The sequence below is a fragment of the Anaerobacillus alkaliphilus genome (genome assembly GCF_004116265.1).
Taxonomy (GTDB): Bacteria; Bacillota; Bacilli; order Bacillales; family Anaerobacillaceae; genus Anaerobacillus; species Anaerobacillus alkaliphilus.
This window is the reverse complement of sequence record NZ_QOUX01000047.1, coordinates 576,717-634,387: the sequence shown is the minus strand read 5'-3', so window position 1 is coordinate 634,387 and position 57,671 is coordinate 576,717. Positions and strand designations below refer to the sequence as shown.

The window sequence follows — 57,671 nt, the reverse complement described above, 5'->3', positions numbered from 1 at the left end:
TAGTAGCAGGCTACACAGCTTATGGCTTATTGAAACCTCTGCCTGAGGGGGTTTCTTTTGAAGGGAGAGAACATACAGTTTCGAATGTGGAGTTTTTATATGATTTGACCTATGAAAAAGAAGGAGAAGTAGTTTCGGAACGACGTATTTTTGACCGGGTCATCAAAATAGTCGATGAAGCTGAAGAATTCATTGTGTTTGATATGTTTTTGTTTAATTCTCAGTATGATAGTGAAAAAGACTATCCAGGTATTACTGAAAAAATAACTGAAGCATTGAGAGACAAGAAGCAGGAGCATCCATCCATGCCAATCACGTTTATTACTGACCAGATCAATACAGTCTATGGTTCTTATAAACCTGAGCATTTTCAGGAGCTGAGAAAAGCCGGAGTTGATGTGATTGAGACAAATCTTACGCCTTTACGAGATGCAAACCCCCTTTATTCTGGATTTTGGCGTGCTTTTTTAAAAAACTTTGGCCGAGAAGGAGAAGCTCGAATGACCAATCCATTCAATGATGATGGTCCAGAGGTAACCTTACGCTCGTATTTTAAAATGTTTAACTTGAAGGGGAACCACAGAAAGGTCCTCGCAACCGAAAAAGAAGCGATGATTACCTCAGCAAACCCTCACGACGCTAGTGGTTATAATTCCGACATTGCTTTCGTCGTACAAGGTGGAATTATAGAGGACCTTCTAGAATCTGAACAAGCAGTCGCAAATTTCTCAGGTGGATATCAGTTGGCTAGTCCCAAGAACGTTCAGGCTAGTGGTTTAGTTGAAGAAGAGCAACAAATGAAAGTACAGCTTTTAACAGAGGGAAAAATACGCATGAACCTTCTCGAAGAAATAAGGAAAACGAATATAGGAGACTCCATTAATTTAGGGATGTTTTTCTTGTCTGAAAGAGATGTCGTTGATGAGATTGTAAAAGCAGGTAGGCGTGGAGTTCGTGTGCAACTTATCTTAGATCCGAATGAAACGATTTTTGGTACCGATAATATTGGCATTCCCAATCGTCCAGTTGCCAAAGAAATGTTGGACAAAAATCTTGAAACCATTGATGTGAGGTTCTATCATACCCATGATGAGCAGTACCATGCGAAACTTATCTTGATTGAGAAGGCGAAAGAAAGTGTTGTAATTGGCGGTTCCGCCAATTTCACTCGTCGAAATTTAAACGATTATAATCTTGATACGAGTCTTAAGGTTGTTGCCCCTAATGACCATCCATTTGTTCAAGAAGTAAATGAGTATTTCTCTAGACTGTGGAATAATGAGACTGGGATTTACACGGTTGCTGCTAGTGAGTACATTGAGGATTATCCTAAATATAAAATGGCATTGTTTCGTTTGCAAAAGATGACGAGATTGACGACGTTTTAAATGAAGCGGACTCAAGAACTCTTATTTTGTTAAATTACTTGTTTTTTGAAATTTCGCGGACTCAGAGGATGCTATTTGGTATATTTTAACCGATTGCTTCTTGTTTTCTAGCAAATAAGGTCTCTTGTGCCCGCGAAAATCCAAAAGAGGCTTTTTTTTCGAAAATAAGAGCTTCTCAGTCCCCGAAACTCATTTCTCCATCATATCCTCAATAAACTGTGGATCATCCAGTAACGACCCTAAGTAATAGGAACAACCTTTTATACACTGCTGCCATTCAAATGTACCCGGTCGATAGCCCATGGATAGACATTCTTTCTGACACCGATTAGCTGGGTGGGTAATTTTCGGGAGGTCAACTTTATAAGGGTCAAATGCTACAGGATCTGGGTACGGATAATAAGGAAGTGGTGTGGTTTGATATGGGTAGTAGGGTAAATAACGGATTGGATAATAATACATATTCTTCTCCTCAATGTAGCTTTTTCTTGTAGCCTATGCTCTTTGAAACAGAGTGTTGAGCCTATAATTTTTAGACTGTAAAAAAAAGATTGAAAGTTACATAAAAGAGGAGTAAACTCCTTCTATAAAAACATTTCGAGTCACTAAACATAGAAGGAAGATGAAAGAGGTATGTTTTACCTACCAGAGACAATTAAATCAAATGAACGTAACAGTATTTGGAATGGAGCTTATTCGATAATTGCCGGAAGTCTAGTTACAGGCTTTATTCCTTTGTTTGCTATTCAGGTGTTAGGTGCAAGTAATCAGCAAGTCGGACTCATTAGTTCACTACCGTCACTAATGAGTATTTTGGCGATGATTCCCGGAGCGATCTGGATTAATCGCTTGGAGACGAAGAAGAAGTTTACCGCCATTTCAATTTTAGCAGCACGTTTTTTTCTATTACTATTGGTATTTATCCCGTTTATTAAATTTACAAACCAAGCATGGATTTTAGTCGTACTGATTGCCTTAATGAATTTCCCAACGGCACTAGCGACGTTATCTTGGCAATCGTTTATCGGTGATCTCATTCCAGACGAGCGCAGAGGACAGTTTTTTAGTCAGAGAAATAAAATTCTAACAATCGTCGGAATGATTACGACGTTTACTGTTGGTATTATCTTAAATATGTTTGATGTCTCAGCCGCAGGTCCTTACCAGATCTTTTTCACACTTGGCTTTTTATTTGGTGTGGTTGAAGTCTATTATCTAATGAAACATATTGAACACCGCAGAGTCGTTCCTAAAAAAGAGACAAAAAAGATCAATTTTAATATAGTGTCAAAGATCGTTAGTCATAAACCCTATCTATATTTCCTGATTTGTGCCTTATTGTTTAACTTCGGGTGGCAAATGGCTTGGCCACTTTTTAACATTTATCAAATTAACTACGCAGGAGCAACTGCTTTTTGGGTGAGTTTATTTACGGTGGCAAACCAAATTTCGCAGATTATTAGCTACAAGTGGTGGGGAAAATACGCCGATAAAAAAGGGAACAGTATGATGCTGCTTGTCGCAGCGATTGGAATGACTACTGCTCCGATTTTGACGATTTTATCTACGAATCTGGTGTACTTAACAGTAGTTAACCTTTGGTCGGGTACGTTTGTTGCTGGAACGACGATGCTTCTTTTCAATCAGTTGTTAAAAGTATCCCCAGAAAACGACCGAACGTCTTATCTAGCAAGCTATAATGTTATTATTGCAGGGATAGGCTTTATCTCACCTCAGCTTGGCGTTTTATTTCTAGAGTTGTATGGGATGAATGTTGCCATGAGCATTTCATCGGTATTCCGTTTAGTTGGAGGCTTGGCTTTCCTAGTAGTAGTACTTTATGTAGAGAGAAAAATTAGACATTCTTCAAGTTTAGAAAAATCTAAAGTAGGGTAATCATTTGTAATTTTTCCAAAACCATTCATATAATAGATAATGAATTTCATAATTCAATAGGTTCGCCACTAGAATTTCGTTCGAATGTGGCTTAATTAAATAATTATGAAATTTAACCAAATAACAAGATTCTTTTCGAATGTCCTAGCCCAGAAAAAAGTTGGCAGGGAGGAGAAAGAAAAATGGAGTGGTCGAAGCATTATGAATGGGTGTTAAATTTGGTTCATGTAGGTGTTCATGTCGTCGATAAAAATGGGCATACGGTATTTTATAATCAGACAATGGCGGAGATTGATGGGATGAACCGAGAAAATGTGATTGGAAAGCCGTTTTTTGAACTGTACCCATCACTGACTGTTGAAACGAGTACGATAAATTTAGCATTGAAAAAAGGAATACAAACCGTTGAAGCTATGCAAACATATGTTAATTTTCAAGGTAAACAAATTACCACGATTAATAGCACGTATCCCCTTTTTGAGGGGGACGAAATTATCGGAGCAGTCGAGACGGCCAAGGACATTACCAGAATTGTTAGAATGTATGATCAAACGCTAGAGCTACGAAAAGAGTTATTTGAAACAAAGAAAAAAGGGAGAGTAACAAAAGGTTCTGCAGATTTTCACTTTGGAGATTTAATCGGCAACAGTTCAAATTTTCAAAAGGCGCTGATGATCGCCAAGAAGGCAGCGCGGTCGCTATCACCCGTAATGATTTGCGGTGCAACGGGTACTGGAAAAGAATTGGTTGCACAAAGTATCCATAATGCGAGTATTAGACGCGAAGAACCGTTTATCGCGTTAAATTGTGCGGCTGTTCCAAAGGAACTAATGGAAGGATTGTTATTTGGGACAACGAAAGGTGCTTTCACAGGAGCGATTGATCGCCCAGGTATTTTTGAACAAGCTAATAAAGGTACACTTTTTCTTGATGAGTTAAATAGTTTAGATCTAGTTTTACAGGCAAAATTGTTACGGGTGTTACAAGACGGGAAAGTTCGTCGTCTTGGTGGTGATACAGAAAAAGAAATGGATGTTCGAATTATTACGGCAATGAATATTGACCCTATGAAGGCATTAGAGCAAAAAATCTTGCGAACGGATTTATACTACCGTTTAAACGTTGTTCATGTTCAACTTCCCACACTTCAAGAGAGAAAAACGGATATCCCACTCTTGGCAGATTATTTTATGAAAAAATTAAATAATGAGTTTGGATCAGATGTCCAAACCATCACCGATGAGGCCTTACATAGCTTACGATCCTATCATTGGCCTGGGAATATTCGTGAGTTGAGTCATGCCATGGAATCTGCTTTTAACGTGATTGACATTGGCTATGACAAGCTTGAAAAGCGGCATTTGCCAGCTCATATTTTTCAATCAGCGACAGCAATCCCAGTACCGAAGAGTCCTTTAGACCATAAAGGAGAAATGAATTTACCGAATATGATGGAAGAATATGAGCGTGAAACGATATTGCAAGTCTTTAAAGAAAACGACAGTAATATTAGTAAAACCGCAAAAGCCCTGGGGTTAAAGCGTCAGGCGCTACAATACAAGCTAAATAAATATGGGATTGAGAAATAATGCCAAAAAACTGGCAGCGATGATAAATCATTTGCTGCCAGTTTTTTGGCGTTTTGACTATTTTTACATTGGTTATTCAGTGTTTTCGTTTTGGCATGGTTTTTGCATCTCCCTAGGTAAGTATCTGAAAAAAGAGCTAATCGCCAACTTTCAATACTTCGGCTTAATTCTTACAAAAAAATACCTGCCTAGGAGGCTACATTTATGAACACTGAGAAAAAAGTAAGAAGGCATTACACAGAAATTGAATTATGGAAAGACGTCCCTGAAGAAAAATGGAACGATTGGATGTGGCAGTTGACGAACACGATTCGTACATTAGAAGATCTAAAGAAGGTAGTAAATTTAACTCCAGATGAAGAAGAAGGGGTTCGAATTTCAACACAAACAATTCCTTTAAATATTACTCCGTACTATGCATCACTTATGAACCCAGACGATCCACGTTGTCCAATTCGTATGCAGTCGGTGCCGTTATCCGCCGAAATTCATAAAACGAAGTACGACTTAGAAGATCCATTGCATGAAGACGAGGATTCCCCAGTTCCGGGCTTAACCCATCGCTATCCTGATCGAGTGTTGTTTTTAGTAACTAATCAATGTTCGATGTATTGTCGTTACTGTACTCGTCGTCGCTTTTCAGGGCAGGTAGGAATGGGTGTACCTAAGAAACAATTAGATGTTGCGATTAACTATATTCGAAATGCACCTGAAGTGCGAGATGTATTGATCTCTGGTGGGGACGGCTTACTTATAAATGACACAATCCTAGAATATATCTTAAAGAATTTACGTGCCATCCCACATGTCGAAATCATTCGTATCGGTACAAGAGCACCGGTTGTTTTTCCACAACGAATTACAGAAAACCTTTGCAATATCTTAAAGAAATACCACCCTGTATGGTTAAATACTCACTTCAACCATTCTTTAGAAATAACTGATGAAGCAAAGAAAGCATGTGACATGTTATCAAATGCTGGAGTGCCACTTGGAAATCAGGCTGTTATTCTTGCCGGCATTAACGACAGCGTGCCAATCATGAAGAAATTAATGCATGATTTAGTTCGCACAAGAGTTCGTCCTTATTATATTTATCAATGCGATTTGTCAGAAGGTATTGGTCACTTCCGTACTCCGGTATCGAAGGGTCTAGAAATTATTGAAGGTTTACGTGGTCATACATCAGGCTACGCTGTCCCGGCATTTGTTGTCGATGCTCCTGGTGGAGGCGGTAAGATTGCAATCCAACCGAACTATATTATTTCTCAGAGTCCAGATAAGATCGTGCTACGAAATTTTGAAGGTGTCATTACTTCCTATCCTGAACCAAAAAATTATGTTCCAGGGCAGGCGGACGCCTATTTTAACGAGATATATGGGGTTAAGGAAGAGAAGGCAGTGGGTATTTCTGCACTATTAAATGATGAAAAATTTAATCTTGTGCCAGAGGGCTTACGCCGAAAAGAAAAACGCGAGGCATATCAGTCAGCTGAAGACCATTCGACGCTAAAGGAACGACGAGAAAAACGCGATCAGATGAAGGAAAGAATGATGAAGTCGCAAGAGAAAAAGAGGAAAGAAAACCTAGAGACTTCATAAAATGAATGGTAAGGGGGCTTTATGATGGAATGTATGTGGTGTGAGCGAAAAGACATAGAAGAAACAACGAAAGATTGTTATTGGATATTACCTGATGGAACGGATGCAGTTGAAATACTTCAAATTCCTGCCTTGTTATGCAAGGATTGTGGATCTTATTTAACAGATGAAATGAACCATGAGATAGATATGGCTTTGTACGCAAGAGAACTGCCTCAAGGGAAAAGAGAAATTACTCATCAAGAACTGATGAGTGCGCCTTATCGAAATATATTTGAGTTGAAAAAGTGAGTCCCTATTTAGGGGCTCACTCTCTTTAGAAGGGAGAGAATACGATGGGAGTACCTTATATAAGCAACACGGAAACAGGTCCAGACTTCTTTATCGATGTTACGATTGATTTTATAAATGAAAGAATTAGAGTCGATGATTATCGAGGGAATATAAATTCAATCATGGCAAGAATGAAAGCGTTAGCGGAACAATATTCTTTTACAAAGGTAATTATAAAAGCGAGAGGTGAGGATTGGCGTGAATTATTGGCTCGAGGCTACACTTTAGAAGGGATGATTGATCGGTACTTTAACGGTAGTGATGCCTATTTTATGGTTTATTATTTGAATGATAATCGTCGAACAAGCCTTACGTTGGAAAAAGAAGATGAAATGTGTGAGAAGATCTTTCTTTTACCCACCGCACAATCTAGTCAACTTCCAGATGGCTACTTAATGAGACTCGCTGGTTCTAACGATTGCCAAGCACTAGCAGAACTTTATGGAAGAGTGTTTCAAACCTATCCAACACCAATGAATGAACCCGAGTATATCAGAAAAGTCATGGACGATGGAACAATCTTTTTTGTAGTTGAATGGAAGGGTGAGATTGTTAGTGCTGCTTCTGCTGAAGTCAATGAGGCTTATCATAACGCTGAAATGACGGATTGCGCGACTCTGCCAGAACATCGAAAATATGGATTTATGCAGTTGTTGTTGTCAGGTTTAGAACAAGAGTTAACGAAGAAACAGATCTATTGTGCCTATTCATTGGCGAGAGCCCAATCCTACGGCATGAATGCTTGTTTAAAAAAGCTAGACTATCAGTATCGAGGTAGGTTAATGAACAACTGTATCATGAACGGTGCCTATGAAAATATGAATGTTTGGGTGAAACGACTTGTGTAACGTTTTCTAACCGCTAAGGAGGGAAGCATCATGGAGCGTAGCTACTTAATAAAACCCATATTAGACGCGGTGTATCCAACAATTGATTACGGAAAAGGTGTGTACTTGTACGACAAAAATCAGAAAGATTACATTGATGGTTCCTCTGGAGCTGTTACTGCGAGTATTGGCCATGGTGTTCCTGAAATTATTAAAGCGATAAACGATCAAGCAAACAAGGTGTCATTTGTATACCGCTCCCAGTTTACCAGTGAACCAGCGGAAAGGTTGGCGAAGAAGTTAAGTGAGCTGACACCTGGTGATTTACATTGGTCTTTCTTTGTCAATAGCGGCTCAGAAGCAACGGAAACTGCGATGAAAATTGCGATCCAATATTGGCAGGAGCAAGGTATTTTTACCAAAAATAAAATTATTTCGCGATTTATCAGTTACCACGGAATTACCTTAGGAGCTTTATCAATGTCAGGGCATGTGGGGCGTCGAGAACGCTTTATTCCTTTGTTAGAAGAGTTTCCAAGTGTTTCTGCTCCTTATTGTTACCGTTGCCCGTTTAAGTTAACATACCCTAGCTGCGACCTTCTTTGTGCCAGTGAGTTAGAAAAGACGATTCAACGTATGGGCAAACAGACAATTGCCGCCTTTATTGCTGAGCCGATTATTGGGGCTGCGGGAGGAGCAATTGTGCCACCAGAAGGTTACTATCAGGAGATTAAAGAGATTTGTGAACGAAATGATATTCTATTTATAGCAGATGAAGTAATGACAGGCATCGGACGCACGGGAAAAATGTTGGCGATTGAGCACTGGAATGTTCAACCTGACATTGTTGCTCTTGGGAAAGGAATGTCTGCAGGGTATACGCCAATGGCTGCAACGATTGTCAGTGATCGAGTGATGGAACCTATTTTACAAGGATCGAAGGTAATTATGAGCGGTCATACGTATAGTGCAAACCCACAATCAGCTGCCGTATCTCTAGCAGTCTTGGACTATATTGAGAAACTTCAATTGATTGATCGGGGACATATGATGGGAAACTACTTGCTGCATAAACTAGCAACCTTGGCCAACGAGTTCAGCTTCATAGGTGATGTTCGAGGCAAAGGGCTATTAATTGGCATCGAATTTGTCTATGACAAGGAAAAGAAAATTCCGATTAAATTAGCAACCGTTGTCATTCAAAAAGCGATGGAGCATGGTCTATTAGTCTATCCTTCAAGCGCTGGAGAAGAAGGAATTACCGGTGATGCCATCTTGATTTCCCCACCTCTTGTTATTACCAAAGAAGAAGTAGATGAATTAGTTACGAGATTAAAAAGAGCGTTGGTAGAGGTTGAAGCTTCATTACATCCAACTGATGGAGGGCAGGTATCATGAAGGTCGTTACTCTAGAGAAAGCATTAGAGCAAATTCAAGATGGAATGACGCTAATGTATGGTGGCTTTGGAGGAGTTGGTAATCCTCCAACTCTCATTGAAGGAATTTTACAAAAAGAAGTAAAAGACCTTCATTTGATTGGAAATGATGCAGGGTTTCCTTGGATCGGGATTGGGAAGCTAGTAAGTGCAGAAAGGGCAAAATCACTAATTGCCTCACATATAGGGTCAAATCCAGTGGCAGGAAAACTAATGACGGAAGGGAAACTTCAAGTCGAATTCTCACCTCAAGGCACATTAGTAGAAAGGATTCGTGCGGGAGGAATGGGGCTTGGCGGGATTTTGGTCGATGTGGGTATTGATAGTATCGTTGGTGAGAATAAACAAACGGTTACCGTGAATGGAAAAGATTTTTTAGTGGAATCGGCACTTATGGCGGACGTAGCGATTGTCTATGCCCAAAAGGGTGATCGGTACGGAAACCTAATCTATGACAAGAGTGCAAGAAATACCAACCCTTTAGTTGCCATGGCAGGTAAAGTGACGATTGCTGAAGTAGAGGAAATTGTTGAAGTGGGTGAACTTAATCCAGAAGAGATTGTCACACCTGGTGTGTTTGTCAATATGGTTGTTCAATCACAGGGGGTCGATTGGAAATGGGTATGGGAGTAGACAGTCGAGAGCGAATTGCCAAACGAGCCGCTCGTGAAATTACTCATGGGATGACAGTTAATTTAGGCATTGGGATACCAACGTTAGTTGCCGATTACCTACCGGATGAGATGAATGTAATGTTTCATGCTGAGAATGGTATCTTAGGAACTGGTCCTAGTCCAAAAAAGGGTGAAGAGGATGGAAACCTCTGTAATGCCGGTGGCTTTCCCATCACGATTGTGCCTGGAGGATCCTATTTTGATAGTGCTGTTGCCTTTGGTATTATTCGGCGTGGATTGGTTGATGTGACGATCCTTGGAGCGTTGGAGGTAAGTGAAAAGGGTGATTTGGCCAATTGGATTGTTCCAGGAAAGAAGGTCCCCGGAATGGGTGGAGCGATTGAATTAGCTCAGAAATCAAAGAGAGTGATTGTACTCATGAGTCATACGAATAAAAATGGGAGTCCGAAAATCTTAAAGACCTGTAGTCTGCCATTAACTGCTCCAACGTGTGTTGATCTAATTATCACGGAGATGGCAGTGTTTGAAGTTTCTAGAGAAGGCTTACTGTTGATCGAGGTTATGAAACCCTATACTGTTGAGGATGTAAAGACTGCTACCGGAGCGGATTTTAGCATTAGTGAGGACGTAAAGCTCATTTAACCACCTAAGAAGGAGTGAGGTGACCATGTTAAAAGATAGAATTCATCAGTGGTTACAGGCCAATCGAGAAGACGCCATTCTATTTTTAGAAAAACTTGTGAGATTTCCAAGTACTCAGGGAAATGAAGCTAGCATTCAACAGCTAATTGCCTCTAAATTTAAAGAAATAGGTTTGGAGGTGGAGAGTTGGGAGCTTGATGGGAATCAGTTGAAAGAGCATCCTTCCTTCTTTTCAAACCGAGAGATGTTTGAGGGCAGTCCGAATGTTGTGGGCTTATTAAAAGGAACGGGTGGAGGTCCTTCAATTGTTTTAAATGGTCACGTTGATGTCGTTCCTGCAGGAGATGGTACACAGTGGGAGAATTCTCCCTATGAAGCTAACATAATAGATGGAAAAATGTATGGGCGTGGGACCACAGATATGAAGGGTGGGAATCTGTCCCTTTATTTAGCAATTGAAGCGATTCAACAATTAAATATCAAGCTAAAGGGAGATGTCATTCTTCATAGTGTTGTGGAGGAAGAAAGTGGCGGTGCTGGAACACTTGCCGCGATCATGAAAGGATATACAGCGGATGCAGCCATAATTCCTGAGCCAACGGATATGAAGATATTTCCGAAACAACAAGGTTCAAAGTGGTTTCGCATTCATGTCAAAGGGCGTTCCGCTCATGGTGGTACCAGGTACCACGGGGTGAGTGCTATTGAGAAAGCTGGATTAGTTGTTAATCATATTCTGGCGCTTGAAAAAATACGCAATGAACGAATAGATGATCCCCTTTATCGTTCAATTCCTATTCCTGTACCAATCAATGTTGGTCGAATTGAAGGGGGAGATTGGCCTTCATCAGTTGCAGATCTAGTCAAGCTTGAAGGGCGAATAGGGATTGCACCGAGCGAGACGATTGAGGAAGTCCAGGCGGAGTTGGCTGAGTGGTTAGAAAGGTTAGGGGCAATAGATGAGTGGTTTATTGATCACCCTGTTGTGCTTGAATGGTACGGAGCTCAGTGGTTGCCCGGTTCAATAGATCTTGACCATCCGTTGATGAAAATAGTAGAAGAGAAGTTTTTCGACGTTACAGGGATAAACGCAACGGTGGAAGCTTCTCCTTGGGGAACGGACGGTGGACTTTTAACGCAAGTAGGTGACACACCTTCAATTGTATTTGGCCCAGGAAAATCAAGTATGGCCCATTTTCCTAATGAGTATATAGAATTAGATGAAATTTTTAAAGCAGCTGAAATTATTGCGCTTACTGTTATTGAGTGGTGTGGTTTGGATGATCGTGACTGAATATAGAGGGCTGTTGTTAGGGATCTAGTCAAAAGCCCTTTTATCTTGTACAAGATGAATGCCCGCTGCCTAATGCATAGGATGATGTAGGCCTAGAAGAAAGGGAGTGCATCATTTGTATCCAAACTATGAACATTTACATTATGGGTATGACTCAAATGAACTAATGGGACATAGCCAATATCAGCAACAAGACGAAAGATTATTAAATCCGTTATTTAATTATTTATTTCCAGGGCAAGGTACAGGACAAATGGGTCAACAGTGGTGGCAGCAACCTAGCCAACCTTGGGGACAACAACCTGGCCAACAGTGGGGACCGCCATGGGGACAACAACCTGGTCAACAATGGGGACCGCCATGGGGACAACAACCTGGTCAACAATGGGGACCACCATGGGGTCAACCGCCAGGTCAACAATGGGGACCACCAGGACCGCCGCCAGGACCACCACCAGGACCAGGTCAGCAAGATGGACCACCAACGACACCACCACCGTCATTTACACCACAACAACAAACACAGCAAGTAGGGGTGTTCGCTGTTGATCCGGGAGCAATTAGAAGATGTTTACGACGTTTTACGTATGTTTGGTTAACGAACCGACAACAATTCTGGTTCTACCCGACGTTTGTAGGTAGAAGATCTATCGCAGGTTACCGTTGGACTGGATTTAGATGGGTATACTTCGGAACTGACTTAGAAGCAATTCAGTCGTTCCAGTGCACGTAAGAGTAGTAGGAAAAAGATAATTACGGTAGCGTAATTATCTTTTTTCATTGTTAATGCTATAATGGTTAAAACTGAATGAAAGTGAGGGAGTACTATGACTGAACAAGAGAAATTACCGCCAAAAACATGTGAAATCGACCGATTGGTTACAGGTGCAGCCGATATCGAAAAGATTATAAGTGGTCAAAAAAGGGCAGTGAGAAGGAATGGCCGTTACGCAGATCCAGGGGAGATCATGGTCTTACATAACCACTCGTTTAAAGTAGATAAGGTCTATCGCCAAACTCTTGGGGACTTAACTGATGAAATGGCTCAGGATGAGGGCTATCCAACATTAGAAGAATATAAAAATGCGATTTTATCCATACACAAGGGAATGCCATGGGTACCAAATATGAAAGTGTGGGTGCATGAGTTTAGTCCTGTAGGTGAGTAGATGATTTGAAGGAAGCTGTTTTTTGACTGCAATGCAGCGGTTGAAAAATTAGCGGTCATACGTTCCGCTATTTAGTGGAAAAATGCCCTTTTTTGAGTTTCGCGGCCACCAGTTCCGTTAATTGGCCATTTTTCAGGTCAAAAAGAGCCCATAACAGCAAAATAACGGAACGCCTACGGTAAAACATCATTAGAAAATGTCCTTCAATACATAAATAAACCCTCCCACTAGTAGGAGGGTTTATTCATTATAAAGCTGGAGATAATAATTTTGCTTTTAATGCGGCTGAAACTGTCATGTTTTCAACTTCCGTCAGTGGTACTAATGGTAAGCGAACTGAACCTACGTTTTGACCAATCATACCTAGAGCAGCTTTTACAGGCGTTGGATTTGGAGCAATAAATAATGATTTCATAATTGGTAATAGCTGTCTGTGTAGAGTGGCAGCAGTTTTTGTATCACCATTATGAAATGCGTTCATCATGTCCTGCATTTCGTTTCCAATCACATGAGAGGCAACGGATACTACACCGTGTCCGCCGATTGCTAACACTGGTAGTGTTAAACTGTCATCCCCGCTATAAAGTAAGAAATCCTCTGGCGTATTTTCAATAATGTTCGCCATTGCATCAAGATCTCCGCTTGCTTCCTTTATACAAACAATATTTTCAATTTGTGATAAACGAACAATCGTATCTAACTGCATATTAACAACGCTACGACCAGGGATGTTATAAAGCATAACTGGTAGCTTAGTTGTTTCTGCAATTGTTTTAAAATGTTGATAAAGCCCTTCTTGACTTGGTTTATTATAATATGGTGCTACAAGCATAATTCCGTCAACACCAGCTTGGCTTGCGATTTGAGTTAATTCAATGGAAGATGCCGTACTATTCGTTCCTGTACCTGCAATAACAGATACACGTCCAGCAACAACCTCGACAACAAACTTAAACAAATCTGCTTTTTCGCTCGTTGTGAGAGTAGGTGATTCACCTGTTGTTCCGGCAACGACGATTCCATCAGTTCCATTTGCGATTAAGTGGTTTAGTAATGATTGTGTTGCTTCAAAATCAATTTTTCCTTCTTGGTCAAATGGTGTAACCATTGCCGTTAATAATTGTCCAAAATTCATGGAACACACCTCTATTCAGTAGTTTTTCGCCCTTCTTCATTATAAAAGACGAGTTAAGTTCTTGAATAGAGCTAAATTACAAGATCACCGATAAAAAGACAAAAAGCAACAACGAGGGAATCGTTGTTGCTAGAAAGGTAACGTCTCGGTTACTCCAGCGTAAGATAGCCCTCCATATAGCGTCGCCACTATACGACAGTCCTGGATTTGTTCAATCGCAGGCCCAGTAACTAATTTATGAGTCACTAGTTACTTCGGCAAATTCCCCTTTCGAAATCCGTCAACAGAGCTCATTCTCCTCAGAATATGTACTAATGGTCATTGCGCCTCTATCACTTCAATGTAAATTAAAGTAAGAAATAATATGAACTTTCATCAAAGATATCAAATTGTCAGCGTTTTTGCAATAAAAACGACAAAAAAAGTGGGAGATGATAAATTTGTCAGTAATTTATCTTTTAGAGTGCAAGTAATTTGTCTAGGTCTTATCACCCAATATATCAAAAATTTTCATATTTTTCGATAGAAAGTGACAAAAACCATTTAATTGATTGGGGTTTCAGTTTAATATTAGGTAAGCGCAAAAAGAAATGAGGGAAAGAAATGCGTTTAATTACTGTTGACAAAATAACGCCGGGAATTAAACTAGGAAAAACGATATATAACGAGAAAGGGAAAGTCCTGCTAGCAGCTGGAACAGAACTGTCAGAAGGCTTAATCCGCAGACTCAAGAAATATAACATTTTTACTATTTACATAGAAGATGAACTATCTGAGGGAATTGAAATTGTTGAAGCCATACCTGAAGAGTTACGGTTAGAAGCTGTCAATTTGATTACTGAGGGTCTTCACACGATTGCTGATTTAGCAACCTCAAAGGTTAAAGGTATGATGAAGTCAGAACGTACGATTAGAAGTTTTCAAAAGATTTTTAAAGACATATTGCATTGTTTATCTGATAATCGAACAGCGTTAAATTTACTAGCTACTACAAAAATACATGAAAATTATTTGTACATGCATAGTGTGAATGTGACTATTTACTCATGTCAGCTAGCGATTGCTAATGGGTTACCATTAAAAAACATCGAAGAAATTGGCATAGGAGCGATGTTGCATGATCTAGGAAAAGTATACGTTTCGCCGGAGATACTTAATAAACCAGGTTCATTAACCCAAAGTGAATTTGAACATATGAAAACACATTGTTCGTTAGGGTTTGAAGTATTAAGAAAACTTCATGAAATACCGCTTCCTGTTGCGCATTGCGCTTTTCAACATCATGAAAGAATTGATGGTACCGGATATCCACGCAATTTAAAAGGGAATGAAATTCATAAGTATGCAAAGATTATAAGTGTTGCTGATGTGTTTGACGCTGTAACTAGCCATCGAGTTTATCGACCGCCTATATTGCCACATAAAGCGCTAGAATTGCTTTATGCTGGAAGTGGGACACAGTTTGATGTTAGGCAGGTAGAGTTGTTCCGAGATTGTATCGCTATCTACCCTCAAGGACTCACGGTGAAACTTAATGATGGAAGGACTGGCATCGTATCAAGCTATAATTTCCATTCTGTCGGAAGGCCAGTGGTAAGAATTATTCAAGATGAACAAAATCAAGTTGTGGTGCCTTATGAAATTGATTTATGTAAACCTGGCCATTTACACTTGGATATTGTCGAAGCGGATGCATTGTTGTAAACTAAAATGCATACTTACTTTATTTTCTAGTACTGCTTAGGGGTGTTCAATATGGTATTTGTATCTTTTTTTTATTCTTCAGTAATTGAGTTTTTTTATGATGAGAATGTACTGAAACTCGCGCTTGCTGCACTAATTGGAAGTATTATAGGTTTAGAACGTTCACTGAAACATAAGCCAGCTGGCTTAAAAACCGCGATGATCTTAACCGTTGGTAGTTGCTTACTAACCATTGTCTCTATCTTTTCAGCGGAGCTTTATAGTGAAGCTTACACAAAACCGATGGATCCATTACGTTTAGCGGCTCAAGTTATAAGTGGAATTGGATTTATCGGTGGTGGTGTTATTCTTGTTCGAAAGAATGACGTTATCTCAGGAATTACAACAGCCGTGATGTTATGGGTGTGTGGAGCGATTGGAATTGCCGTTGGCGCTGGATTTTATAAAGAAGCGATTTTAACCTTAGCTTTCTTAATCTTAGCTGTACAGATTTTACCTTTGGTACTTGACAAGATTGGACCTAAAGGTCTTAAGGAAAAAGAGATCAAGGTTCGTATGTACACCTCCAAAGAGGTTCAACTAACGGAATTAATTAAGCAGATTAAGGGTCTTGATTACCGGATTAGTAGTGTTAAAGTGAAAGAAGAAGCCACTCAATATTTTTTAACGTTTGTTGTTATGACGAAAAAAGAGATGTTTACTACTGATGTGTTTTATCAATTGAAGACATTGGATGAAGTTGAGAAAGTAGAAGTTGAAAACTTATCATAGGGTAAAAAGGATTCACTTGACACAGTGGTCCTTTTTTACTTCCTGAGATAAATGTTTTAGATAAGGAAAGCTCTTTTATTTGGAAAATAGTTTTTAGGATATATTATCAACTAGGAGGTGATAAGGTGGCAGAAAAAAAGAACACTTCACAAGATCTAAATAAATACAACAAATCAGATGATGATTACCAAAACGATCGACACAATGATAATGCTCGTGCAACAGCTGCCCTCGAACCAGAAAACCCAAGAATTGATACAGATAGTCTATAACAGTAATTTAAAAGAGATGATTTACAACCTACAACCTAATGTGGTAGCTTTAAACGCTTGGATTGAATGGACGGGATCCTAAGCGTTCTTAATTTTTTTTCTAGATAAAACAGCTAAAAGATGCTGCCCTTCTTACTTGACGGGCAGCATCTGGTCATTTTGATAAATTCCAATTCTTATGAACTATCCTTAGTAGGTCCCGGCGATACTTTTTTATTATGTAATAGATAAAAAAGTATATACCTACACCAAATAACAGAATATTTGTTAACATACCAACAACAAAAGCTTTACCGATTTTTAAACTCGCATTAATGACTTCCTCTGGTTCCTCAATACCTTCTTCTAGTTCCTCGAGGATGATATCAATCTTCGTTTCTACGCTGATTGGTAACAAAGCTTCTCCAACAACAACGTTAAGATAGAAGAATAAAGGAAATGCCCAGACAAAGGCGATCCCACCAATGAACCCTGCTACGGGGTTTCCACGTACTAATTTTGGACTAATCGTTGAAAGAAATGGTCCAAAACCAAATGACGGGATGAAATTCATCAAAAAACCAACAGTAAAACCGCTAGCAACACTATGGGCTTTATCTTTTATTCTTAGTAGTCTTATACAAAGGTACTTGAGTTTACGTAGCTGTTTATTAATCATTGAACACCAACCATAGTAATGTTATAGGGAACTTTCTCTTCTATTCAAATGAAATATCAATTTGAAGGATCTCCGATCGACTACCTATTCGAAGTGGAGGACCCCAGAAACCAAACCCTGAAGATACAAATGCGTGAAGCTGTTCTTTCTGTTTGTAACCCCAATCAAGTTCATACATTCTCTTCGTAATAACATGATTTGGAGCCATTTGGCCACGATGCGTATGACCAGATAAGCTGATATCGACATGGTTATCCATAGCTTGTCCAAGTTCGTACGGTTGATGATCAAGTAAGATAATTGGTTTTGATTGATCAATTGTTTCCATAAGCTTAGAAATAGAAAGCCTGTTTCGATCTGTTTTATCTTTTCTACCGACGAGATAAAAGCTATCATCAATCAAAACAACTTCGTCCATTAAGATTTTTATATGTTGTTTAGCCATTTCATTTACGAAAAGTGGGATAGCTCTCCCGTAATATTCATGGTTTCCAAGTACTCCAAATATACCTAGAGGTGCATGCATTTCTTTCATCATCTTACTCATCTTCTTTTCAATAAATGGCTTTGGATCATCGTCAATAATATCGCCGGGAAGTAAGACGAGGTCGGGTTTTATATGATTTACCTGATCAACAAGTCTACGAAGGTGAGACCTACCTGAAAGATTTCCAAAGTGCATATCTGAAGCAACAGCAATTCTAAGTTTTTTGTAGTTTCCACCGTTCTTTGGCACCGAAATTTGATACTTTCTTACGACAGGGCTATAGGCGTTATAGCTACCATAGGTAAATATCAGTATATAGATAGAAAAGACGATTGTACCAATCCAAAAAATTAACTGGTCACGATTATATGTCATGAGTAAGAGAACAACTGTGACTAAATTTGTTATTGGAAGTATGATGATACTATATTGCACAACTGCAATCCAGTAAGCACCAATTATTTTTATAAGTGAACCTTGAATAAAACGAGTCAATACATAGGCGTAAGCCCATACGTAAATTGCAATCCAATAAAAAATAGCTTCTAGGTTTGGAAAAATGGTCGTAAGCCATAGTAAACCGTTCCAGCCAATATAAAAAACAAGTGTGTTATAAACAACCAACATTGTAAAAATGCGTAGGAAAGCCCTTGGTGTCACTATGAAGTCTCCTTTAAAAATCTTAGATATATTGCACTAGTTTTTCATCATTATTATCTCATAAATGACAGAATACTCCACAGTTATTTCTATAAACAGATTGAACATAGGACTAAACCTCTCCAGAATTCCACATTTAGTTAAATCAGTACTATAATGTAAATAAAAAAATATTGTTTAGCCATATCCTTTTCGGCTTCTAAATCGTTTATAAAGTAAGAAAGTGAAAGGAGGATCAAAATGAGTGAACAATTAGACGAAAAACTTCAGGATCATACCTCTTGGTATAAAAATTTAAAGAAATTCTCATGTTACGTAACAAACTCAAAGTGGGATGCAGAAGATGTTGTTCAAGAAGCTGCATTAAAGCTATTTGAGAGTCAACGTTCCACTAAGTTAAATATTCATTCGCTACCAAGTAGCTATCTAAAGAAAACAATTAAACACCTAACAATTGATCATATTAGGAAGAATTCGCGGATACAGATAACAGATCTTGAAGGTACTCTCACACCAGATACACGTACGGGGTACGAAAATGTTTTAGCTTTGTCTCAGTACCTCGTTTCAAATCTTACTGAAATGCAAGTAAAAGTTTTTTTGTTAAAGGAAGTTTTTTATTATCAAGTCAATGAGATCGCTGAGTTGTTACAAATGACAGAGTATGCCGTAAAGTCCATGTTACGGAGAGCACGGGTGAATTTAAGGAGAAAAGATCAAGATGAAGAAGAATCGCTTAATTCTTCAATTTTAGTAAACCTTGTCGCAAAGTCAATTCGTCTGAATAATCCTTGGCCACTATTAACTACAGCTAGAAACCAAGTAAAAAGCCAATTTTCACAGCGAACTGAAGAAAATAATGAGACCGTTATTGTCTCACATAACGATGGTCAGGGTGTTGTTCAAATAATTAGCAAGGGCCAAACAAGAGTTTACTCTGTGACGAATCCAATGACACTGCAGCAATTAGCTGCATAAAGGAGGTATAGACATGAATTTTACACCAATGGTTATTGAACAGACAAGATTAGGGGAAAGGTCTTATGATATTTACTCTCGCTTATTAAAAGACCGAATTATTTATCTGGGCAGTGAAATTAATGATCAAGTAGCAAACTCAATTGTTGCTCAACTTTTATTTTTAGCCTCGGAAGACCCAGAAAAAGACATCCATTTATATATTAATAGTCCAGGAGGATCTATAACTGCCGGGATGGCAATTTATGATACGATGCAATTCATTAAACCTCAGGTGTCGACGATTTGTCTAGGATTAGCTGCGAGTATGGGAGCCGTATTACTAACCGCTGGTGAAAAAGGAAAACGATATGCGCTTCCTAATAGCGAGATTATGATACATCAACCATTAGGTGGAACCCGGGGGCAAGCTTCTGACTTACTTATTCACACTGAGTGGATATTGAAAAACAAACGTCAAATTAACCAAATCCTATCAGAAAGATCCGGACAACCGCTTGAAAAAATAGAAAGAGATACAGACCGTGATCATTTTATGGGGGCAGAAGCAGCGAAAGATTACGGCTTGATTGATAAGATACTGGTGAAATAATAGTTGAAACAACCTTAGCGTTCTAGGGTTGTTTTTTCTTTTTCGTAAAAATATAGTATGTGTATATCAATATGCTAGCAGATGATATATAATTTATATATCGAAGATTGTCGAGGAGGAGAAACGGGTGAGTAACGAAAGTAGATTGCAGCTGAATGTTAGAGTAAGTGCTGAAACGATTAAACAGTTAGATGAAATAGTTGATTACTACCAAGAAAACACGAAGGTAGGACGAGTTTATAAAGGAGACGTCTTGACTGATATCATTGAAAAGTCTCATCAAATCATGTTGAAACAAAAATCAATGAAACAAAAATAGTCGAAAAAAAGCGAAGTAAAAGATCTTACTCCGCTTTTTTTATTATCGTACTCCAGCAGCAATTTGCACTTGTACTTGCATGGAGTCCTGAACTAAGCTATCACTATGCCGTAAGCTATTTAAAAAGTGAATACAGAAATGTCCATTATAGTTATTATCGCGTATGACTTGATCACCATGGGGAAAGGAATGCATGGCCGCAGCTAAACGGCGCCCATCGACTTCGACAATGATTGCCCTCGGTGTCCATGAATAAGAACCTCCCCAAATCTCTCTCATAATTTGTGCATCACGAGCCGTTAATGGTTCGCTATCAGCATGATTACCGCCCATTGTATGTCGAACTTGAAATTGCCTTCCAGTTTGAAAATCCGTAATTGTAGCAACTTTTCCAGTGGGAAAAACGTATCTTGCTTCTGTCCACCAGTCTAATAACTCTCCGTGCCTAGCAGAGACTACTGGTTTTACCGGGACATTGTATACAGGTATTCTTAGTTGCTGTCCAATAGAGAGGATGCTTCTTTCGGTTAAATTATTAACCCTTAACAATTCGTTATGAGGAATACCGTATTGTTGACTTAAATTCCAGATATTATCTCCTGAACGAACCGTATGTGTGATAAAGGTTACGGTTACCCCTTCAACCTGTGAGGTGGCTGCTCCTGGGATAAGTAATCTTTGGCCAACTTGGATAACATCTGAAGATAAATTATTTTCTTGACGAATGGCCTCTACAGTTACTTGAAATTGATTAGCTATTTTCCAAAGGCTGTCGCCTGGAGCAACCACATAGGTAATTGTTCCGGATGTTGCTTCTTGGATACTTGGTGTTTGAATTGTCACATGATCAGGTGAAGTAAGTGTTACGGTCCTCGTAGTACCATTCCAATCGACTCGAAGTCCTAGAGTTTCGCTGACAAAACGGAGCGGTACCATAGTGGAACCGTTCATAATAAACGAAGCAGGGGTTGTCACGGCTTGTCCATTTACAGTTGCTACCGTTGAACCTACAACAAAGGAGACCCTTTGATTAGGCTGTTGAATGGTAACAGTTCTCGTTTGACTATTCCACCCTACTGTGGCTCCTAATGACTCTGAAACTGCTCGAATAGGAACAAATGTGGATCCGTTTATTATGACTGCTTGTGTATTCAATTGGTTGCCGTTTAACACAATTCGTGGAGCAATCGCTGACTGCGTTTGAGCCGTACTTGTGATGTTATGAGTGGTACTAGCTGAGGCAAGAGTTCCACCACTAAGGGGAATTGTTGCAATCGTTACACCGCTAATCACTAATTTAAGTACAACAATACGTACGTCAGGAAAACGCTCGGCAATCATTTTTTTGGCAGAGACGATAAGATTATCTTGTAAGTCTCTATTAGAGGGAAGCTCATCCGAAAACTCAAAGAAATAACTGTCTAGGTATATAATAAGTGCATATTCATGTTCATTGATCTTTTTAAGTTCATAATGTTCTACAATATCCACAGTTTTCATCCTTCCTATATACATCAAGATTATTATTTTGCTTAATAGCCTGAATATGTATGAAAAAAGGCAACAGAAATTTTATTGTGGATTGCAATTACACGTGGTTTGTGATACATTATATGGAAATTTAAGAGGTGAAGAAACATGCTGCCATGTAATAATGTAAGTACTAATTCACAATTCCATCATCATAACCAGTAGTCTTGCTATTTCGATTTCAAAAAAATCGTCCATAGGAAGACTATTAAGCGTGAAACCGCATTTGATCTAAGTTTAAAAACTTTTATCAAGTGCGGTTTTTTTATTTTACAAAAAATTGGAGGAAAGAACGATGAAAAAGATGGATTATCAAAACGTAAAAGGAACAGAAGATTATTTACCTAATGAAGCAGGGGTACGTAGAGAAATTAGAAGAACTTTAGAAGATGTATTTATTCAATATGGCTGTAAACCGTTAGAAACACCTATCTTAAATTACACAGAATTACTTTCTTCAAAGTATGGAGGTGGTGCTGAGATCTTAGAGGAGATGTACACCTTAACTGACAGAGGGAATAGAGATTTAGCTCTAAGATATGACCTTACCATTCCCTTTGCAAAAGTAATTGCAATGAATCCTACGCTTAGAATGCCATTTAAACGTTATGAGATAGGGAAAGTATTTAGAGACGGTCCAATTAAAACGGGAAGGTTTCGAGAATTTACACAATGCGATGTTGATATTGTAGGCGTCTCTTCTCAAATTGCCGAAGCCGAGTTGATGATGATGGCAGTCGATGCATTTGAAAAGCTTGATTTACCGATCACCATCCAGTACAACAATCGAAAACTTTTAACTGGGATGCTTGAGGTGTTTGAAACAGCTCCTGAAAAAATGAATAAGGTCGTACTGATTCTTGATAAGCTCGAAAAAATTGGGGTAGAGGCTGTCTCCTCTGAGTTAACTGATCTGGGTCTTCCTGAGGCAACCGTTACACTCATTCAACAGTTTTTGATTAATCAAAATAAAACAAGTTATACCTACTTCGAGCCATTTTCTAGGCGGAATTCTCTTGTCAAAGAGGGATTAGCTGAGTTAATGGAGCTTGACTCTTATTTAGAATTATTAGGGATAAATACACAATGTGTATTTAATCCTTTTCTGGCAAGAGGTCTTGAAATTTATACAGGCACGATTTATGAGATATTTTTAGCCGATCAGACGATAAAGTCAAGCATCGGAAGTGGTGGCAGATATGATAATGCCATTGGTGGGTTACTAGGAACGAATGAGAATTTCTCAACCGTAGGGATTTCCTTTGGCTTAGATGTTATTTTTACAGCAATGAATAAAGGAAAAGAGCAAAGAGTTTCTCTGATAGACTATTATGTCGTTCCAATAAATACAGAAAAAGAGTCATTGCTATTAGCGCGTGATTTAAGGCGAAAAGGATATAAGGTTGAGTTTGAATTGGGAGGTAAGAAGCTTGGAAAAGCGCTAGATAAGGCAAACAAAGAAAACTATCAAAAGGTAATAATTGTTGGCGAAGATGAAGTGAAGCAAAACCAATATAAGATTAAAGATATGAATACGGGCGAAGAAACCGTCGAGTCTTTTCGATTTCGTTAACAGACTAGGGTAGCGCCTCCGTATTTATTTGGAGGCGCTTTTACTAATCAAGACTGATGTACTTCATATGCAGCTCGGACTCCCGACTCAACCGCTCCTTCGATCCACCCCGGGTGTGAGGAAGTATGCTCTCCTGCAAAGTGAAAATGATGTTCTGGTGTTGAGAGATGTTGTGCAAATTGGCGCACATCTCCCGCTTTTAATACGCCAAATCCACCTTGGATAAACGGATGTTGTCGCCAATTTACAGCAACCGCAGATACATATTCCTTGTATACTACCTCCCCATACAGAGTGGTTAGTTGCTGGAGGATAAAGGCTAATCTATCAGTATTGGACATTGCTTCCCAAGGTAAAGTATCTGCGCCAAGAGTATAGCTAGCCGTTATAATGGCTGGACCAGGTGATCCCAACCCTTGACTAGGTAAAAAAGTATATCTCATGGGGAGATCAGTGATTGTTTGCCCTCCATAGTATCCTTGTTCTTCCCAAAATCTCTTCTTAAATTCAATGCCAATTCTTGATAGCGGTACATATCTTAGTTCCCGAATCGCTTGCCATTTTTCGTTAGTGAACAAAACTCTAGGATTAATGTCCACCATTTTTAATGATGAGAATGGAATGGCCAAGATAACTTTATCGGCTTTTAACGTTGTAATGTTAGAGGAAACGGTATTTGATGAAAAAATCGTTATTTCCTCTTGTTTAGCATCAATTCTTATGACTCTTTCATTTAAATAAATCTCATTTTTTACTTGTGAATATAATTGATGTGGCAGTTGGTCATTTCCACCCTCAATGGCATGAAAGCTTATCTGATCGTCAAACCAAGGCCAGAGAATTTGTAAGATGTGAAAGGCACTATATTCTGAAAAACCTTGCATTGCCAAGATCACTTTGATCTTGTCAATCGCTCCAGGAGAGAGAGGGTTGTTTAATGGTGGATTTTGTAGAAAGGTATCTAACGTATAATTATTTAATTGCTCAATAAGTTTGGATGGTGCTGAATAGCGTGTAAGGTAAGGAACAATGGTCAACGCTATTTCTTTTAGTAACTCAATTGCTGTCTTCTCTTTTTCATGATTGGCTAACTTAAAATTAAACATGTCTGGGTTTTCCTCGTAAAATCGTCTTTTCGTTTGAATACCATGAATATAAAAGAGATCATTAGGCGTGCTAGTAATAATTGGATAGGTGGATAGGTTAAATTTTCGAATGAATTCCCAAGTTAGATAATGATTGCTAGGGATTCGTGCTGCTCCTGCTTCAAAGCTTAAACCATTAGAAAATGGTTCTCGAACTGTAAATACTCTTCCTCCAATTCTACTGTCAGCTTCTATCACTGTTACATGATGTCCAGCTTGTTTTAGGAGAGAAGCGGAAACTAAACCAGCCATTCCTGCACCGATAATCACAACTTTCTTTGGAGCGGAATTCTTTTTAAGCCCATTCTGAACTAAATGTATCATAGCTGAAAGCGTAAGTTGTTCCATACCTAGAGCCTCCCGGTAACTAGATGTTTCATACATTTTACTTTGGATGATGCATATTTATTCCGCGACCAACCTTGATTACTTTTGCGTGCATTCTTTACTAGCATTTTACAACAAGTGAAACTTCTGGTTTACTAATTGTTAGAGTTAGTTAAGGGAGTGTTCACCGTGGATGCAAAAACTAAATGGGACCAAAAGTATTTGGATCGGTTAGAGAATTTAGAAAAGCCGATTGCCAATACTCGATTAAAGGAGCTATCTCCTTACCTAACCGGAGGTAAAGCACTAGATCTTGCTTGTGGATTAGGGGCAAATAGTCTGTTTCTGGCTGAAAATGGGTATGAGGTACAAGCCTTTGATATATCTGATGTTGCGGTTGACTATGTGAAAAAAGAGGCTGAAGAACAAGGCTTAGCGGTTTATCCTCGAATGGTCGATCTTACTGATATCAATAGCTTGGAAATTTTAGATCGAATGTTCGATCTAATTATTATTACATACTATCTCGACCGTGCTATTTTTCCTTTTGTAAAAACGATTGTTATGGAAAAGGGTTATTTCTTTATGGAGACATTCTACAAATCTCCAAGTGGTGAGGGAAAGGTATCTGAACATTTTAAATTACACACAGGAGAATTGTTAGCTGAATTTCGTGATTGGCAGATCCTTTACTATGAGGAAAATGAGCATGAGGGACGTCAGACAATTTTTGCTAGGAAAAGATAAAAGGAGTGACGGTACAGTGTTAGCGTATCGTCATTTAAGTTGTAGTTTACATAACACTATTACGGTTTACTTTATGTAATGAATTGAAAGGTTATCATTTTTAAAATTATCCTAGAACAAAAAAACAGCGTTTCTCCCACGGAGTGCGCTGTTTAGTTTGTCTTATTGGGAGATATGCATTCCGTGTTGCTGAATTCTCGTTAGGATCTCGTCTTTAGACACCTTATTTTCATTGTAAGACACTTTAACTTCACCATCTGTGATATCTACTAATGCCCTCTCGATCCCTTCCATTTGCATGAGGATCATTTCTAACGTTGCGATTGGTTCTTCATCAGTTGCTTCTTTAATGTGGATTGTAAATTCGTTCAATGGATAACTTCCTTTCTAAATATCTCTAAGCAAGAATAGTGTTACCCGATTATTCCAGTTTATATGAACTTTTCTTTCTTTTTGAAACAGAATCGGGTTATAATGAATATAATTTCGGTTATCGAAATATTTAAAAATTATTACATAGGGGATGAGGAAGATGTCAAAACGGTTGACTCGTAGTGAAGTATCTCTTGAACAAACATGGGATTTGCATGAGCTCTTTGACTCAAACGAGGCCTGGGAAAAAGAATTTGCACAAATAGAAGATGACATCCAAGAGGTTGTTCAATATCAAGGGCGTTTAGGCGAGGGATCTAGTATTTTAGTAGCCTGCTTAAATGCATATGAAAAACTACAAATGCGAATGGTTCGTGTTAGTACATATGGTTATTTACGCGCATCAGAAGATGGAACAAATCAACTTTATCAGGCTAATTTAAGTCAGGTTTCTGCAATAGTAGCAAGAGTAAATGCAGCAGCTTCATTTATTCAATCAGAGCTTTTACAATTGCCTGAAGGTACAATTAAAGGTTTTCTTGAAAAAGAAGAAGAGTTAGATACGTACCGAAGCTATTTACTTGAATTACAAGATCAAATGCCATATCAATTGTCTCAGGAAACAGAAACGGTACTTGCTTCTTTAGGAGAAGTGTTAGAAAGTCCGTTTATGATTTACTCACGAAGCAAATCATCTGACATGGAATTTGACCCAATTTTAAATGAAAATGGCGAGGAGTTACCGGTGTCACTATCCTTATACGAAACTCGTTATGAGCAATCTTCCGATACGGATGAACGAAGACTGGCCTATGCCTCTTATGCCAAAACACTAAACCAATATAAAAATACATTTGCAGCAACATACGCGACAGAAGTGAAAAAGCAAGTCGTGATGTCACGTCTTAGAAACTATGATTCTGTTGAACATATGCTTTTACAACCGCAGCAAGTCACGAAGGAAATGTATGAAAATATTTTGGATATCATCCAAACAGAACTAGCACCTCATATGAGAAGATATATTGATCTGAAAAAACGCGTATTAGGACTAGACAAGATGCTGTTATGTGACTTAAAAGCACCGATTGACCCTGAATACAATCCAGAAGTAACGTTTGAAGAAGCAGCTACTCATGTACTAGAAGCATTAGAAGTAATGGGTCCTGAATATATGGACGCAATGAGAACAGCAATTGAAGACCGTTGGGTTGATTATGCGGATACAGTAGGAAAACGAAGCGGTGCGTTCTGTTCTAGTCCATACGGTGTACATCCTTATATTTTAATGACATGGTCTGGAAAAATGCGCTCAACATTTACTCTTGCTCATGAACTTGGGCATGCAGGACACTTTGTCTTTGCTAATCGTTATCAACGAATTCATAATACAAGACCATCTAAGTACTTTATCGAGGCACCTTCGACGTTAAATGAAATGTTGTTAAGTCAGTCTTTATTAGCAAAAACAAAGGATGTACGAGCACGACGTTCGGTGTTAGTTCAGGTGTTAGGAACGTATTACCACAATTTTGTTACACACTTACTAGAGGCAGAAATGCAACGACGCGTATACCGCCATGCTGAAGCAGGTAAACCAATCACCGCAAGTGTTCTTTGTGAATTAAAAGGGAATGTTCTTGGGGATTTCTGGGGCGATTCAGTTGAGATTGACGAGGGGGCAAGACTTACTTGGATTCGCCAACCACATTACTATATGGGCTTATATCCATATACGTATGCAGCAGGTTTAACAGCTTCGACAGCGGTTGCCCAAACCATTCAAAAAGAAGGTCAACCAGCAGCCGAACGTTGGCTAGAAGTATTAAAAGCGGGTGGAACAAAGGAACCACTAGAATTAATGAAAATGGCAGGAATTGATATGTCTAGTCCGGAGCCAATCCGTCAAGCAGTTGCGTATGTCGGATCATTAGTAGATGAGTTAGAAGCGAGTTTTAAATCAGAAGGACAGTAAAGGAGAATCAATGATGGAGAAGAAAATTCGAGTAGGAGTCATCGGCGGTGGCTTTGGCGCAAAAGTTCATGTTCCAACATTTCAAGCACATCAAGGCTTTGAAGTGGTATCACTAGCTAGTGTAGGAAGAGGGAGAACGGAAGAATTAAAGAAAGAGACGGGTGTTGAAAGTGTATATGGAGATTGGCAAGAGATGCTTGATAATGAGCAGTTGGATTTAGTAGCTGTTGCTTCTGCTCCACTACTGCATCACGAAATGGTTTTGAAAGCATATGAAAAAGGACTTCACGTATTGTGTGAAAAGCCATTTGCGAAAGATACAGCACAAGCAGTGGAAATGCTAGCCGCTAGAGATCGTGCAGAAAAATTAGGGTTTATTAATTTTGAATTTCGCTTTCTACCAGCGAGACAAAAGGTGAAGGAAATTGTCGCTAGTGGAAAGTTAGGAAAGCTTATGCATGTAAACTATAAAACAAGTTTCCCTGGTTATGAGAGGTCTGTTACAAGTAAACGAGGCTGGCTAGGAAAGAAGGATCAATCTGGCGGTATGCTAGGGGCAATTGGGTCTCATATGTTTGATTCGTTACTATGGTGGGTTGATGATCAAATTAAGGAGATTAGTGGGCAATTAACGACACATGTTTCTGAGTTCTTTGACGAGTCTGGGGTTAAAGAAGTTCGTACAGCGGATGATGCTTTTCAGACGTTTGGAACGTTCGCTGGTGGAACAACGTTTACTGTAGGTCTTACAAGTACGACTCGACATAGTCAAGGCTGGGAGCTGGAGATCTACGGAACTGAAGGTAGCCTTGTGATGACTGAGGATAACAAGGTCCTTGTAGGGATTGGTAATGGTCCACTTGAAGAGGTAGAGTTATTGGCTGATTTGGTTGTTCCAGAGGGGATGAGTGATGTGGCTGGTCGTTACTATAATGCCTTTTATCGTGCAGTTGATGGGTTATATGGGGCATTGGCTGAGGATAAGGAACATCCGTATTTGGCTACGTTCGAAGCTGGATATCAGGTACAAAGAATATTAGATGCAGTTAGAGAGTCTCATGAAAAGCAAACAGTCGTCTACCTAGACAAGTAAGATTGATTGCATTTCTTTGTTTAGCTAAAGTAAAATAAATGTAATCTACTTAAGAAAAGAGGATACTTCATGATTCAACGTACAGTACTTATCAAATTTGCGGAAACAACTACACAAGAGCAACTACAAGAAGTAGTAACAAGATTTAAAGCATTAAAAGACCAACTAACTGGTATTGTCGATCTTCAAGCTGGAGTAAATATTGGTGAGCGAAACAGAGAATTTCAAGTGATGCTACTTGTTCGCTTTGAAGACAGAGCAGCTTTAGAAGCATATGCTGTGAACGAAGCACACCAAGCAGTAGCAGCTTACATAAAAGAAGTAGGTCGCTTAGACAGTGTTGGCGTGGATATTGAAATTTAGTTTTTTTGAGAAAGAAACTCCTTTTGGGGTTTCTTTTTTCTTATGATAGTGGGTGGTGCGATGATGGCGAATTGTTGAGTACTTTTTGGAAGAAACAATAGTTGAATAGGTAACGCAAGAGAGTGTCGCGAGCCCTTTTGTAAGAGGGATCGTAGGAAAGGTAACGGAAGAGAGTGTCGCGTGCCCTTTTGGAAGAGTAGGTCGTAGGAAAGGTAACGCAATGGAGTCTAGCGTGCCCTTTTGGAAGAGTAGGTCGTAGGAAAGGTAACGCAAGAGAGTCTAGCGTGCCCTTTTGGAAGAAAAGGTAGTTGGAAAGGTAACGCAAGGGAGTCTAGCGTGCCCTTTTGTAAGAGTAGATCGTGGGAAAGGTAACGTAAGGGAGTCTAGCGTGCCTTTTTGGAAGAGTAGCTCGTGGGAAAGGTAACGTAAGGGAGTGTCGCGTGCCCTTTTGTAAGAGTAGATCGTAGGAAAGGTAACGCAAGGGAGTGTCGCGTGCCCTTTTGTAAGAGTGGGTCTTAGGAAAGGTAACGTAAGGGAGTCTATCGTGCCCTTTTGTAAGAGTAGATCGTGGGAAAGGTAACGTAAGGGAGTCTAGCGTGCCCTTTTGTAAGAGTAGATCGTAGGAAAGGTAACGCAAGAGAGTCTAGCGTGCCCTTTTGTAAGAGTAGATCGTGGGAAAGGTAACGTAAGAGAGTCTAGCGTGCCCTTTTGTAAGAGTAGATCGTAGGAAAGGTAACGAAAGAGAGTGCCGCGTGCCTTTTTGGAAGAGTAGGTCGTAGGAAAGGTAACGCAAGGGAGTCTAGCGTGCCCTTTTGGAAGAGTAGATCGTAGGAAAGGTAACGCAAGGGAGTCTAGCGTGCCCTTTTGTAAGAGTAGATCGTGGGAAAGGTAACGTAAGGGAGTCTAGCGTGCCCTTTTGTAAGAGTAGGTCGTAGGGAAGGTAACGCAAGAGAGTGTCGCGTGCCCTTTTGTAAGAGTAGGTCGTAGGGAAGGTAACGCAAGAGAGTCTATCGTGCCCTTTTGTAAGAGTGGAACGTAGGAAAGGTAACGGAAGGGAGTCTATCGTGCCCTTTTGTAAGAGTAGCTCGTTGGAAAGGTAACGCAAGAGAGTCTATCGTGCCCTTTTAGAAGAGCAGATCGTAGGAAAGGTAACGAAAGAGAGTGTCGCGTGCCCTTTTGTAAGAGTAGGTCGTAGGGAAGGTAACGCAAGGGTGTGTTAGCGAGCCCTTTTGTAAGAGTGGATCGTAGGAAAGGTAACAGACCTCTGCTATGGCACTTTTTTTCCGCCGACATTAAAATTTTAAAAGTAGTATTTAGGTGTACGTGATATAATTGAGGAAAGAGGAGGTGAAAACAAATGGAAGAGCTACTGCTTAAATTGATTGAGGGACAAGCTAGAACAGAAAACCAGTTACATACCATCCAATCTGAAATAAAGGATATAAGGAGTGACTTGGTTGTTATGAAAGAAGATATTTCAATTCTTAAGACAGATGTAGCAGGTCTTAAGACAGATGTGGCAAATCTAAAGACAGATGTAGCAGACCTAAAAACAGATGTAGCAGGTCTTAAGACAGATGTAGCAAACATGAAAGAAGACATTCATGAACTAAAAGCAGACATGAGTGACGTTAAACGAACCGTGTTCCGAATTGAAACTCATCAAGAAGAAACGGTTATGGGTATGTTATTATTCATAAAAAAACAAGGTGAACAAAAGGAAAGTCAAATTAGAGTCTTAAATCAAAGACTTTTTGATGTAGAGGCAAGAACAGAAGCTCCACGATGAAATTCCACTCCATTTTCTTCAGAACTTACCTCATTAAAAAATACCCTATCTAAGCCAAACGGTGTAAAAACATAATAAATATAAGAAAAACCGTTGTGCTCGGTAGAGTTCAACGGTTTTTACTTTGGCGTAACTAAATTAACTTTTTCTAGTGAAACATATATTTTTCCATGTTGATGAAAGCGCTCTTACGGGATATAACTAAAGTAGAAAGATCTGTTTAAATAAGAAAAGGGGTTACATAATGCAAGATTTCGTTTTTCAAAACCGTACAAAGATTATTTTTGGTAGAGATAAGGAAGAAGTAGTCGGGCAAGAGTCTGTAATATATGGTAAAAAGCTTCTTCTACATTACGGCGGAGGTAGTATCAAAGCAAGTGGTCTATACGATCGAGTAATAAATTCTTTGCAGGAGCAAGACATAGAAATAATTGAACTAGGTGGAGTTTTACCAAATCCAAGAGTAAGTTTAGTTCATGAGGGGATATCCCTTTGTAAAGAACACAACATTGGATTTATTCTTGCTGTAGGTGGAGGTAGTGTCATTGATTCGGCCAAGGCAATTGCAGCAGGGGCTAAGTATGACGGTGATGTGTGGGATTTCTTTACTGGAAATGCTTCTGTTAGTGACAGCCTACCAATTGGTGTTGTGTTAACGATACCTGCTGCTGGTAGTGAAACGAGTGAAGGAACGGTTATTACAAATGAAGATGGGTTGTATAAAAGAGCCATGGGTCACCCAACACTTCGTCCACAGTTTGCGATACTTAACCCTGTACTTACATACACGCTGCCTTCTTACCAAACGGCTTGCGGGATAACTGATATGATGGCACATTTATTAGAAAGATACTTTACAAGAGAGCGCAATGTCGAGTTAACTGATCGTTTATGTGAAGCGACACTTAAGACGGTCATTAATAATGCTCACACAGTTCTAGAAGAGCCGACGAACTATGACGCGCGTGCTGAGATTATGTGGGCTGGAACAAATGCACATAGTGATTTGTTTGGGACAGGTAGAATTGGTGATTGGGCAAGTCATGACATCGAGCATGAGATTAGTGGAATTTATGATATTGCACATGGAGCAGGACTAGCGATTGTTTTTCCGGCTTGGATGAAATACGTGTACAAACATGATGTCAACCGATTTGTTCAATTTGCCAACCGTGTCTGGGATGTTGAGATTGACCTTTATAATCCGGAAAAAACGGCGTTAGCAGGGATCAAAAAATTCGAACAGTTTCTACATTCGATTGGAATGCCAATTACATTAAATGAAGTGGAAATTGGCGACGAACACTTTGATGAGATGGCAAAAAAAGCTACAGAACGATGGCCGTTAGGGAACTTTGTGAAATTGCATGAAAATGATGTACGCCACATTTTTGATTTGGCTAGATAAGTAAAAAAACAACGGGGTTTCCTTACTAAGGAGGATGACGATGAATATATTAGTAACTGGAGCCAATCGAGGGCTCGGGCTTTCTTTTATCAAACTAGGATTAGAAAAGGGTTATCAACTGTTTGCTGGTGTCAGAACACTTGATAATAAGACAACAAAAGCCCTACTAGAACTTAAGGACTCGTACAAAAATCAATTACATATTTTACAGTTAGATGTTACTGATGAACAGTCAGTCGCTCTTGCTGCGAATTCTTTGAAAGAAAGTGGTCAAACACTTGATGTGATTATTAATAATGCTGCGGTGTTAGAAGAACGAGAGCAAACAGTCGAAGAGTTGGATATTGAAGCTTGCATGAATTCATTTAATATTAACACGTTAGGACCAATGCGGGTGGTAAAGCATTTTCTCCCTTTACTAGAAGTGGGAACGAAGCAATCAATTGTAAACATTTCCTCGAATGCGGCTAGTTTGACCCATGCTTACAGTGGCGATTATCCGTACGGACTTTCAAAGGTTGCTTTAAATATGTTTTCAGAGAAAATTAGTCGTGAGTTAAAAGAAAAGAATATTCGCGTTTATTCTATTCATCCTGGATGGATGAAAACGGATATGGGTGGAGAACAAGCACACCTAGAACCACTTGAGTCTGCCATTGGGATATACGACATTATTGAACAAAAGATAGATATTAATTCTGTTTATATCGACTATCAAGGCAAACGAATGGATTTTTAGGATGAGAATAAGAATAGTCGCAGTTTTAGGAGATTATTATCATAGGGAAGAATGGTCAGTAGAGAGTATTAAGCAAGCAGTTAGAGACCACTTTGAAAACGATCAAGTGGTAGTAGAAAATATTTCAGTAACCGAGTTGGCTACTAGTTTGCTCACGAAACCAGATGCCGTGATTTTGTTTAAAGAAAACAGAGTAAATCCAGAAGCTGAAAAAGTCGAGACTTGGATGGACCCGTTAACTGAAAAAATAATTTGCGAATACGTCAAAAACGGAGGTAGTTGGATCGCTTGGCATTCAGGTTTAGCATCATATCCAACGCAAGGTGACTATCTCTCGATGACTCGCGGATATTTTATCCGACACCCTGAAATCCATCAGTTGGTCAATTATCGCGTATCAGGAGCAAAATTAATAGATCCAAGCTATGACTTTGCTATTATCGACGAACACTATTTTGTTCATTGTAATGAAGCTGAGACAAACGTCTTCTTAAGGTCAGAGTCCATTGATGGAGCTTCTATCGCAGGTTGGGCTCACGAATACGGTGAAGGACGTGTGGTTTGTTTAACACCAGCGCATCTTAAGGAAGGTTTGCTACATCCAAATATGACTAGAATGCTAGCTCAGGTGATTAAATGGGGCTGTAGACTTGTATGAGAAAAGGAGAACTACATTTTTCGGTAGTTCTCCTCACTTTTTATAACGAAAGACGGAATGCTTTTACTACAACCCCGTCATTGGCAGGTACAAAATCGTATTTCGGTAACCGCTCAAAGCCAAACTTTTCATAAAGCTTCATCGCATTTTTCATAAACTCACCTGTGTGTAAACCAATAGTAGAGTACCCCTTAGCTTTTGTTCTGTTCACACATTCTGTTACTAAAGCAGAGGCTACCCCTTTCCCACGGGCTGCAGGGGCAACGGCGAGCATGCGTATCTCAGGATAGTCAAGTTCCTGAACGCGCCCTTCGTAAGCATCAATTTTTGCAGGGAATAAGGCGACACTTCCAAGAATTTCCCCATTTAATTCAGCGACAATCAGCTCGACTCCTGGTTGTTGATCGGTTTCAGATGAAATTGCCTTCTTTAATGCATTCCAATGTTCTTCTGAGATCAGAGTTGCATATTCACTATATGAACTAACTCTTTGATCACGGATCAATGTTAGTTCGTCACTATGTGCATCCCGTATAATCACTTAGTTGCTCCTTTCTTGTGTGAGAAACTTATCTGTCATTCCACTTAAATTTTCTCGATTATGTGGTGTTTGAAGTGGTGCTAGATCTGGCCCTTTTGGCAGAATTTTCGCGTCATTGTTCGTAAAGATTGTAATTGATAAATGATAGTGTTTTTTAATAGATTCAAAGTCAGTTGTATCGCCAAATCCCGGAGTTTGATACAAGTCTCTGACATAACCCCATAAAGCTGGAAAATCCCGAATTAAATTCCGATTTGTCTTAAAAGCATTATAGTAAGCAACGTCGAAACGAATTAAGGTAGCGTAAAGACGAACATCTGAGTCTGATATATAATCACCAAATAGAAAACGTCGAGAAGTGAGGTGTTTTTCCAACTCATCTAAACGGAAGAATAGGCGATCGAACGCTTCTTCATAGACTTCTTGACTTCGTGCAAACCCGCATTTATAAACACCATTATTGATATCATGGAAGATGGTTTCATTTAGTGCATCAATCTCATTACGTAAGTTTTCAGGGTATAAATCTGGAGCATTTTTTTTGTGAAGTGGCCGCCAAACTGTCTCTAGGTAGTTTGTTAGTTTATAATAGTCGTTGTTTACGACCTGACGACTATTTACGTCAATCATTACTGGTACCGTAGGTCTACCGGTATATTCAGGATCTGTATTTTTATAAACTTCGCTCACATAGCGTATTCCCAGGACTGGATCTACGTTATTTTCGTCTAAGGAAAACTCCCAATCAACATCGGGCAGTTTTGGTCGCATTGGACTAGCGGTGCCTAAACTAATTGCATCTTCTAGGCCTAGGAGATTTCGAACTATGACTGTACGGTGTGCCCAAGGGCAGGCTGGTGTCCAAAGTAGTCGGTAACGTCCTCTTTCGACTGGCCATTCACCTTTTTGACTGCCAAATGGTGTTGAAAATCTATTTGTCTGTCGTTTGAAAGAACCATCCGTGCCAATTTCTTTGTTAGAAGACTGTTGATCAATTTGTGTCATCGGAATACCTCTCTTTTTAGTTTAAGCTTACGTATTCAAAAGCTGGGTGTCAATTAAGATGCCACTTAAGAAAAGGTTGATTTTTCCGCAAATCTTGTTTATACTGTCAAAAATATCAAAAATCTATGATGAAGAGAGTAATTAAGCAAGTGTCTGTAGCGAGTTAGGGATGGTGCAAGCCTAATAGACAATACTTAATGAAGCGCACTTCTGAGATACAGCCTGAACGGGAAATTGGTAGGGTGTTGTCGGGGGAAACCCGTTATCGTTAGTTAAGAAGGTTCTTTTTGTGAACAATCAGAGTGGTACCGCGGGTAATCTCGTCTCTATTATTAGAGACGGGATTTTTTTATTATTTTCTGAGAAAAAGAAGGGTGATGGAGATGGAATTAAAACTAGTATACGCTACTGAACTTACAGGAAGTTTGGATGGCATGGTAGAAGTTGAGGACGTAGAAAAGTTGATAGAAAAACCAAAGTATGAGGAGCAAGGGGATTTGGCTTTTCCGTGCTTTGGGCTAGCAAAGCTAATGAAAAAAGCACCAAATGTGATTGCAAAAGAATTAGCCCCTAAAATTCAACATCCTTTATTTGAAAAAGTAGTGGCTGACGGCCCTTATGTGAATTGTTTTTTAAATAAACAATCCGTAAGTAATGAGATGTTACAAACAATTTTAAATGAGGATATGAATTACGGGTCGCTAACAATAGGTAATAAGAAGTCGATTGTCCTCGATTTTTCATCACCAAATATAGCAAAACCGTTCTCAATGGGACATTTACGTTCGACGGTTATTGGGAATTCACTAGCAAATATCGTTGAGAAATGCGGTTATCAAGCAGTTAGAGTTAATCACTTAGGGGATTGGGGAACTCAATTTGGTAAGCTGATTGTTGCTTATCAACTGTGGGGTGATGCGAATAAAGTCAAGGCAGAACCGATCAAAGAATTATTAGCCCTCTATGTAAAATTTCATGAAGAGGCAGAAAAGCAACCAGCCCTTGAAGATGAAGCAAGACGATGGTTTAAGAAACTAGAAGACGGCAATGAGGAAGCACTAGCACTTTGGAAATGGTTTAGAGAAGAATCGCTTCAAGAGTTTTCGAAAATCTATCAATTGCTAGATGTACATTTTGACTCTTACCAAGGGGAAGCATTTTACAATGACAAGATGGACCAAACGATTGAGTTGTTAAATGAAAAAGGTCTTCTTTCTAGTTCAGAAGGTGCTGAGGTTGTTGACTTACATGAGTATGATTTACCTCCATGTTTGATTAAAAAGTCCGATGGGGCTACCTTGTATGCAACGAGAGATGTAACGGCGGCTTTTTATCGACAGCAACAATATCAATTCGAGAAGACGATTTATGTCGTTGGTCAAGAACAAAGCCTACATTTCAAACAGGTATTTTTAGTTCTCGAAAAAGCAGGTTTTGAATGGGCGAAACAATTAGTTCATATTCCTTTTGGATTTATTTTAAAGGACGGCAAAAAAATGTCGACTAGAAAAGGAAAAATCGTCCTTCTAGAAGAAGTTATTACGGAAGCAATCGAATTGGCACATAGAAATATTGAGGCCAAAAATCCTAACTTAGCAAATAAAGCTGAGATTGCAAAAATGGTTGGTGTTGGATCTATTATTTTTCATGATCTCAAAAACGAACGACAAAATAATGTTGAGTTCTCATTAGAAGAAATGTTGAAATTTGAGGGAACAACAGGTCCTTACGTACAATATACTCATGCGAGAGCGTGCTCAATTTTACGAAAAGCAGCTGTCTCTTCACAAACGGCTGGGCTAACTGGATTACAGGACAGTGCTAGTTGGGCAGTAGTAAAATTATTGATGGAATTTCCAAATGTGATTGAGAAAAGCTTTTACCAATATGAGCCTTCGCAAGTGGCAAAATATCTACTTGATCTGTCCCAAGAGTTTAACAAATATTATAGTCGAGTAAAAATCCTAACTACTGATGAAGAACTTGAGAGCAGATTAGCTTTGGTAAAATCGGTGACGATTGTATTGAAGGAAGGACTAAGACTTCTAGGGGTACACGCACCAAAGGAAATGTAGTTAAAGGAGAATTATAATGGAAGTTACGATTGCAAACTATTTTGAATTACTAGCATCAAAAGATAAGGATCAACAATATGAAGCATATCAGCAAATAGTAGTAGCAACTGAAAAACCGGTCGATTGGGCTTATGAGGTTTGGGATCAATTAATAGCCGATTTAACAGACTCTGATAACCATCGTCGATCTAGAGCAGCGCAATTTTTATGTCGATTGGCAATAAGTGACCCAGAGAAGAAGATTTTAGAGGATTTTTCTGCTATATGGGAAGTAACAAGAGACAAGAAGTTTGTTACTGCAAGGCACTGCTTACAGTCTATATGGCGTATCGGACTTGCTGGTGAACAACAAAGGAAGCTTGTTTTGGAAAGTTTTAAAAATCGCTTTCTGAAATGCGAAGATGAAAAGAACTACACGTTAATTCGTTTTGATATGATTCAAGGACTTAGGAACTTATTTGATCAAATAAAGGATGAGGAAGTTAAAGAGTTGGCATTATCTTTGATTGAGAATGAAACAGATCCAAAATATCAAAAGAAGTATGCGGCGGTCTGGAAAAACGGATAAGTGAGAGGAGACATATCTATGAATTTAGCGGAAGCCTTTAAACGAACCAGTAGCCAATTAGCTGGACACGGAAAAAGAAATTTACACGTGTTGAAGGATGCGCTACAACAATTAGATGGCGAGTTGGAAAGTGATTATTATGGAACTGGCCAAATAATTGAAACGTTTCAGGAGAAGATTGCTTCGTACTTAGGCAAAGAAGCAGCTGTCTTTTTCCCAAGTGGAACAATGGCGCAACAAATTGCCTTACGAATTTGGTGTGATCAAAAAGGGGTGAAGAAGGTTGCGTACCACCCACTAAGCCATTTGGAAATTCATGAAGAAGAGGGATTAAAGGAACTGCATCAGATTGAGTCTGTACTTCTAGCTGATAATGATCGCATTATTCAGCTAGAAGACGTTGTCAACATGGCTGATGATGTCTCTTGTTTATTGTTAGAATTACCACAACGAGAAATTGGTGGACAATTACCTGAGTACGAAACACTTGAGGCAATATCGGCATATTGTCGAGAGAAGGGAATTAAGTTGCAGCTTGATGGAGCAAGACTTTTTGAAATTCTACCTTATTATCAAAAAACAGCAGCTGAAGTTTGTCGTCTTTTTGATAGTGTTTATGTATCATTTTATAAAGGAATTGGAGGATTAGCTGGAGCTATTCTTGCAGGAGATACTGACTTCATTGAAAAATCAAAGGTCTGGAAACGACGACATGGGGGTGACCTAATTAGTCTTTATCCATATATCATCAGTGCTGACCATTATTTTGATCAACGAGTAGCTAAAATGGGGAGCTATTATGAGGGAGCCAAAGAATTAGCTTCTTATTACAATCAATGCGCGGGAGTGCGAACTCTTCCTCTAGTACCAGTTTCTAATATGTTTCACGTACATATTCGTTTACCGGTAGAAACAGCTGAAAAAGTGCTGATAGAAGTATATGAGGAGACAGGGATTGGGTTAACAGGTAGGCTTAATAAGGTAAGCTCGAGCAGTTGTTATTTTGAAGTTAGTATTGGGGATCAGTATGAACAAGTACCTAAAACAAAATTAGATCATTTATTTGACGTGTTAGGCACAAAACTAAAGAACAGGGGATAGGGCCAATCGGCTCTATTTTTTATGTTAAAGGCTCTTTTCGTGAACATTGTGGCTTTTTCACCCTAAAATAATCGGAAAAATACCCTAGATGAAGATATCAGCCAATAAATTATGTAAGAAAAGAGCAATACTAACTAACTTAGTTGTGAATTCTTAGTATTTTGTGTAAAAATCCGGATTTTGGGATTTTTACGAAAGCAACAAACTTTGCGAAAACAGCCATTTCAAAATAAAATTGAAAAAATTGGTAATACTTATCCTATTACATAAATGATCATGAGGGATAAAAAATGAGTGTATCATCTAATGAACTTCTATCGAAAAGTTATTTAGTTTATGCAATGATTCGAGGTCTTAATTTTGTTATAGAAAATGATATTAAAAATCAATTAAACCATGAAGAATTGACATTTCCAGGATTTCGGAACTTGTGGATCCTATATTTTCATCCGAATATTCGCATGACAGAGTTAACATATCTAGCCCAAGTCAACATTTCTAATATCTTCCGTCAGTTGACGAAACTTAAAGAAGATGGGTTAGTAATTATGAAAAATGGAAATGATGCCAGAACTCGTGAAGTGTCGTTAACGAAAGAAGGAAAGAAGATCGTCCAAAATTTTATTAAAGAACATGCTAATGAGTCAAGGCTACAAGTTGTTCAAACGATTAAAAAGATTTCAGATGACGATCTTAACGCTTTTATAAAAGTAGCATCATTTTTAAGTACGGAATTAATAGGGAGCCAATTTTATGAGTTTGTAGTAAGGTCATCTAACGAGATCTTAGAAACTTCCCTTTGAAAATTATTATTTGCGAGTGCAAATAATTTTTGTTCAGAAGTGCCATAATATGACTAAATCCTATTTTAAGGGTATCTATACTTGGTTTGCCAAGGTCTGGTAAACCACTACGAGGAGGTCATACTAATGGCTAAAAGAATAAGGGAAAAAACGATTGTAACTTCTTCTAGTATCGTTTTATCTATACTCCTACTAAAGTTTGTCCCTCGCAGTAAAGTGAGAGAGGCACATGTGTCCTTCCTTTTTCAACAGGTGATTACTTGGTTTTTTGGTTTGCTAGTTGTCGAAAAAGGTTATCTGCGTTATCCTTATCGGATCTTATTCAAGAAAGCAAGTAGGTCTAGTTTTGCCTTTGAATATTTTATCTTTCCGGCTATAACAGTGCTTTTCAATCTTAGCTATCCTAAATCAAAAGGGATACTTAGCAAAGTTTTTCACATATTTTCTTATAGTGGTGTTATTACTGGATTGGAAATAATTGCAGTAAAATATACGAAGTTAATTACTTATGTAAAGTGGAAGTGGTATTGGAGTTTTCTCTCATTGTCCTTCTCATTTATTCTTTCTCGACTGTATTTCAGGTGGTTTTTTAAAGATTAATTTTGTTACACATCTTAAAATTTGAGGTGTGTTTTTTCTTTGCGGGTATTATTTGTGTAGGCTTCATTCGTTTAATGATAGAATAAAAATACGTATTTTATCTAAAATGGTAATGGAGTTTATAATTATGAAGGAAAAGGAAAAATTATTAGAAGTAGATTTATATAAACCAATCCAAAGGTTTCTAGTGAAGGAAGGCTTTGAGGTCTACGGAGAGGTCAACGATTGTGATATTGCAGCTGTAAAAGGTGATGAGTTAGTGGTTGTTGAATTAAAACTGACCTTAAATGTAGATCTTCTCGTGCAGGCAGCCAAGCGACAACGATTAACTGATTTAGTCTATATAGCTATACCAAAACCGAAATATAATTTACGGTCAAAAAAGTGGGTAGACATTTGTCACCTGATAAAAAGATTGGAATTAGGATTAATCGTTGTATCGACTGTAGGTAGAGGAAAAAAAGCCGATGTTCTGTTTCACCCGAGCGCTTTTGACCGAAAGAAAAGTATGCGACAGAACAAGCGTAAGAGAGAGAGTTTACGAAAAGAAATTGATGGTCGCAGTGCCAATTATAATGTAGGTGGTAGCACGCGTACAAAGATCATGACTGCTTATAAAGAAAACTGTATTCAGATTGCTTGTTATCTTGATAAATATGGGCCGTCTTCACCAAAGGTTTTAAGAGAACTAGGTACAGGAGATAAGACATCTTCAATTTTAACAAAAAACTATTATCGGTGGTTTGAGAGAGTGAAACGTGGAACCTACGCACTTACCGAAAAAGGTTTGCAAGATCTATCAGAGTATCCAGAACTAGTAGGTTATTACCTTGAGAAAGTAGTAACAAAAGGAGAAAACAATGAACAATTATAAATTAACGATTCAATATGATGGCACTCGTTATAAAGGGTGGCAGCGTCTAGGGAGTGGCGAAAATACGATCCAAGGAAAAATTGAAAACGTATTGTCTGAAATGGTTGGGTCACCAATTGAAATTATTGGTTGTTCGAGAACAGATGCAGGCGTTCATGCGTTAGCACAAATCGCTAATTTTAAGACGAGTGAAGCATTTAAAGAAAAAGAAATAAAAGATTATCTAAATAAATATTTACCGAAGGATATAGTGGTTAGTGAGGTTAGTTCAGTTCAGGACCGCTTTCATGCTCGCTATAATGCGAAGGATAAAACGTACTTATATAAGATTTGGAATAAAGACTACATAAATCCATTTATGCGAAACTATAGTATGCATGTGGAAAAGAAGTTAGATATTAAAGCGATGCAAGAAGCTAGTGAAAAGTTTCTTGGGAGTCATGACTTTACGACATTTTCAAATGCAAAGTCAAAGAAAAAGTCGATGGTTCGTGAGATATTTGCTATTGATATAAAAGAAGTCGATGGTTTTATTGAGATAAGAGTTCGTGGTGAGGGCTTCCTTTATAATATGGTGAGAAAAATGGTCGGTGTCCTGATTGAGGTTGGCCTTCGCCGTTTAACTGCTCAAGATATTGAGTCGATGTTACAGTCAAAAGAGCGTAACCAAGTCAATTATATGGCGTTTGCTGGAGGACTTTTTTTAGAAAAAATCGATTACTAAAGGGTGTCAGGGAGAGGAGATGTAGTGATGAACATAGAAAATATTTTAGTGGTAAGTCCTAAGTATAGAGAGCTGCAAGAGTTAATTGAACAAAACCAAGTAGATAAGAATTTTCGTTTTTTACCAGAGGAAGAAATGAAGGATGAGCTCTTAGAATGGGCGGATGCTTTCGTCGCTTTTAATACAAAGCAAGACTATGATTACAGTAAGGTTAAGTGGGTGCATTCTCTTGGTGCTGGTGTTGACCGCTATGTTTTTAAGAAACAATGGGATGAAAATGTACTGTTAACTCGTACAATTTGTTCATTTGGACAACGAATTGGTGAGTTTTGTTTGAGCTATCTTTTAATGGATTTACAGTATCATGTTCAATTCCGCAAACAAATGGAACAAAAAAACTGGCAGCCCATTACTCCAAAGTTACTTAGTGACCAAAAAGTGGTGATCTTCGGGACAGGGGAAATTGGTCAAAAAACGGCGGAAATTCTTTCTAACTTAAGCGTGCAAGTGTTTGGTGTGTCGTTGAGTGGGAAGGAGAAGGAGTATTTCCAAGCTGTTTATTCAGTCGATCAAGAGCTACCAATCTTACAGAACGCTGATTATGTTATAAATACATTGCCGTTAACGGAGAAAACAGAGCGACTGTTTGATGAAACGATTTTTCACCAGTTATCGAATGCAGGCTTTATCAATGTGGGGAGAGGTGCGTCAGTGGATGAAGATGCATTGCTAAAAGCACTTAATACACAGCATGTTCGATTTGCGGTTCTTGATGTGTTCAAAGAAGAGCCTCTCCCAACGGAAAATCCTTTATGGACTCACCCGAGTGTTTTGATTACTCCGCACATATCGGCTGTAACTACGCCCGTAGAAGCTGTTGAATGCTTTGTAGAAACATTGAGAAATGTAGAAGAAAATAAACCGTTACGTAATCAAGTTGATATTGTAAAAGGATTTTAATAGAAGGGTGTCCATAAGGGTGATCACAGAACGATGTGACTGACTTTGGACACCCTTTTGCTCTAATTAATAGTAATGAATATGCCGTCCTATTATACACCCTAGCAATTTCGTTCGTCCTACATAGCATAATAATGCAGAGAGTATCTGCAAGTCTTGTAGGAAAGGAGGGAGAGAGAGGTCTTACGTTCCTCACCAAGGTAGAACAGACTTCACATTAATCATAGTGTTGTTTATCCTATTACTCTGTCTTATACTATTTATTATTTTTTACTTTTAAACTCCTTAATTACTTCACGAAATACATCTGGATAATCAGTGAAAACTCCATTTACTCCCCATTCTAAGGCGCGTCTCATGTTTTCCTCCGTGTTGACCGTATAAGGATGGATTTGAAGTCCTTCTGCTCGTACTTGCTGAACATATTCTTCGTTAATTCTAGCGAAGCTTGGCCCTACGCCAATCGCATATTCTTTAATGAAAGCTAGCTCTGCAGCGGCACCCTCCCCTAATGTTGGTCGACTTAACAATTGTACAAGTGGTACATTAGGATTCATCTCGTGTATAAGTATAAGGCTGTCCGTGAAAAAGGATTGAATTATCACTTTGCTTGACCTGGCATTTACACCAGTTAGATTATATTCATCCATTAATCTTAACAGTTCTGTTTCCATTCCCGGGTAAAGATTAGGCGATTTTGTCTCTATATAATAGTTAGTACTACGGCCAAATTTTTCAAAGACTTCTTCTAACGTAGGAACTTCAAGGCCAATAAATTCGTCTTTTGCTTTTTCTGGATTACGTGTATTGAACCATGAACCCGCATCGAGTTGTTTGATTTCGGCAAGTGTCATATTTGACACAGATCCTGTACCGTTCGTTGTTCGGTTTACAGTCGTGTCATGCATGGCAATTAATACTCCATCTTTTGTCATTTGTAAATCAATTTCAATGTAGTCTGCTTTCATCTCAAGTCCAAGCTCATACGCGAGGAGTGTATGTTCCGGTGCGTGTCCAGAAGCTCCACGGTGGGCAACGTTGATTATTTTTTGATCGGGTGCAGGCTGGTTACTTGCTGCAAAAACAGTGGGTAAAGCACTTTGAGTCAGTAATCCTACACTAAGTATGGCAATAGCAGTTTTCTTCATCCAATTTTTCATTTCTTCTCTCAACTCCTTATTTTTAGTACAATCCAACTTTAATCCACTAGTGTTAAGAGAGTATTAGATCTATGTAAAATTGCTAAAATAAGGAAAAGATAAATCTATTTTCATAGATAGTAATATGTTTCATCAAACCAATGTACTACGTTTACTGATAATTAGATGTTAAATAAGGAAAAGTGGCCCCAAAAAAAATGAGTCAAGCTCCAAAAGGATTACTTCTATATTTATCATTTGTTAACATTGTTAAACAAGATTATCAGAATTGTCATTGGATATTTATGGTATTATATAAGGTGGAATAGATCTATTGTTACTTTTAAAATCTATTAATGAGTTGTTTAAACATTAGGGGATTTGAAAATGAGAAGGTTAATGTTGCTAAGGAGTACGAGGCTTTGAAAAAATGTCACAAAATAATAGCGGTTATATTTCTAATTGTAAACTACTGTCTAATTTGGGTTGCTATATTTATTTCTGAGATAGTTGTTTCGCTAGGCAGACTTAGCGAGCTTAATGGGTATATGTTGACCGAAAAAGAGGAAGTGATGTTTTTTGGTGCTATTAGTATTTCTATGTTCTTGATACAAGTGGTTTATCTTCTTTTTGTTTTCAATTACTTGAAAAAAAGGCAGTTCAAAACATTTGCAGTAATCCTGAACCTAATAGCACATTTTCTTCTCTTTATTTGGTTTGTCTTTAGTGTGTATCAATTTACTATAAATGGTTATTAAAACTTAAATAATAGCATGAGGAGAAGTAGCTGACCTTATGCAAGTAATTATAGAATAGTTGAGGAAATCTTTTTATAAGTGAGGTATTAATGTTGTTTAAAATCTGCACATATATAAGCAAGAACAATGAGTGGTATTCAGATGGAGTTTCCTGATCATATGTTTGAATTTAGATTATACAACTATGATGAAAATCATGTGATTTTAGAACTGCCGGCAATCTTCAAAAGGCATATCTTACCGAAAAAGGAGTTCATAACCTCATGGATACAAGCGGCTATCAGGTTTTATGAAACTCTTGCTTTATCGGTTACAATTACAGAGTTCATAATGAATAGAATATTCTGCCTTGACAGCTTCACTAGTTTCAAAGGTTAATGGTGGAATGAACAGAGAGGAATGTAATAGCCAAAAACTTATATAGATAGTAGGGGGTAACGATGAGTCTTCAGGTTGCAATTATTATAAATATCCTTTTAATGGGGGTAGCCTCTGTCATCATATACTTAATAGGGAAAAGAGTTACTAGTAGAATTATAAAATATATTCCTGCTATTGCCACTGGAGTTGGTATGACTTTTTTCTATATCAAAATTAATTTTATTCCATATAAGTCCCATGCATATGAAACGATTAATGACATTGTAGCAATTATTATACTTGCTATTATATTTGGTTTTTCACTAGTAGGAGCTATCATAATTGAGATTACTAACAGGAGAAATGGTCATTTATAAATTTAGAACCGCTAGTGCTAGAAGGGAATGAGACAATTGAAACGTTCTATGATCTTGGCTGGAATAGCAATGACAATCAGCGTTTTGTCTGCATGTACAAACGAACAAGTTGATGTGAAAGCTCTCACTGCAGATTACGAAAGTAAGATTGAAGCGAAAAATAATGAAATTACTAAGTTACATGAAGAACTCAGTGTCATCAAAGTTGAATTGGAACAGGAAAAAGCGAAAGTAGAAAACGTTAGCGTGCAGCTACAACATTTTGATCATAAAGCAAGAAGGATTATGAATCTTATTGCTGAGAATAATTTTGATGAATTTAAAAATGAGTTTCATGTTGATTTTGAGGTTATTGATGAACTTGTATCTTTTGTTAATATTTCTGAGTATTTGTCAGTACCTTCTCTTCCGATAGAAATTGCTGAGTTTCCTATGTATATGGCATTCTATAACCCTCAACCTGAGTTTACAGAGGTAGGGTACTTCCTTTATGATAATGAGCTAGAGCGAAAGTATGATATCCACTTTCACTTTGATAAAGATAGGAAGTTTAAGTTTGTAACTACAAATTAAGATTTTAAAGAAGGAGGGCAGTTATGCATACGGTACTTCATAAAGGATTTACCTCTGCCCTTGTACTATTTATTGGACTATACTTTGTTTCAACTGTCTGGAAAATCCCCTTGGTAAATGAGTTAATATCTCTAATGGGCTTTTTAATGCTTGTTTTTATTCTCTTAGATAGACCTAAGCAAAATATCATTCTTCCAATACTATTACTCTTTTTATCTAATATTGTGACTTTAGCCACTTCTTCGTCGTTACACGTATTATGGATTGGTTTACGTGAAATGAAAGCCATCATTCCATTGATTATATTAATAAGCTTAGTAGGTTGGATTATTAGCCATCGTCCATATGTGAAAGCGTTAATGATGATAGGGAAAAGGCGGTTATCTACTACAACCAGGTTTTATACGTATATTGGGGCAATGACTCATTTTATTTCCTCGTTCATGACATTGGGAGGAATTGCTTTTGTCTACCAGCTGTTTGGAAAAACGAAAAAGGCTACGGTGTCCGATAGTGCTTGGAATTATATTTTGAGCACGGCAATTTTGCGTGGATTTACCTTAACTGTCCTATGGACAACAGTCCATCCTGCGTTTGCTTATGTTGTTGGCGGGACAAATGCACCTCTAGTACCAACCGTGTTAAAGGGAATTGGGCTCGCTGTCATCGGGTTTGTGATCAGTATCATTATTTTTCAAATACAGATGAAGCGAAAACAAATTTCTGATGATCTCATACCTGACCTCGAAATCAGCTCTGATGAGAAACTAGAAGGACTTGTCGGTACATTCATTTTTTGGTTAGCGCTTCTAATGGGCGGAATACTGATCCTAAATCAGTGGTTCAATGTAGATATTATGCTTACCGTTCCAGTGGTCATTGTTATTGTAACAACTCTCTACTTTATTAGTAATCGAGATCTTGTTACATATAAGCAACACTGGACGAAATTAGTGAAAGATGATCTGGGTAAAAAGAAAAAGGAAATGCTGCTGATCCTTTCAGCAGGTATCTTAGTAGGTACATTGAAAGAAACCGGTTATGGAAGTGTGCTATTTGGCTACTTTTTAACGAGCGTTGAATGGCTTAATTTAAATATTCTCGTAGGATTAACATTAGTAGTAATCCTCTTAGGTTTTTGTGGATTTCCGCCTATTCCGGCGATGGTTTTACTATCAACGATTCTTGTTGATTTACCTGGAAACTATTCACCAGATATGATCGCCCTTTCGTTATTACTAGGGGTTTCAGTAACGTTAGTAACAGCTCCTGTGACAGTTCCTCTTTTACTAATTAGTAGTTTAAATGAAAGAAGTTTGGCAGAGAACGGAATTCGTTCTAACCTTCTTTTTGGATTGACGTTGCTAGTGGTCGGAATTCTGTATATACAATGTCTATCATATTTTTAAACATACTATAAAAATTCTCTATGGAGTGATTCAAATGATAACGGTTAGAGAAGCTACCAACGATGATATACTGGCAATAAAAAATGTTGTGAAAGCAGCTTTTTATCGCGAAGGAAGTCATGAAAGATTTAATGAGTGGGAAATGGTTGAACGAGTAACAAAAGATAACGGCTTTGTTAAGGAGCTTTGTCTCGTAGCCGAGTTGAATGATGAATTTATCGGATATAACTTATTGTCTAAAGCGCAGATTGGAAGTAATCAAGGGTTAGCTTTAGGCCCCTTAGCCGTATCGCCCACTCATCAAAATAAAGGGATTGGGAAGATGCTAGTCGTGAAAGGTTTCGAAGTAGCAAAGGCTATGGGATATCAATGGGTAGCATTAACAGGTGGGGATTACTATTTGCAGTTCGGTTTCGAGGCTGCACTTCCACACAATATTATCCTTTCTGAAGGCAATCCTGAATTGCTGGAACATCATCGATGCTGATGAAGCTTGCTATGCCAGTAGGGTATTTGGTTGCTGGAGTCCTAGGGGAATTCATATCAGTACATTATATTTTTCTAGGGTCTTCACTTGTATTTTTCGTGATTGTACTGCGAGCGGTTAGAACACCAATTAATGAGTTAAAGTAGGTGTTATGTATGGGAAAGGTATTCGGAGAACGAATAGAGGGATTTGATTATCAGATACGGGTCGGTTGTTATGCAGTGATTGTACAAGATGGTAAGGTGGCAGCTGTCAAAAGTAGAGGGGCCATTTTCCTGCTAGGTGGTGGACTTGAGTATAATGAAACCATGGAAGAGTGCTTGAGTAGAGAGGTATTAGAAAGAAACAGGTTACGAACTCAAGGTCCAGCGTTTCATAGGCAAGGCTAGTCGGTACTTCCTATCATCTAAAAATGAACCTATTTTAGGTATCGGATATTTCTATCAAGGGAGTCTAGGAGATAGGATGCAGGAACCAAGCGATAGAGACCATCAGCTCGTTTAGATAGATTTTCCAGAAGTTTTACAGAGTGTTTTTTCATAGTCATCAGATTTGGGCAATCAAGCAAGTTTTAGAGGATGGATAGGTAAGTTAACTGCGGCTCTACTACGACAAGGGCAATTTGAACGGGTGAATGCCAATTTAACGTTGCAGGGACATGTTGTAATTAGCTAGTTTTTTTGAGCTGGGTGAAGGAATTGAAATTACTGAAAGCAAGAGAAGATGTTTGAATAAATTCACTTAAAGCGAATTGACTCTCTGATGAAATTTTTGTGATTGATGTGAATTGAATAAGCTATTGTAATGTCCCTCTGACATAGAATTTACCACCAAGTGACAAAAATTGTACCACGGAATGACGGAATATTTACCACTGGATACTTAAAAAAGTCTTTCTCTTAAATACATAGATTAATCGTAGTATTGCGTAGTAGACTAGATATTGTGCAGCAAAGATCCTCAATTATTGAAGCCTTTGTAAAAAACCAAATGTTGAAATTCAACTACTTAACGTTGTTCACCCTTTAAATAACCTTCTAAAATTATTCAATGGAAGTCCTAAATATAGATCTTTATATGGACATACTGGAGTGATTGTGGTGTAATCAATCGTACTTTCATCAAACACCAATGCGTGATTTTCCCAAAAAAGTAAAGACTCGATGAGCTCTCGTTTTGTTAGAATGTTAGGATCTTCAGGTTCTTTATAAGCCCCAGTGCCGGGAAACATCGTGACTAATAAGTATTGGTTGTTGTTATTTCTACTTCTGCTAAGGATTACAACAAAGGAATTGGTTATGCTACCCTTTCTATTCTTAACAAACCTAGTATATATATTTCTCTCTTTTCGCTTAGCGTAGACGATTTCTGAGTTCTCATCCGTGTTTATCAATGATGAAATTCCAATGGGTTCGGGTGCATTTATAATGAGTTTCTCAGATTGTTTTGAAAGGTGATTGAAATAACCTCCTTGCTCATAGCTCTCTAACATTTCTTGCCAATCAAATAAAAAATCATTCTGATGAACTTCCATATGTATTTTACTTCTATTAGAAATAATTATTTTCTTTTTCATTATCCATTTAACTCCTTTTTCTTTCGATAGGATAATAGCTGTTTATATAGTTGTATTATTAATTTCTTACGGATTTTTTTATTTATACCAAATTTATCATTTGAGGTTTATAGTTAAATGATTAGTACAACGATACTGTTGAAAAATTATCTTTTTGAGACGATTACGTTCATGTGATCGTCTTTTCGTATGTGACCTATACTGCGCACCAAACTAGCTGAGCAAAGATGAGAAACAATTCTTCTACACCTTATTTGTTATTTTCTGATATTATTTATGCGAGGAAGTTAGTTGTTTTGTGAATTTTTTTCACTTACGAAGCATTTAGTGGAGAAGACTGTTTTCATTTTATGACTAAACATCCAAATAAAACGACATTCGAGGAAAGAATGTCGTTTACTAATCACTTAACATCTTATTATCCAATTTCTCTTTTTCAATAATATCCTTTACTACATCCTCAATGGTTATATTACCGAGAGCCTTTTCTAGTGCAGTTTGGGCAATTTCAAAAAGCGGACCAATTGTATTTTGAATATTTCTTCCGACAGGACATTGAGGATTGGGATTTTCATGTACGCTAAACAACTCTTTATCTTGTACAACATTAACTGCTTTATAGACATCCAGTAATGTTATATCTGAAAGGTCCTTTGCTAGTTCAGCACCTGCTATGCCAGGTCGAACATTTACCAGACCTGCATTTTTAAGCATCCCCATAATTTTTCTGATTACAGCTGGATTGGTATTTACACTTCGAATTACACTTATGTGGCTATTGTAACAAATCAAAGGTGGCAAGTTAGGTGGTAAATTGCACCAACATAAAATGTCCTGCTAGCGTGGATTTTCAGTTGGTTTTGTCTTTTTTTGGTGCCAGGCACCAAACCGATAAGGAAATTACTTGTTGTGAAAAGTATCTAATTAGAATAATATCTAATTAGATACTTTTTTGTTGATGAGGAGTCTACATTTTTTTTGTTTTTTTTTTGTTTTTTTTTTGTTTCTCTAATTAGATAACTGTTAAATTAGATAAGTTTGAAAGGAGAGCTTTTCATGTCAATTTATACAGCATGGAAACGTGAACAGAATTATCAAAAACTTTTTGGAGCAGGACTAATTAATGGTATAGGTGCACGTTTTAGTCAGGTTGCTATTTTTACACTTTTATTTCAACTAACTGGGTCTGCGATATCGATTGGAATGGTTCTAGCTATTCGAATGCTGCCATTTCTGTTTTTTGCACCAATAGGAGGGATGCTGGCCGATAAATTTTCTAAGAAGCATCTATTGATTTCAATCGATCTTATCCGTATTCCTTTGATTTTGTGTTTGTTGCTTGTTCAAGGACCAAGTGATCTATGGATTGTTTATTTTCTAACATTTTTGTTAGCAACTGGTGAAGCAATCTATTCACCAACGAGAATGTCATCAATTCCTGATTTAGTTAAACCGGATCGCTTGCTCTTTGTAAATGCTCTTGAGCAAGCCATGGTTGGTATTGTGTTAGTTATTGGTGCTAGTCTTGGAGGGATCATTTCATATTTTTTTGGATTAGAAGCTGCATTTCTATTGAATGGACTAACATTTTTACTTTCTTCGCTCATTCTGTCTAAGTTGAGGTTTCCAGCTAAGGAAAGTGATGTTAGGGTTCATAAGAAAAAGCCTGTGAAACTTTCAAGAAAAGCTATAGTAGGATCGACAGCACTTTTCACCTTCTTTTTTATCGCTGTAACCATGCCACTAGCTACCGGTATTGATAATGTGTTGGTGAACGTTTATGCTCTTGAGGTTTTTAAAATGGGGGAATTAGGAGTCGGCTTTATTTATGCATCATTAGGACTTGGTTTTATTATAAGTTCCTTTTTTTCTATTCATCTAAAAAAGGGATTATTGTTCTTGACGGTCTTATTCATCGCACTAGAAGGAATCGGGCACATGGTTCTAAGTATCTCGCCAACCTTTTTGTTGACATTAGGAATTGTGGTTTTCATAACTCTTGTCGGTGGCTTAAGCAATATATGCATTGATACCGTCATGATGAAGGTTCTACCGAAATCAAAGCGAGGGACATTATTTGGGCTGATGCAAGCAGTATCGAACACAGCTCTCGGTTTTTCGATGGCTTCAGGTGGGTTTTTATTAGAGTTTTTTCAACCTAGAGAACTTAGTATGGTGGTAGGGGTGTCTTATATCGGTTTTACAGTCATGTATGCCATCCTGTTCTTGAAGGTAAATCTTGTTATCGAAAAGAGATTTTTAATGAGAAAAATTGGATAAAGCTATTTTCAAAAAAATGAAAAGTGGTAAACTATAGAAAAGTTAAGAGGTGATTATGTGAACGTACGGAAAGCTACGGTAAATGATGCCAAAGGAATCGCAAAAGTTCATGTTGATAGCTGGAGAACAACCTACCAATCTATCATTCCAGAGGAATTTTTAAACAATCTGTCTTATGAAAGAAGAGAGAAATTATGGGTGGATAATATCCAAAGTATGAATGTTTATATTGCTGAGAGTGATAAAGGTGAAATCATCGGCTTTTCTTCTGGCGGAAAAGAACGATCAGGCTCTTATCCGGGATATGACGGTGAACTTTATGCCATTTACATCCTACAAGAATACCAAGGGCAAGGAGTGGGGAAGAAGCTTGTGGAACCAGTTGTTGAGGAGTTGCTAAGTAATGGAGTGAGTTCTATGTTAGTACTTGTGCTAGAGGATAATCCCTCTTGTCGGTTTTACGAGGCACTTGGTGCAAAGAAACTCGATACGATTGAAGTGGTGATTGCAGGGAAGAAATTAAGCGAAGCGGTGTACGGGTGGGTTGATATAAATCGGTTAACATAATATAGCAGGTAGTAGAAGGCATCCTTCATCACTAGAGGGGTGCTTTCTTGCTTGTGCGTGAATAATGCCACTATCATTGGGAAATTTAACAAGTAAAGGAGGAGATATGATGGAAAGAGCTGGATTTTGGATCCGTTTTGTCGCTATGTTGATAGATGGAATCTTAATTGGTATTGTCCAATTTGTTTTACTTGCCGTATTTGGTGGTGGGTTAGACCCGGATAATGTAAATGTGGGCTTTGAGTTGATTATTAGCTTCCTTTTACTTTTCGGTTATTACGTTTGGTTTCAGACGAAGTACAACGGTCAAACGTTAGGAAAGAGAATGATGGGTATTCGTGTTCTTACTGTTGACGGTGACCCAGTGAGGATGGGGCAAATGGCGTTACGAGAAATATTAGGTAAATTCTTGTCCGGATTAATCTTTCTTATTGGCTATTTAATAGCAGCGGGAAAAGCGAAACGTGCCTTACATGACTATTTAGCAAAAACAATTGTTGTAAGAAATGAATAAGGCTGGCTTATGCCAGCTTTTTTACTCAAGTGTAAAGAAAGGGTTACGGATACATGAATAACCAACCACTATTAGTTCATAAAAATGAAAATTTATTATATGGAATTTGTATTATTACGAGTATCTTACTTCTCGCGTATTTGGTTTTATCGATTATAGGTATTGTCTTAGTCATCTTTTTTGCTTTAATTTCCTATTTTTCTCATATTATATCTATGGCTCATATTCAAACGAACGGGGTTCGCTTGCGAGAAACCCAATTTCCAGAACTATATAAAAAAGTAGTTGATTTCAGTGAAAAAATGGAACTAACTAAGGTACCAGAAGTTTATATTATCGAGTCTGGTGGTCTTTTAAATGCCTTTGCTACAAAGGTTTTCGGTCTTTTCGGGAAAAATATAGTCGTCTTATATTCAGACTTTGTGGACATTTCGATTGATTCTGGTGGAAACGAAATTGATTATGTCATCGCTCATGAACTTGCCCACATTAAAAGGAACCATATTGTTAAATCGTTGTTTATTTTTCCAGCATTATGGATTCCTTTTATTGGGACAAGTTATTTACGAATGGCTGAATATACCTGCGACCGTATGGCTGCTTACCATTTAGATGAGACTGACGGTGCCATTAATGGTTTGTTGGTGTTAGCCGCGGGAAGGCGTTTATATAAGGATGTAAATCTAGAGGCGTACATGGAACAATATAATGAGAAAAAAGAGTTATATGTGACCTTTATGGAATTGCTCTCAACACATCCGCCGATACCTAAACGCATTCAAGAAATAGAAATGTTAATGAATGGAGCGCCTACTGTCACATTAAAAAATCGTTCAAAACAGGTAGTGGTTGTTGCTTTTATTTTGTTTTTCCTAATTCCTTCTATTACAGTTGGGATCTTCTTTGCAGGTTTCAAGGCACTTGAAGAGTTTGATTTCTTTAACGAGTTTTTCTATGAATATACACCTTTGATGGATGCTGCAATGGAAGGTGATGTAGTTCAACTAGAAGAATTATTGCTCGCTGGTACTGATGTTAATGAACTTAATGAATATGGCGAGAGCGCACTTTTAGTAGCGGTGATTTATGAGCAACCAGATGTTATTCCACTCTTATTTTTATATGGAGCAGATGCAAACATCCAAGATGATTACGGGTGGACACCATTAATGTCAGCGGTTATGTTCGAAAATCTAGAAATTACTAAATTGTTGCTGGATGCCGGTGCTGATCCACACTTAGAGGATGAAGACGGGATGTCTGCAATTGACCATGCCGAAATGATGGCTAATCCTGACTTAATTGATTTACTAAACAAGTATTAACAAAATGAGCGGTTCTAGAGACGGATGTCATCAAGGTACTTTTTTGAACTTTTTGGAAATACATTCTCGGGGATTCCCCAAGTCCATGCCCAGTCTCCTTTTTTTCTGCCTATAGAGCCGCTAATAATCATCCCTGGGTATACTGTCGCTGAAGGTAGTCCTTTTAAATAGAAGTTTTCGTTCGTTTCGAGTTCTGTTACGACTAGATAGACTCGGTTGAGGGATTTTATTTCAAAGAGGGTATCTTTTTTCTCGGGAAACTCTTCTAACTTATCTAAGCGACCGAAAAAGTCAGTTTGAATATTACAATCTTCATTAAGAAAATTAGGAAATTCATGTTTGTACAGACGATTAATTGTTGCTTCACAATCTTTCAATTCTAAAAACATTTCTTTTATGTAGCTATCAATGGTTTTAAATAGAGGGATTTTGTATTTAATATCTATCCAGTGGAGAAATCGTTTTAATTCACTTACGAACTTTTCGACTTCTTTTTCTTGAGAAGTAACTTGAATGAAACATGGGTAGTAGAGGATGATGAATTCTTCCCAAAAATCAGGTTCATTCCAAGAAGATAAACATACATCTTCAAGGTACTCCGTTACATATTGAGCTAACACACGAAGGAATTCGTTTCGTGATCTACTTTTTGGGTTTTTTAGTTTAAACTCAATTAAATCATTTCCGTAAAATTCATACACGCCTCGAAATCGCATGCCAAACTCTCGACCAATTGAGAGCTTTGTAAGGATTTCTTTTTGATGATGTGGGCCATTATTGGGGATAGCCAAAACCCTAACATTTGTGTCGCAGCATTGTTCGAAGTATTTTCCACTTCCGCATTTACATAATACTAATTTTTTCATTGAAGGATCACCTTTCTTTGGTGGGGTGGGGTAAAGTAGAGGTTGTGTAAATCATGAAGGTACTTTTAGTATATCAAAATTATGAAAATATCAATCTTTTAATTGTGAAAGTTATATTAATATATACAGGGGTTGAACGGATATTCACTAGATTTTTTCCAACTGTTAACAATTTAGTAAAAATATATTATGATAGATTTATTATAATATCCTATAAGGGGGCAAGTATGCCGAAAGTATTATTTTATCTTCTCACCAAACTAGCAGCTGCGGGATTTACGATCACGATGATGTTTGTTTTTACTTATTTCTCTAATGGATTGGACATGTTTCGGCTTTTGGAAACGATCTCTGGTGTTGATCTCTGGTTCATAGTATTCGGGTATGGGATAGGTTGTTCGCTATTAATAGATTTAATCGCACTGAAACTCCATTTTAGAAAGTTTAACGTAAAAATTGTTTTATATGTTATTTCTGGATACGCTTTTTTTATGATTAGCGCAATTAATATCTTTGATGTATTTGCAGGTACTGTTGGTGCGGTATGTGCGCTTGTTTTTTATTTTGCAACACACATAGCTCGTGAGTATAAATGGTTTTTATACGTCTTTGCTCTCGTAATCCCGATAGGTTTTCTATTGTTAACGAACATTGATTTTACTCAGAAGAAAAACTGGGTGGAGGACCGGAATGACTTCACATACACCGCTAGTTTTAGTTATTTTAATGGTATACATGAAATTCCGCTCTATCTTGAAGAAGGACAGCGTTTTACGTACGAGTCTGATATTAAAAATAGAGCTCAGGGTGGATATAGCTTTTATGTGTTAGATGAAAAAAATGATTATGTCGGTTTCATTGAAAATGAAGATAATCATATATTTGAAGTTCAAGCTAGCGGTATGTATCGGATTGTAGTTAAAGGTAACAAAAGAGAAAATGGTGGCTTCAAAATTACTTGGGAGATTGAGGAGTGATTAAGATGAAATATGAAACTGTTACAAAACCAAGATACCGGGCTATTGGTATGAAATGGGATGGGCCTTGGTCAGAAATCAGTGGGTTAAAAAGTATGATCCAAACGATGAGTGAGCGGGTGGGGGAATTGACACATGCTGTTGATCCCGATACGCAGTTAGGTTTGTCCTATCATTTACGTCCAGATGGATTTGTTCATTATTCCGTTTATGAAGTTGGTGAAGAACAAACCATTCCTGAAGGTATGATCGAGTTTTTCGTCCCGGAAATGACGTACTTAGTGACACAGCATGAAAAAGGTCAAAACATTGGGCAAAGTTATGATAACATTGCTAGGTCCTTATCCGACAGTGAATACAAGGCATTCTCAGAAGCGGATATTAAATATTTTGACAATCTTCCAATCAAGCATGAAAGGTATCCAAGAGATCGTGATCTGAATGATCCTCATTTTGAGATATTGATACCTATCGCTAGAAAATAAAGAACTCATAATGAGATCATGTTTTGAGGGTAAAACAATCAAGTTCACAATGGAATTAAGTCTTGTATATTAAAAAGCAAGAAGTTTGTCTAATAAACTATAAGACAAGTCGTCATAATTGGTACATTAGTTCATAATATTTATTAGTAAAAATCGCACCAAATTATGGGAGTTGTTTATATTAAAGCTATTTATGTGAACTCACTCGCGTTGGTATATCAACCTACGGGTAAATAATTACCTATTGCAGTAAAAATAGAAACGCTTCACCATAAAATCATTAACTCCGATACAAATGCAATTAAATACAGAAAATATGAGTGAAACGCACAGATCAGAATGAACTGTGCGTTTTTGTGCCTAGTTGGAGTGTAATTCGCTTGAAATCAGAATGTTAAATGTAAGTTACTTAATCTGTAAATTAACTTTTTCCTCCCAAATTAAACCTCGTTAATTACAATGGTAGATCTTTTCGTTTAAAGACGAGTATCCCTGCTAGATAGAGGACAAGGGTTAACCCTACTAGGATGATTAATTGTGGACCATAGCTTCCACTTTGAATGATGGCATTGGAATCGTAGAGCGTAATGATCGTAACATTTTTAAGGATTTCCAGACTGT

At 38.1% G+C, this 57,671-nt stretch carries 60 protein-coding genes, 1 pseudogene, 1 riboswitch and 1 other annotated feature (2 of these 63 cut by a window edge); of the genes and pseudogenes, 47 read left to right on the top strand and 14 right to left on the bottom strand.

Going from position 1 to position 57,671, the window contains the following annotated elements:
* Positions 1–1,388 carry the 3' portion of a phospholipase D family protein gene (locus DS745_RS23500; RefSeq protein WP_129080661.1) on the top strand. The gene continues 40 nt to the left of window position 1, outside the view, so the window shows 1,388 of its 1,428 coding nt (coding positions 41–1,428); its start codon lies off the left edge, out of view; it ends in the stop codon at positions 1,386–1,388.
* 189 nt (positions 1,389–1,577) lie between these two features.
* Here DS745_RS23500 and DS745_RS23495 read toward each other — a convergent pair whose 3' ends face one another.
* Complete coding sequence (locus DS745_RS23495; protein ID WP_129080660.1) at positions 1,578–1,850, bottom strand: hypothetical protein; 273 nt, start codon at positions 1,848–1,850, stop codon at positions 1,578–1,580.
* A gap of 171 nt (positions 1,851–2,021) precedes the next feature.
* Between DS745_RS23495 and DS745_RS23490 the strand changes: the two genes are divergently transcribed.
* The 11 genes from DS745_RS23490 (at position 2,022) to DS745_RS23440 (ending at position 12,811) form a co-directional block, all read left to right on the top strand.
* The gene (locus DS745_RS23490; protein ID WP_129080659.1) at positions 2,022–3,284 is read left to right on the top strand and encodes an MFS transporter; all 1,263 of its coding nucleotides are present in this window, start codon (positions 2,022–2,024) and stop codon (positions 3,282–3,284) included.
* A gap of 182 nt (positions 3,285–3,466) precedes the next feature.
* Positions 3,467–4,873, top strand: coding sequence for a sigma-54 interaction domain-containing protein (locus DS745_RS23485; RefSeq protein WP_129080658.1), 1,407 nt, complete (start codon positions 3,467–3,469; stop codon positions 4,871–4,873).
* Positions 4,874–5,077: 204 nt separating this feature from the next.
* On the top strand, positions 5,078–6,475 hold the full coding sequence (kamA, locus tag DS745_RS23480) for a lysine 2,3-aminomutase (protein WP_129080657.1): 1,398 nt from the start codon (positions 5,078–5,080) through the stop codon (positions 6,473–6,475).
* A gap of 21 nt (positions 6,476–6,496) precedes the next feature.
* Positions 6,497–6,766, top strand: a complete 270-nt coding sequence (locus DS745_RS23475; RefSeq protein ID WP_129080656.1) for a YokU family protein — start codon at positions 6,497–6,499, stop codon at positions 6,764–6,766.
* Positions 6,767–6,810: 44 nt separating this feature from the next.
* Positions 6,811–7,656: a putative beta-lysine N-acetyltransferase gene (gene ablB / locus DS745_RS23470; RefSeq protein ID WP_129080655.1), complete on the top strand. Its 846-nt coding sequence runs from the start codon at positions 6,811–6,813 to the stop codon at positions 7,654–7,656.
* 30 nt (positions 7,657–7,686) lie between these two features.
* Positions 7,687–9,033 carry an aspartate aminotransferase family protein gene (locus tag DS745_RS23465; protein ID WP_129080654.1) on the top strand — a complete coding sequence of 449 codons (1,347 nt, stop codon included), beginning with the start codon at positions 7,687–7,689 and terminating at the stop codon, positions 9,031–9,033.
* Positions 9,030–9,704, top strand: a complete 675-nt coding sequence (locus DS745_RS23460; protein ID WP_129080653.1) for a CoA transferase subunit A — start codon at positions 9,030–9,032, stop codon at positions 9,702–9,704. The genes DS745_RS23465 and DS745_RS23460 overlap by 4 nt, the downstream gene beginning before the upstream one ends.
* On the top strand, positions 9,689–10,348 hold the full coding sequence (locus DS745_RS23455; protein WP_129080652.1) for a 3-oxoacid CoA-transferase subunit B: 660 nt from the start codon (positions 9,689–9,691) through the stop codon (positions 10,346–10,348). Before DS745_RS23460 ends, DS745_RS23455 begins: the two co-directional genes overlap by 16 nt.
* A 25-nt stretch (positions 10,349–10,373) precedes the next feature.
* Positions 10,374–11,642, top strand: a complete 1,269-nt coding sequence (locus DS745_RS23450) for a peptidase (protein ID WP_129080651.1) — start codon at positions 10,374–10,376, stop codon at positions 11,640–11,642.
* A 253-nt stretch (positions 11,643–11,895) separates the two neighbouring features.
* The gene (locus tag DS745_RS23445; protein WP_241657927.1) at positions 11,896–12,375 is read left to right on the top strand and encodes a hypothetical protein; all 480 of its coding nucleotides are present in this window, start codon (positions 11,896–11,898) and stop codon (positions 12,373–12,375) included.
* A 94-nt stretch (positions 12,376–12,469) separates the two neighbouring features.
* Complete coding sequence (locus DS745_RS23440; RefSeq protein ID WP_129080649.1) at positions 12,470–12,811, top strand: ASCH domain-containing protein; 342 nt, start codon at positions 12,470–12,472, stop codon at positions 12,809–12,811.
* 247 nt (positions 12,812–13,058) lie between these two features.
* Here the strand turns inward: DS745_RS23440 and dapA are convergent, their stop codons facing one another.
* On the bottom strand, positions 13,059–13,946 hold the full coding sequence (gene dapA, locus DS745_RS23435; RefSeq protein WP_129080648.1) for a 4-hydroxy-tetrahydrodipicolinate synthase: 888 nt from the start codon (positions 13,944–13,946) through the stop codon (positions 13,059–13,061).
* Between the two features lie 157 nt (positions 13,947–14,103).
* Positions 14,104–14,286, bottom strand: a riboswitch (Lysine riboswitch).
* 263 nt (positions 14,287–14,549) lie between these two features.
* Between dapA and DS745_RS23430 the strand changes: the two genes are divergently transcribed.
* The 3 genes from DS745_RS23430 to DS745_RS24785 all read left to right on the top strand — a co-directional run bounded on the left by DS745_RS23430 (position 14,550) and on the right by DS745_RS24785 (position 16,693).
* Positions 14,550–15,650 carry an HD-GYP domain-containing protein gene (locus DS745_RS23430; protein ID WP_129080647.1) on the top strand — a complete coding sequence of 367 codons (1,101 nt, stop codon included), beginning with the start codon at positions 14,550–14,552 and terminating at the stop codon, positions 15,648–15,650.
* Positions 15,651–15,701: 51 nt separating this feature from the next.
* Positions 15,702–16,421: an MgtC/SapB family protein gene (locus DS745_RS23425; RefSeq protein ID WP_129080646.1), complete on the top strand. Its 720-nt coding sequence runs from the start codon at positions 15,702–15,704 to the stop codon at positions 16,419–16,421.
* A gap of 125 nt (positions 16,422–16,546) precedes the next feature.
* Complete coding sequence (locus DS745_RS24785) at positions 16,547–16,693, top strand: hypothetical protein (protein WP_161568372.1); 147 nt, start codon at positions 16,547–16,549, stop codon at positions 16,691–16,693.
* Positions 16,694–16,847: 154 nt separating this feature from the next.
* Here DS745_RS24785 and DS745_RS23420 read toward each other — a convergent pair whose 3' ends face one another.
* Both DS745_RS23420 and DS745_RS23415 read right to left on the bottom strand, forming a co-directional pair.
* Positions 16,848–17,351, bottom strand: a complete 504-nt coding sequence (locus DS745_RS23420) for a DUF2062 domain-containing protein (protein ID WP_129080645.1) — start codon at positions 17,349–17,351, stop codon at positions 16,848–16,850.
* Positions 17,352–17,391: 40 nt separating this feature from the next.
* The gene (locus DS745_RS23415) at positions 17,392–18,465 is read right to left on the bottom strand and encodes a metallophosphoesterase (protein ID WP_129080737.1); all 1,074 of its coding nucleotides are present in this window, start codon (positions 18,463–18,465) and stop codon (positions 17,392–17,394) included.
* Between the two features lie 273 nt (positions 18,466–18,738).
* On the opposite strand from DS745_RS23415, the gene DS745_RS23410 reads away from it, so the two are divergent.
* The 3 genes from DS745_RS23410 to DS745_RS23400 all read left to right on the top strand — a co-directional run bounded on the left by DS745_RS23410 (position 18,739) and on the right by DS745_RS23400 (position 20,387).
* The gene (locus DS745_RS23410) at positions 18,739–19,476 is read left to right on the top strand and encodes an RNA polymerase sigma factor (RefSeq protein ID WP_129080644.1); all 738 of its coding nucleotides are present in this window, start codon (positions 18,739–18,741) and stop codon (positions 19,474–19,476) included.
* 13 nt (positions 19,477–19,489) lie between these two features.
* The gene (gene clpP / locus DS745_RS23405; protein ID WP_129080643.1) at positions 19,490–20,068 is read left to right on the top strand and encodes an ATP-dependent Clp endopeptidase proteolytic subunit ClpP; all 579 of its coding nucleotides are present in this window, start codon (positions 19,490–19,492) and stop codon (positions 20,066–20,068) included.
* A 127-nt stretch (positions 20,069–20,195) separates the two neighbouring features.
* Complete coding sequence (locus DS745_RS23400) at positions 20,196–20,387, top strand: hypothetical protein (protein WP_129080642.1); 192 nt, start codon at positions 20,196–20,198, stop codon at positions 20,385–20,387.
* A 42-nt stretch (positions 20,388–20,429) separates the two neighbouring features.
* Here DS745_RS23400 and DS745_RS23395 read toward each other — a convergent pair whose 3' ends face one another.
* Positions 20,430–21,878, bottom strand: a complete 1,449-nt coding sequence (locus DS745_RS23395; protein ID WP_161568371.1) for a stalk domain-containing protein — start codon at positions 21,876–21,878, stop codon at positions 20,430–20,432.
* A gap of 334 nt (positions 21,879–22,212) precedes the next feature.
* Between DS745_RS23395 and DS745_RS23390 the strand changes: the two genes are divergently transcribed.
* Complete coding sequence (locus DS745_RS23390; protein WP_129080640.1) at positions 22,213–23,490, top strand: histidine--tRNA ligase; 1,278 nt, start codon at positions 22,213–22,215, stop codon at positions 23,488–23,490.
* Positions 23,491–23,537: 47 nt separating this feature from the next.
* Here DS745_RS23390 and DS745_RS23385 read toward each other — a convergent pair whose 3' ends face one another.
* Positions 23,538–24,983, bottom strand: a complete 1,446-nt coding sequence (locus tag DS745_RS23385) for a flavin monoamine oxidase family protein (protein WP_161568370.1) — start codon at positions 24,981–24,983, stop codon at positions 23,538–23,540.
* 168 nt (positions 24,984–25,151) lie between these two features.
* Here DS745_RS23385 and DS745_RS23380 point away from each other — a divergent pair, with 168 nt between their 5' ends.
* On the top strand, positions 25,152–25,709 hold the full coding sequence (locus DS745_RS23380; RefSeq protein ID WP_161568369.1) for a methyltransferase domain-containing protein: 558 nt from the start codon (positions 25,152–25,154) through the stop codon (positions 25,707–25,709).
* A gap of 162 nt (positions 25,710–25,871) precedes the next feature.
* Here DS745_RS23380 and DS745_RS23375 read toward each other — a convergent pair whose 3' ends face one another.
* Positions 25,872–26,081 carry a heavy-metal-associated domain-containing protein gene (locus DS745_RS23375; protein WP_129080637.1) on the bottom strand — a complete coding sequence of 70 codons (210 nt, stop codon included), beginning with the start codon at positions 26,079–26,081 and terminating at the stop codon, positions 25,872–25,874.
* A gap of 160 nt (positions 26,082–26,241) precedes the next feature.
* Between DS745_RS23375 and pepF the strand changes: the two genes are divergently transcribed.
* From pepF to DS745_RS23340, 7 genes are all read left to right on the top strand, one after another.
* Entirely contained in the window at positions 26,242–28,056 is a 1,815-nt protein-coding gene (pepF, locus tag DS745_RS23370) for an oligoendopeptidase F (protein ID WP_129080636.1), read from the top strand.
* A gap of 13 nt (positions 28,057–28,069) precedes the next feature.
* Positions 28,070–29,149, top strand: a complete 1,080-nt coding sequence (locus DS745_RS23365) for a Gfo/Idh/MocA family protein (protein WP_206662956.1) — start codon at positions 28,070–28,072, stop codon at positions 29,147–29,149.
* A 69-nt stretch (positions 29,150–29,218) separates the two neighbouring features.
* Positions 29,219–29,512: a Dabb family protein gene (locus tag DS745_RS23360; RefSeq protein ID WP_129080634.1), complete on the top strand. Its 294-nt coding sequence runs from the start codon at positions 29,219–29,221 to the stop codon at positions 29,510–29,512.
* A 1,357-nt stretch (positions 29,513–30,869) separates the two neighbouring features.
* Entirely contained in the window at positions 30,870–31,301 is a 432-nt protein-coding gene (locus DS745_RS23355) for a hypothetical protein (RefSeq protein WP_129080633.1), read from the top strand.
* Positions 31,302–31,545: 244 nt separating this feature from the next.
* Positions 31,546–32,709, top strand: a complete 1,164-nt coding sequence (locus DS745_RS23350) for an iron-containing alcohol dehydrogenase (protein WP_129080632.1) — start codon at positions 31,546–31,548, stop codon at positions 32,707–32,709.
* A gap of 40 nt (positions 32,710–32,749) precedes the next feature.
* Positions 32,750–33,448 carry an SDR family oxidoreductase gene (locus DS745_RS23345; RefSeq protein WP_129080631.1) on the top strand — a complete coding sequence of 233 codons (699 nt, stop codon included), beginning with the start codon at positions 32,750–32,752 and terminating at the stop codon, positions 33,446–33,448.
* A 1-nt stretch (position 33,449) separates the two neighbouring features.
* Positions 33,450–34,106, top strand: coding sequence for a ThuA domain-containing protein (locus DS745_RS23340; protein WP_129080630.1), 657 nt, complete (start codon positions 33,450–33,452; stop codon positions 34,104–34,106).
* Positions 34,107–34,146: 40 nt separating this feature from the next.
* Here DS745_RS23340 and DS745_RS23335 read toward each other — a convergent pair whose 3' ends face one another.
* Both DS745_RS23335 and DS745_RS23330 read right to left on the bottom strand, forming a co-directional pair.
* Positions 34,147–34,647: a GNAT family N-acetyltransferase gene (locus tag DS745_RS23335; protein ID WP_129080629.1), complete on the bottom strand. Its 501-nt coding sequence runs from the start codon at positions 34,645–34,647 to the stop codon at positions 34,147–34,149.
* The gene (locus DS745_RS23330; protein ID WP_129080628.1) at positions 34,648–35,652 is read right to left on the bottom strand and encodes a glutathione S-transferase family protein; all 1,005 of its coding nucleotides are present in this window, start codon (positions 35,650–35,652) and stop codon (positions 34,648–34,650) included.
* A gap of 116 nt (positions 35,653–35,768) precedes the next feature.
* Positions 35,769–35,983 (top strand) — a binding site (T-box leader).
* 52 nt (positions 35,984–36,035) lie between these two features.
* Between DS745_RS23330 and argS the strand changes: the two genes are divergently transcribed.
* The 8 genes from argS to DS745_RS23290 all read left to right on the top strand — a co-directional run bounded on the left by argS (position 36,036) and on the right by DS745_RS23290 (position 43,357).
* Positions 36,036–37,727 (top strand): arginine--tRNA ligase, encoded by a 1,692-nt coding sequence (gene argS, locus DS745_RS23325; RefSeq protein WP_129080627.1) that lies wholly within the window; start codon positions 36,036–36,038, stop codon positions 37,725–37,727.
* A gap of 16 nt (positions 37,728–37,743) precedes the next feature.
* Positions 37,744–38,295 carry a hypothetical protein gene (locus DS745_RS23320; protein ID WP_129080626.1) on the top strand — a complete coding sequence of 184 codons (552 nt, stop codon included), beginning with the start codon at positions 37,744–37,746 and terminating at the stop codon, positions 38,293–38,295.
* Positions 38,296–38,313: 18 nt separating this feature from the next.
* Entirely contained in the window at positions 38,314–39,396 is a 1,083-nt protein-coding gene (locus DS745_RS23315; protein ID WP_129080625.1) for a threonine aldolase family protein, read from the top strand.
* Between the two features lie 290 nt (positions 39,397–39,686).
* Positions 39,687–40,199 carry a MarR family transcriptional regulator gene (locus tag DS745_RS23310; protein WP_129080624.1) on the top strand — a complete coding sequence of 171 codons (513 nt, stop codon included), beginning with the start codon at positions 39,687–39,689 and terminating at the stop codon, positions 40,197–40,199.
* A gap of 126 nt (positions 40,200–40,325) precedes the next feature.
* Positions 40,326–40,799, top strand: a complete 474-nt coding sequence (locus tag DS745_RS23305; protein WP_129080623.1) for a CBO0543 family protein — start codon at positions 40,326–40,328, stop codon at positions 40,797–40,799.
* 127 nt (positions 40,800–40,926) lie between these two features.
* The gene (locus DS745_RS23300) at positions 40,927–41,673 is read left to right on the top strand and encodes a DUF2161 domain-containing phosphodiesterase (RefSeq protein ID WP_129080622.1); all 747 of its coding nucleotides are present in this window, start codon (positions 40,927–40,929) and stop codon (positions 41,671–41,673) included.
* Positions 41,660–42,397 carry a tRNA pseudouridine(38-40) synthase TruA gene (gene truA / locus DS745_RS23295; RefSeq protein WP_129080621.1) on the top strand — a complete coding sequence of 246 codons (738 nt, stop codon included), beginning with the start codon at positions 41,660–41,662 and terminating at the stop codon, positions 42,395–42,397. The genes DS745_RS23300 and truA overlap by 14 nt, the downstream gene beginning before the upstream one ends.
* Before the next feature lie 27 nt (positions 42,398–42,424).
* Positions 42,425–43,357, top strand: a complete 933-nt coding sequence (locus DS745_RS23290; RefSeq protein ID WP_129080620.1) for a D-2-hydroxyacid dehydrogenase — start codon at positions 42,425–42,427, stop codon at positions 43,355–43,357.
* Between the two features lie 263 nt (positions 43,358–43,620).
* Here DS745_RS23290 and DS745_RS23285 read toward each other — a convergent pair whose 3' ends face one another.
* Positions 43,621–44,517, bottom strand: a complete 897-nt coding sequence (locus DS745_RS23285) for a glycerophosphodiester phosphodiesterase (RefSeq protein ID WP_241657919.1) — start codon at positions 44,515–44,517, stop codon at positions 43,621–43,623.
* Positions 44,518–45,694: 1,177 nt separating this feature from the next.
* Here DS745_RS23285 and DS745_RS23280 point away from each other — a divergent pair.
* Genes DS745_RS23280 through DS745_RS23260 form a run of 6 tightly spaced genes read left to right on the top strand, consistent with a single transcriptional unit; the run spans position 45,695 to position 48,849 of the window.
* A complete protein-coding gene (locus tag DS745_RS23280) occupies positions 45,695–45,991 on the top strand; it encodes a hypothetical protein (RefSeq protein ID WP_129080619.1) in 297 nt (98 codons plus the stop codon).
* A 36-nt stretch (positions 45,992–46,027) separates the two neighbouring features.
* Positions 46,028–46,564 (top strand): coiled-coil domain-containing protein, encoded by a 537-nt coding sequence (locus tag DS745_RS23275; RefSeq protein ID WP_129080618.1) that lies wholly within the window; start codon positions 46,028–46,030, stop codon positions 46,562–46,564.
* Between the two features lie 23 nt (positions 46,565–46,587).
* On the top strand, positions 46,588–47,973 hold the full coding sequence (locus tag DS745_RS23270; RefSeq protein ID WP_129080617.1) for a hypothetical protein: 1,386 nt from the start codon (positions 46,588–46,590) through the stop codon (positions 47,971–47,973).
* 34 nt (positions 47,974–48,007) lie between these two features.
* A complete protein-coding gene (locus DS745_RS23265; RefSeq protein WP_129080616.1) occupies positions 48,008–48,460 on the top strand; it encodes a GNAT family N-acetyltransferase in 453 nt (150 codons plus the stop codon).
* Complete coding sequence (locus DS745_RS24780; protein WP_161568368.1) at positions 48,454–48,606, top strand: hypothetical protein; 153 nt, start codon at positions 48,454–48,456, stop codon at positions 48,604–48,606. Before DS745_RS23265 ends, DS745_RS24780 begins: the two co-directional genes overlap by 7 nt.
* A gap of 9 nt (positions 48,607–48,615) precedes the next feature.
* Positions 48,616–48,849, top strand: coding sequence for an NUDIX hydrolase (locus tag DS745_RS23260; protein ID WP_129080615.1), 234 nt, complete (start codon positions 48,616–48,618; stop codon positions 48,847–48,849).
* A 629-nt stretch (positions 48,850–49,478) separates the two neighbouring features.
* Here the strand turns inward: DS745_RS23260 and DS745_RS23255 are convergent.
* On the bottom strand, positions 49,479–50,036 hold the full coding sequence (locus DS745_RS23255) for a hypothetical protein (RefSeq protein WP_129080614.1): 558 nt from the start codon (positions 50,034–50,036) through the stop codon (positions 49,479–49,481).
* A gap of 399 nt (positions 50,037–50,435) precedes the next feature.
* A pseudogene (locus DS745_RS23250) lies at positions 50,436–50,792 on the bottom strand (Rrf2 family transcriptional regulator); the annotation flags it as partial.
* A 300-nt stretch (positions 50,793–51,092) separates the two neighbouring features.
* Here DS745_RS23250 and DS745_RS23245 point away from each other — a divergent pair.
* The 4 genes from DS745_RS23245 (at position 51,093) to DS745_RS23230 (ending at position 54,722) form a co-directional block, all read left to right on the top strand.
* Complete coding sequence (locus DS745_RS23245; RefSeq protein ID WP_129080613.1) at positions 51,093–52,316, top strand: MFS transporter; 1,224 nt, start codon at positions 51,093–51,095, stop codon at positions 52,314–52,316.
* A 57-nt stretch (positions 52,317–52,373) separates the two neighbouring features.
* Complete coding sequence (locus DS745_RS23240; protein WP_129080612.1) at positions 52,374–52,883, top strand: GNAT family N-acetyltransferase; 510 nt, start codon at positions 52,374–52,376, stop codon at positions 52,881–52,883.
* A gap of 109 nt (positions 52,884–52,992) precedes the next feature.
* Entirely contained in the window at positions 52,993–53,397 is a 405-nt protein-coding gene (locus DS745_RS23235; RefSeq protein ID WP_129080735.1) for an RDD family protein, read from the top strand.
* 53 nt (positions 53,398–53,450) lie between these two features.
* Positions 53,451–54,722, top strand: coding sequence for a M48 family metallopeptidase (locus DS745_RS23230; protein WP_129080611.1), 1,272 nt, complete (start codon positions 53,451–53,453; stop codon positions 54,720–54,722).
* Between the two features lie 14 nt (positions 54,723–54,736).
* Here the strand turns inward: DS745_RS23230 and DS745_RS23225 are convergent, their stop codons facing one another.
* The gene (locus DS745_RS23225) at positions 54,737–55,588 is read right to left on the bottom strand and encodes a hypothetical protein (RefSeq protein WP_129080610.1); all 852 of its coding nucleotides are present in this window, start codon (positions 55,586–55,588) and stop codon (positions 54,737–54,739) included.
* A gap of 227 nt (positions 55,589–55,815) precedes the next feature.
* On the opposite strand from DS745_RS23225, the gene DS745_RS23220 reads away from it, so the two are divergent.
* Positions 55,816–56,565, top strand: a complete 750-nt coding sequence (locus tag DS745_RS23220; protein ID WP_129080609.1) for a hypothetical protein — start codon at positions 55,816–55,818, stop codon at positions 56,563–56,565.
* A gap of 5 nt (positions 56,566–56,570) precedes the next feature.
* Positions 56,571–57,050 (top strand): GyrI-like domain-containing protein, encoded by a 480-nt coding sequence (locus tag DS745_RS23215; protein ID WP_129080734.1) that lies wholly within the window; start codon positions 56,571–56,573, stop codon positions 57,048–57,050.
* 454 nt (positions 57,051–57,504) lie between these two features.
* Here the strand turns inward: DS745_RS23215 and DS745_RS23210 are convergent, their stop codons facing one another.
* Positions 57,505–57,671, bottom strand: partial view of an ABC transporter permease gene (locus DS745_RS23210; RefSeq protein WP_129080608.1) — the end only. The gene runs 622 nt beyond the window's last position; only the last 167 of its 789 coding nucleotides appear in the window; its start codon lies off the right edge, out of view; its stop codon occupies positions 57,505–57,507.

Coding starts and splice junctions, on each gene's coding strand:
- DS745_RS23340 (WP_129080630.1), top strand. CDS start 33,450: ATGAGAATAAGAATAGTCGCAGTTTTAGGAGATTATTATCATAGGGAA.
- kamA (WP_129080657.1), top strand. CDS start 5,078: ATGAACACTGAGAAAAAAGTAAGAAGGCATTACACAGAAATTGAATTA.
- DS745_RS23220 (WP_129080609.1), top strand. CDS start 55,816: ATGCCGAAAGTATTATTTTATCTTCTCACCAAACTAGCAGCTGCGGGA.
- DS745_RS23360 (WP_129080634.1), top strand. CDS start 29,219: ATGATTCAACGTACAGTACTTATCAAATTTGCGGAAACAACTACACAA.
- DS745_RS23425 (WP_129080646.1), top strand. CDS start 15,702: ATGGTATTTGTATCTTTTTTTTATTCTTCAGTAATTGAGTTTTTTTAT.
- DS745_RS23475 (WP_129080656.1), top strand. CDS start 6,497: ATGATGGAATGTATGTGGTGTGAGCGAAAAGACATAGAAGAAACAACG.
- DS745_RS23290 (WP_129080620.1), top strand. CDS start 42,425: ATGAACATAGAAAATATTTTAGTGGTAAGTCCTAAGTATAGAGAGCTG.
- clpP (WP_129080643.1), top strand. CDS start 19,490: ATGAATTTTACACCAATGGTTATTGAACAGACAAGATTAGGGGAAAGG.
- DS745_RS23310 (WP_129080624.1), top strand. CDS start 39,687: ATGAGTGTATCATCTAATGAACTTCTATCGAAAAGTTATTTAGTTTAT.
- DS745_RS23445 (WP_241657927.1), top strand. CDS start 11,896: ATGGGTCAACAGTGGTGGCAGCAACCTAGCCAACCTTGGGGACAACAA.
- DS745_RS23305 (WP_129080623.1), top strand. CDS start 40,326: ATGGCTAAAAGAATAAGGGAAAAAACGATTGTAACTTCTTCTAGTATC.
- DS745_RS23485 (WP_129080658.1), top strand. CDS start 3,467: ATGGAGTGGTCGAAGCATTATGAATGGGTGTTAAATTTGGTTCATGTA.
- DS745_RS23285 (WP_241657919.1), bottom strand. CDS start 44,517: ATGAAAAATTGGATGAAGAAAACTGCTATTGCCATACTTAGTGTAGGA.
- DS745_RS23495 (WP_129080660.1), bottom strand. CDS start 1,850: ATGTATTATTATCCAATCCGTTATTTACCCTACTACCCATATCAAACC.
- DS745_RS23455 (WP_129080652.1), top strand. CDS start 9,689: ATGGGTATGGGAGTAGACAGTCGAGAGCGAATTGCCAAACGAGCCGCT.
- DS745_RS23260 (WP_129080615.1), top strand. CDS start 48,616: ATGGGAAAGGTATTCGGAGAACGAATAGAGGGATTTGATTATCAGATA.
- DS745_RS23450 (WP_129080651.1), top strand. CDS start 10,374: ATGTTAAAAGATAGAATTCATCAGTGGTTACAGGCCAATCGAGAAGAC.
- pepF (WP_129080636.1), top strand. CDS start 26,242: ATGTCAAAACGGTTGACTCGTAGTGAAGTATCTCTTGAACAAACATGG.
- DS745_RS23225 (WP_129080610.1), bottom strand. CDS start 55,588: ATGAAAAAATTAGTATTATGTAAATGCGGAAGTGGAAAATACTTCGAA.
- DS745_RS23465 (WP_129080654.1), top strand. CDS start 7,687: ATGGAGCGTAGCTACTTAATAAAACCCATATTAGACGCGGTGTATCCA.
- DS745_RS23350 (WP_129080632.1), top strand. CDS start 31,546: ATGCAAGATTTCGTTTTTCAAAACCGTACAAAGATTATTTTTGGTAGA.
- dapA (WP_129080648.1), bottom strand. CDS start 13,946: ATGAATTTTGGACAATTATTAACGGCAATGGTTACACCATTTGACCAA.
- DS745_RS23330 (WP_129080628.1), bottom strand. CDS start 35,652: ATGACACAAATTGATCAACAGTCTTCTAACAAAGAAATTGGCACGGAT.
- ablB (WP_129080655.1), top strand. CDS start 6,811: ATGGGAGTACCTTATATAAGCAACACGGAAACAGGTCCAGACTTCTTT.
- DS745_RS23365 (WP_206662956.1), top strand. CDS start 28,070: ATGGAGAAGAAAATTCGAGTAGGAGTCATCGGCGGTGGCTTTGGCGCA.
- DS745_RS23245 (WP_129080613.1), top strand. CDS start 51,093: ATGTCAATTTATACAGCATGGAAACGTGAACAGAATTATCAAAAACTT.
- DS745_RS23235 (WP_129080735.1), top strand. CDS start 52,993: ATGGAAAGAGCTGGATTTTGGATCCGTTTTGTCGCTATGTTGATAGAT.
- truA (WP_129080621.1), top strand. CDS start 41,660: ATGAACAATTATAAATTAACGATTCAATATGATGGCACTCGTTATAAA.
- DS745_RS23420 (WP_129080645.1), bottom strand. CDS start 17,351: ATGATTAATAAACAGCTACGTAAACTCAAGTACCTTTGTATAAGACTA.
- DS745_RS23215 (WP_129080734.1), top strand. CDS start 56,571: ATGAAATATGAAACTGTTACAAAACCAAGATACCGGGCTATTGGTATG.
- DS745_RS23270 (WP_129080617.1), top strand. CDS start 46,588: ATGCATACGGTACTTCATAAAGGATTTACCTCTGCCCTTGTACTATTT.
- DS745_RS23255 (WP_129080614.1), bottom strand. CDS start 50,036: ATGAAAAAGAAAATAATTATTTCTAATAGAAGTAAAATACATATGGAA.
- DS745_RS23265 (WP_129080616.1), top strand. CDS start 48,008: ATGATAACGGTTAGAGAAGCTACCAACGATGATATACTGGCAATAAAA.
- DS745_RS23385 (WP_161568370.1), bottom strand. CDS start 24,983: ATGGAACAACTTACGCTTTCAGCTATGATACATTTAGTTCAGAATGGG.
- DS745_RS23410 (WP_129080644.1), top strand. CDS start 18,739: ATGAGTGAACAATTAGACGAAAAACTTCAGGATCATACCTCTTGGTAT.
- DS745_RS23315 (WP_129080625.1), top strand. CDS start 38,314: ATGAATTTAGCGGAAGCCTTTAAACGAACCAGTAGCCAATTAGCTGGA.
- DS745_RS23390 (WP_129080640.1), top strand. CDS start 22,213: ATGAAAAAGATGGATTATCAAAACGTAAAAGGAACAGAAGATTATTTA.
- DS745_RS23355 (WP_129080633.1), top strand. CDS start 30,870: ATGGAAGAGCTACTGCTTAAATTGATTGAGGGACAAGCTAGAACAGAA.
- DS745_RS23230 (WP_129080611.1), top strand. CDS start 53,451: ATGAATAACCAACCACTATTAGTTCATAAAAATGAAAATTTATTATAT.
- DS745_RS23430 (WP_129080647.1), top strand. CDS start 14,550: ATGCGTTTAATTACTGTTGACAAAATAACGCCGGGAATTAAACTAGGA.
- DS745_RS23300 (WP_129080622.1), top strand. CDS start 40,927: ATGAAGGAAAAGGAAAAATTATTAGAAGTAGATTTATATAAACCAATC.
- DS745_RS23460 (WP_129080653.1), top strand. CDS start 9,030: ATGAAGGTCGTTACTCTAGAGAAAGCATTAGAGCAAATTCAAGATGGA.
- DS745_RS23415 (WP_129080737.1), bottom strand. CDS start 18,465: ATGTTGGTTGTTTATAACACACTTGTTTTTTATATTGGCTGGAACGGT.
- DS745_RS24780 (WP_161568368.1), top strand. CDS start 48,454: ATGCTGATGAAGCTTGCTATGCCAGTAGGGTATTTGGTTGCTGGAGTC.
- argS (WP_129080627.1), top strand. CDS start 36,036: ATGGAATTAAAACTAGTATACGCTACTGAACTTACAGGAAGTTTGGAT.
- DS745_RS23345 (WP_129080631.1), top strand. CDS start 32,750: ATGAATATATTAGTAACTGGAGCCAATCGAGGGCTCGGGCTTTCTTTT.
- DS745_RS23320 (WP_129080626.1), top strand. CDS start 37,744: ATGGAAGTTACGATTGCAAACTATTTTGAATTACTAGCATCAAAAGAT.
- DS745_RS23280 (WP_129080619.1), top strand. CDS start 45,695: ATGAGTCTTCAGGTTGCAATTATTATAAATATCCTTTTAATGGGGGTA.
- DS745_RS23490 (WP_129080659.1), top strand. CDS start 2,022: ATGTTTTACCTACCAGAGACAATTAAATCAAATGAACGTAACAGTATT.
- DS745_RS23440 (WP_129080649.1), top strand. CDS start 12,470: ATGACTGAACAAGAGAAATTACCGCCAAAAACATGTGAAATCGACCGA.